Source organism: Bradyrhizobium sp. USDA 4454, assembly GCF_054822705.1.
Genome location: NZ_JBTRCN010000001.1, coordinates 6803493 through 6859268, shown reverse-complemented (window position 1 = coordinate 6859268; position 55776 = coordinate 6803493). Strand labels below are relative to the sequence as shown.

The window sequence follows — 55776 nt, the reverse complement described above, 5'->3', positions numbered from 1 at the left end:
ACTCGGCACGCCGGCGCCGACCGCGATGTTGGAGGAGCGCCGCATCATCCAGCCGAACACCATGCCGATCAGGCCGAGCTCGCGCAGCGGCGAGCGGATGCCAGGCGCGGTGTTCTTGCCGTCCTCGCCGCGCGCCTCGGTCACCGCGATGTCGCGTGAGCGCGCGATCAGCTCGCGCCACGGCGCGTTCGAGCCGGGCGCAGGTTTTCGTGTGGCCCGTTCGAGGATCGCGGCCTTCAGCTTGCGCACCGCGAGCAGCGTCGGCGGCATCACCGAGGCGGTAACGCGGCTGCCGCCGGAGCCGGGTCCTACCGGCAGCGCGGAATCGCCGATCCGCACGTCGATATCGGAGGGCTCGAGATCGAACTCGCGCGCGATGGTGTCGGCAAGGATGCTGCGGGTCCCGGTGCCGATGTCCTGCGTGGCGGTGCTGGCGACGATGCGGCCGCCCTTGACCGCGACCTCGACCTTCACCTTGGGCTGCCAGAGATAGAGCCAATAGCCGGTCGCGACCCCGATGCCGCGGCGATAGCGGCCGGTCTGCTGTGGTTTGCGATTGCGCCAGATCTCGAGCCCGGAGGCCCAGTCGTAGAGCCGCTGGCGGTTGGGATCGGGGTCCCAGCGCTTGCGCAGCGCGATCGGGTCGACCTTGAGCCGCAGCGCGGCTTCGTCGATCGATTGCTCGACCGCGAACGCCATCGGTGGACCGCCGGGGCCGCGGAAGGCGGCGCCGGGCGGCAGATTGCTGATGACGTCGAAATCCGAAAGATCCTTGGCCTCGGCCGGATAGATCAGCCGCGCCAGGCCCGCGATGGTCGAGTTGGTCGCGGCGCCCGTGTCGGCATGTGCGGTCACGGAGAGTGCTTTCAGCTTGCCCTCATCGGAAGGGAGCAGCGCGACCTTCAGTTCGGCGGCCGGCCGATAGCCGGCGACGGAGAGCTCCTCCTGGCGATCGTAGACGACGCGCACCGGCGCATTCGCCGCGCGCGCCAGCTCGATCGCGGCGATCGTCTCGGTACCGAGGCTCGACTTCGATCCGAAACCGCCGCCGACGTGATCGGCGATCACGCGGACCTTGTCGTGATCGAGCTTATAGCGTTTTGCGATCTGCTCCTTGAGATGAAACACCTGCTGGGTCGAGGCGTGCAGGGTCAGCCGGTCACCGTCGAAGCGCGCCACCGCGGCGTGCGGCTCGAGGCATGCATGCTGTTGCGTGGCGGTGCGGAAGGTGGCTTCGACCAGCAGCTTGTTGCTCGCCTGGCGCGCCTCATCCACCCATGTGCGCGCCTTCTTGGCACGGGTCGAGAACACCGCGGTCGGGCCACGGATGTTCTGCTTCCATGGTGCCGGCCCGCCGGCCGCTTCCGAGACGTTGCCGGCGCGCTTGCGGCTCGCTTTGTCGAACACCACCGGTGCGCCGTCCCTGCGTCCGGCGTCGAGCCCGACCACCGCGGGCAGTTTTTCGCAAGTCAGCTTGATCGCGGCGAGCGCGGCCAGCGCCGCCTTGCGATCGCTCGCTGCGACCGCCGCGATCGGCTCGCCGACATAGCGCACGATCTTGTCGTCGCCGAGCAGCGACACCGCCGTGACGCCGGCGAGCGCCCGCGCCGGCGCCAGATCGAGCGTGGTGATGCGCGCATGCGCCTCGCGCGAGCGCAGGATCAGGCCTTCGAGCTGGCCGTCATGCTTGATGTCGACGGTGTATTTCGCAGCACCGGTCACCTTGTCGCGCGCCTCGATGCGGGGTGCTGCGACATTGTCGCCGTCGAAACGGCCGGCGCAGGCGTCCGCCACCGCGCGGAAGATCCCGTCATAGGCGCCGCAGCGGCAGAGATGGCCCGACAGCGCCGCGCCGATCTCCTCGCGCGAGGGTACGGCCGTTCCCCTGGTCGCGCGCCATTGGTCGCAGAACGCGACAGATTCCACGATGAAGCCCGGCGTGCAGAAGCCGCATTGCAGGGCGTCATGCGCCATGAACGCCTTCTGCACCGGATGCAGCCCGGCGGCGCTGATGCCTTCCACCGTCGTCACCGCCTTGCCGGCGGCAGCCTTTGCCGGCATCAGGCAGCTTGTGACCGGCGCGCCGTCGACCAGCACGGTGCAGGCGCCGCAGACGCCGGCGCCGCACACCAGCTTGGTGCCGGTGAGCTTGAGCTGGTCGCGCACGATGTCGATCAGGAGCGCGTCGGTATCGTCGGGCAGGGATTCGACGCGGCCGTTGACGGTCGTCGTGGTCATGACTGTCCTCCAGTTGTCCTGCGTGTCGGCTTGTTGCGGATTGCCGCCTTCCTGGCGGGCGGCTGTCGTAATTTCGACGAGGATTTTGTCTCGGATCTCGGCACAGCGCCGGCGCAGAGCGTCCGCACCATGATCGCCATGTCCTTCAGGAACGCATCGGCCGGCTGCATCGCCGGATATTGCGACTTCGCGGCGTACATCGACATCTCGACCAGCCGCGCGAATTCCGCCGGCGACAGCTTCTGCGGCAGCACAAGCTGCTGCTTGTGCACGACCCGCGCGATGGTGGCGGCCACGCGCTCGGTATGGCGCGCGGCATAGGTCTGGTAGAGGTCGCGCGCGTGCACGAGGTGCTCTGAATACAATTCCTCGAGATGCGGCGAGTTGTCCAGCGAGGCGATCATGGTCGAGATCCGCGCGGTCATGCCCGCGGCGAGGATGTCGCCGAGATTGCCGCCCGCCGCCTCGGCCGCGGCGACGGCGCTGTCCTCGGCCGCGATGGCGCTCTCATGCACGCCCTCGATCACGGCGCGGAACAGCGCCTCCTTGGATTCAAAATGGTGATAGAGCGCCTGCCGCGTCAGGCCGGCCGCTTCGGCGACCTGCTCGATGGAGGAGCGGCGAAAGCCGTGCCGGCGGAAAACCAGCATGGCGGCGTCGAGAATGCGGGTTTTCGGTCCCATTTGACGAATTTGACAAAAATATAAAAACTGTCAAATCGCGATTTGGTGAAGCGCGGCGCCGTGGCTGCTCAAGCCTGTGTGAACTGCATCACGGATGGTCGCGCGCCGGTTGCGTAGAGCTTCGTCATGCAGGCGGGCCTGCTCACCCGCAGCTTGCGAGGATACGCAGATGGCTCAGGTCTATTTCCATTGCTCGAACACGCGCGGGGTGTTGATGGATCGCCGCGGCACCGCGGTGACCAGCCTCTCCGAGGCCTGCGAGGCGGCGACCTGCATGATGCGCTCGCTGATCGCATCGGCCAGCCTGGAAGACTGGCGCGATTGGGCCGTGCATGTCAGCGACGAGACCGGCGAGGAGATCGTGATCCTGTCCTTCGCGTCGGTTCTGGGAAAGCCGCACTGAGAGCGAGCCATGTCGTCATCCCAATCATCATTGCTGCCTCTTCGCCGCGGCTTCAACGCGATCACGACGGGCTGGCAGAACTTGATTGCGCGAATGCGCGATCCCTCCCGGCCCGAACTGCACTACATGCGCGGGCCGGGCCCCAAATGGAACGCGAAACATGCCGTCCGCGCCGCGCCGGCCGGCTGAATGCGGACCTGAGGTCTGTCGATCGACGGCGATCGAATGCTGCGCCGGCACGTCGCGTGGACGGCTTCAGCCGCCCACGCCGATATCCCCGCTCAGGTGATCGCGATCGGGCAGCCGTTGCTTCCCGTCGCGCCCTTGATGGGGGCCGGCGCGAAGCAATAGACGAACTGGTACTTCTTGTCGGCGATCAGCTCGTCGAAGATCAGGTTCTCGTGGTTGTGGATGCCGTGCTTGGTTTGCAGCTCGGCATGCACCGCGAAGGCGAGCGTCTTGTCGGGATTGGGCACCACCTCGACCGCCCAGGTGTCGGCGCCGGTGAGCGCGAGATCCTTCTCGACCACCCATTTCGCGGCGTCGAGGCCGATGCCCGGCTCGCCGCTGTTGAAGCGGTCATTGTTCTTCATCCAGAGCGAGCCCCAGCCGGTGTGGAACATGATCGCGTCGCCCGGCTTGATGTCGCTCTCATTGATGTTCTGCTTCTGCAGCGCTGCCTTGATGTCGGCGGCGGTGATCTCCTGGCCGGCGTCCATCATGCCGCCCTTGAGCGCGACCATGTCGAGGAGATGTGCGCGGGTGAACAGCGGCTTCAGCTTCTCGACGCCGAGCTTCTTGAGGCCGTAGGCGTCACTGATCTCGAGCGCGGTGTGGCCGTTGTAGAATCGCATCTCGCTCTTGTCGCCGTCCTTGCCCATCTGGATGCCGATATGGCCGAGGCCGTCGAACTGCGTGCCGGTCTGGCCGATCTCGGTGGAGAGGAACTCGTCGTGATAGACCAGCTTGTTGTCGCCGAACGGACCGCCGGTCGGGCCGCCCGGGATACGCAGCGTGAACGCGCGCGGACCGAACAGCGGCATGCCGCCTTCGTAGACGCGGCCGATCTTGTAGATCTTGCCGTCCTTGATCCACTTGACGGTGTCGAGCACTTTTTCCGGCGTGATGTGGTTGGAAGCGCCGGCCTCGTCGTCCGCGCCCCATTTCGAAGGCCACCACGGCTTGTCGGTGCCCTTGGGCATCGCGGTGGCGGTCTGTGCCTGCGCTGTGCTGATTGGTGCGAGCGAGAACTTGCCGTGCATCGCGCCCGCCAGCGTCGTCGCGCCCGCGGCGCCGGCGAGGCCTGCCGTGCGGAGCAGGGTGCGGCGGTCGGTTGCGGCCATCCCGCTTGTTCGCGCGTCGCCCTTGACGTCGTCGTCCATGCTTCCCTCCCAGGTTGCGCCCGATGTTCGGGCTGAAATTTGTTTTCGGCATGCTCCTCCTCGGCTAGGCTGTTGTCCAGCGACAAAAATAAGACGGTTGGGATGAGCGCGCCGATGAGTCTGTTCGAGAAGGACAAGTCCGCCGATCGGTTGCCGGTGTCTGTCATCACCGGCTTCCTCGGCAGCGGCAAGACGACGCTGCTCAATCATCTGTTGCGTCACGAGGCGATGGGCGACAGCGCCGTCATCATCAACGAATACGGCGAGGTCGCGCTCGATCACCTGCTTGTCGAACGCGTCGATGGCGAGCTGGTTGTTCTCGCGAGCGGTTGTATTTGCTGCACAATCCGGAGCGATCTCGAGGAGACGCTGCGCGCGCTGCTGGTGCGGCGCGATCGCGGCGAGGTGCCGCCGTTCCGGCGAATTCTGGTCGAGACCACGGGGCTGGCGGATCCCGCGCCGATCGTGCAGTTGCTGCTGAACAATCCGCTGGTCTCGCATTTCCTGCGGCTCGATGCCGTGGTGACGACCGTCGATGCCGCCAACGCGATCCACCAGCTGGACCGGCAATACGAGGCGGTGAAGCAGGTGGCGCTGGCCGACCGGCTGCTGATCACCAAGAGCGATTTGGTCAACGACGTTGACGCATTGGAGCGACGGCTGCGCCGCCTCAACCCCGGCGCCAGGATTGCGCGCGTGACGCATGGCGAGATCGATCCGGACCGCCTGTTCGGCGCCGCGCTGGTCGATCCCGAGAAGCAGACGGTCGACGTCGAACGCTGGCTCAACGCGCAGGCCTTTGCCGGATCCTGCGTGGACCGGCATGCGCATCCCGCGCATGATGATCACGACGATCATGATCATCATCATGATGGCAGCCATCACATCAATCACGGCCACGATGCCGCGATCACGAGTTTCGCGCTCACGTTCGACGAGCCGCTCGACTGGATGGCCGTCGCGCAGTGGCTCGCTTATCTGCGCCACGCCCGCGGTGAGGATCTGTTGCGGGTCAAGGGCATCCTCAATCTGCGCGATGAAGCGACGCCGGTCGCGATCCATGGCGTGCACCACGTCTTCCATCCGCCGGTGGCGCTTGCCGGGTGGCCCGACGCCGACCGCCGCTCGCGCATCGTGTTCATCACCCGCGGCATCGCGCGCGACGAAGTGATCGCGCTATGGCAGGCCGGGCGCATCCCGGCGTGATCGATCGCAAGTTAGAATGATCCTAAGGATCGCCGTGAAAGCTGCGATGCATCGTCGCAGTTCTCCTCAGCGCGCGTTGCGGGCACGCAACATCGCCGGCGATAAATCCAACACTGGACGCGTTCTAACTTCCGCGGGGCCGCGCAGCTCCTTCGTCGTGTTAGTGACGGCGAGAAAGCGTACTTGAAATAGGCGACCGAAGTTGACTGCGACGACCAAATCCCTGCGGCGGTGGGGCGCCGTCCACAAATGGACCAGCCTGATCTGCACCTTGTTCATGCTGCTGTTGTGCATCACCGGCCTGCCCCTGATCTTCCACGACGAGATCGACGATCTCTTGCACAGTTCGGTCAAGCCGGCCGAGGTGCCGGCCGGCACGCCGCCTGCCAATCTCGACCATCTGCTTGCTAACGCGCTGGCGCGGGCGCCGGGCAAGGTGCCGCACTTCCTGATCTGGGATCGCGACGAGCCCGGTGCGATCTGGGTCAGCGTCGGTCCGACGATCGACGCCAATCCGACCAACAACCTGCTGGTCCGGATGGATACGCATAGCGGCGCCTATCTCGATTCGCCCGATGTCACCGGCCGCTTCACCTACATCATGCTGAAGCTGCACACCGACATGTTCGCAGGCCTCCCGGGGAAACTGTTCCTCGGTTTCATGGGGATCCTGTTCTGTGTCGCGATCATTTCCGGCATCGTGGTCTACGCGCCGTCGATGCGGAAGCTGCGCTTCGGCACCTACCGCGCAAAACGGACCCGCGTGGTGCGCTGGCTCGACGTCCACAATCTCGCCGGCATCCTGCTGGTGGCGTGGACGCTGGTGGTCGGCTTCACCGGCGTCATCAACACCTGGGCCGATCTCGTGCTCAAGATGTGGCAATTCGGCCAGCTCGCCGAGATGACCGCGCAGTACAAGGACCGGCCGGTGCCCTCGAAGCTGACCTCGTTGAATGGCGCCGTCGAGGTGGCCAGGCATGCAGTGCCCGGCATGACGCCGAGCTTCGTCGCCTTCCCGGGCACGCTGTTCAGCACCAAGAGCCACTATGCGGTGTTCCTGCATGGCGATACGCCGCTGACCTCGCGGCTGCTGAAGCCCGCTTTGATCGATGCCGAAACCGGCACGCTGACCGACAGCCGCGATATGCCCTGGTATGTGTCGACGCTGTATATTTCGCAGCCGCTGCATTTCGGCGATTACGGCGGCATGCCGCTGAAGATCGTGTGGGCGCTGCTCGACGTCCTGACGATCTTCATCCTGGTGACCGGCGTGTATCTATGGATGCGCCGGCGCAGGGCGGGCGTCAGCCAGGAGCGCGCCATCGCCAACGCAGCCTCCATCGACAGCCCCGCACTCACGTCGTGACATCCGCATGCTCGCACATCGCTCGTTGACCCAGATCTTCGCCGCGCCGCTCGTGATCGCGATCGTGAGCACGGTCGGACTGATCAGCGCGCTGGTCGGCGACGGCTGGTGGGATGCCGTCTCCTGGGCCGCGCTCGGCCTGCCGGTGCTGCTCTATCTCGTGTTCATCTGGCGGCGCCGGACGAATTGAGGCAGGTGCACCTGATGGTTCAAGAATCCTTCACTCCGGAAGCCCGGCCATCCGCAAGGGAGTGACCAATGCGTCCAGGTCGTCTTGCCGACGATACGGAAGTAGCCGCGCCCAGCGCGCCAAGGTGAAATTGGGATGGCCGGTCAGCAAGTCGGCCGCGGCGACGCGCGCTTCATCCTGCCTGCCGAGATTCCAGAGCGCCGCTATGAGCGTCGATTGCGCGGTCAGCCAGAGCGGCCGTTGTTTCAGCACGCGAGACACAATGTCGTGCGCCGTCGCGAAATCTCCAAGATGGAATCTCGCTCGAGCTTCGTCGACCATGGATTCATTGCGTTCAATCGGACTAAGCCGTTGGGCGTGCTCTTCATAGACAACGGCCTTTCTGAAATTGCCGGCGTAGCCGTGATACATGCCCGCCATGTGATGAGCATCGGAGCTGCTCGGAGCGAGGCTGATCGCCGTTTCTCCTGCCGCCACGGCCTCGTCATGGCGGCGTTGAAAGGTGTGGACATAGCCGATGACCAGGTATGCTTCGCCGAAGCTGGGGTCGGCGGCGAGAGCCCGATCAGCGCAGTCCAGCGCGGCCTGATACGTGCCGTATTCATCTTTCTCCCAACCGAAGCGCGCCTGGTCGGTCAGAGTGAGACCCAACAGGTAGAGTGCCGGCATGAAGGCGGGATTGAGGTCCAGCGCTTGCTCAAAAAGCCTCCGGGCCTGTGCGTGAGTTTGCCTTGAGAAACTGACGTAGAGGGCGCGTCCCTTCAAGACATACTCATAAGCCAGCGGGCTGCCCGAGCGCTTTCTCCATACCCGTGCGCGTTCGCCGACCGTCAACTGGACTTCAAGCGCCTCGACGATCTCTTGCGTAATTCGGTCCTGGAGATCGAACACGTCGTCCAGGTTTCCGTCAAAGCGATCCGCCCAAAGATGGCCGCCGTCCCGACTGTCAATCAACTGCGCCGTCAACCTGACGCGATTGCCGATCTTTCGAACACTTCCTTCCAGCAGATAGCGGGCACCCAATATCCGGCCGATCTCGCGAAGGTCCCGGTTCTGTCCCTTGAATGCAAAGCTCGAGTTGCGAGCGATCACCATCAATTCTTGAATCTTCGACAGGGTCGTCAGGACGTCTTCCGCGATCCCGTCCGCGAAATACTCCTGCTCGTTGTCGCCGCTCATGTTCTGGAACGGCAGCACCGCGATCGACGGTTTTCCGGAGGATGGGCGGACTGGGTGCGATTCGGCGCGAGTTGGATGGCGCTCGGGCGAGGTTCCGTCGCCGATCTTCATTCGCCAGGCGCGGATAGGTTCAGTGATGTTTTTCAGATTTTGCTGGCCCATGTCCTCAAGGGCTGCACCGACCTTGCCCCTGATCTGCCGGTAGGCGTCGTCAGACAGGCATACGCCGCCCGGGTCGGCAATGCTCTCCAGCCGCGCGGCGATATTGACGCCGTCGCCGAAGATGTCGTCGTTGTCGATGATGATGTCGCCGACGTGAATGCCGATGCGAAATTCGATCCGCTGCTGTTGCGGTGCCGAGGCGTTCAGCTCCGCCATCCTGCTTTGAACCTCTGCGGAGCTGCGTGCTGCATCGACGGCACTGCCGAATTCGACGAGCATGCCGTCGCCGGTTGTCTTGACGATGCGGCCTCGATGAGCGGCGATCGTCGGGTCAATGAGCTCCTTTCTGATGGACTTGAGCCGAGCGAGCGTGCCTTCCTCGTCCGCTCCCATCAGGCGACTATAGCCGGCGACATCCGCCGCCAGCACTGCCGCCAGTCGCCTCTCCACGCGCTCGGGTGACACGGAACTATCCTAACCGGAAGTTCAAGCCGGCCGATTAAAGCACGCCGGGTTGCCTTCGGGCTAGGGGCCGCGGCCCGGGCTGGCCGTTCGACAGCCTAGATCAGCGCCTCCGCACGCAGCCGGGCAAGCGCTCAGGTTGGCAGCAGCCGTTCTCTTGCTCGCCGCTCGAACGAAGCGCTCAGTTGGAGACCTGAACGAGAGGTTCCGAGAAGTCTCCGCGAGACAGCGCGGCCTTCTTGACCGTGATGACCAGATTGTAGACATCGCCGAACTGCCATCCGATGAGGCGGCTCGAAGGGATCTCGACCAGCGTCACGTCTTCGGCCTGGTCATATTGGTGGACATATCCCTGCGGCACATGCCCCATGCTCACCATCTCGCACGCCGCCTGATCACGCCAGACCTCCTCGCAATCGGCCACGAGTGCAGCCGGCAGCGCCGTGGGATCGCGCAGGTAAGCCGACTTTGCGGCCTCCAGCAAACGGGTCTCGAAATGGTAAACCCACGATGGCGCCGCCGCAGGGTCGTGAGTCGTCAACGGCAGCGCAAAAGTCTGCACACCTTCCGCCGCGCGTTGAATACCGGAGAGCTTTTGTCCATCGCGATACTGCGGCGGTACGCTCTTGTGCATCCACACCATGGCTTTCATCTCGGCCAAAACCGTCCCTATCGCACCGGACGAAAAGGTCTCGCTCGCGGCCATGGCATCGATCCGGGCCTTCAGCGCGCGCAGACGATCCACGATGGCCGCGCAATTGCTCGAATTGAATTCCTGGACGGCAACCATGGCACAACGCTCGTCATAATTGATGCGCATGTCGGCAACGGCTTCGGCAGCAGCGCCCGCTTGTTCGGCATCGATGATCGCCTGCTTTGCCTTGGCAAGCACCTCGGGCTTCAGGAAGTCAGGTAGTCCGCTGCTGGAGATCCTGCCGTCATAGGCGGACAACGCCCCATCTATCATCATCTGTGCCGTGGGCCAGTCGAACGGCCAGCGCTGCTCGGTGACGATGTCGTGGCGTGTGTCGTAGCGCTGCGATTCGATCTGGCTCCGGCCTCGGCCTTCCCGGTAGGGGTCGTCGCGTCCGTGCTCGACGGGCACGATATCGATCGGCCAGCGCGGGAAGCCCCAGGTATAATCGGAGGCTTCCGCACGCTTATAGCCATCATATCCAGTGATGCTACAGTCCTTGAGTATCGGCGGCGAGGATCTGAACTCGCCGGCATCGGAGAAGTGAAGCACCCTGGCCTTGACGTTTTGCGGGTCCAGGAAGATGGCGAGCCAACCGTGCCGAGGACCAAGCCCGTCCCAGAGGCCGGCAGGCAATCGAGAGCAGTCGACCTGCACCAGAAGCTGAAAGGCGGAATCGCCGACGGTCGGCCATTCCAGCCCGTCCGGAAGACGCGCGCCGCCGCCGATCCAGGCCACGGCCTGGTCGCGATCCCGCACCGGCACCTGCGGCACGAGACGCACCAGCAACGGCTCCTTGCCTCGCGCCTCGACCATTTCCCGTTCGTGCAGAACTTGCGACACCAGGCCGTCGAGCAGCTTCTCGGCAAGTTGCCGATCGGCAGCAGTGATCTTCCCTCGAGGTGCGTCGCCGGGCTGCTGAGCGCCAGCCGCGCCAAGCAGCGCCTTCAGCTTCGAGAAAATCTCTCTATAGGCCATTGCAATGCCCTCTACATGCACGTGCCGCCGAATGCTCTGGTGATCAGGCTCTCGCCGCTGCATCTTGGTAGAAGATCGTTAAACTATCTCACCCGCACTGGTTGAATCCCAAACCACGCCTGTCAGCGTCGTTTAACCATTTTCGTGGCGTCCGATGCCGGCATCTGGTCCCATGGGGTCGCACAGAGGCAGCCGCGATCAGAGCGAAGCGGACATCGATGATGATTCGATGAGTCCAGGCCCTAGATCAGCGCGTCCGCGCGCAGCGTCGCCTCGATCTCACCGAGGATGCGCGCCAGCCGCTCGGCCCACGCGGTTTCACCGGCCTGGTCGGAGATCAGGTCTTGCCTGATCTCGATGCCGGAATTCATCAAGCCCCGCTGCTCGCCGTGCACCGGGATCGTGTAGTCGGTCTCGTCGCTGACTGCATAGGGCTCGTTGTCGCCGACCACGAGATCGCCTTCGCCGCGCAGATGCTTCAGCAGCAGCGGCGGCAGCGCCTTGTCGTGGTGATACAGCGTGCCGATGTGCCAGGGCCGCGCGATGCCGGCGTAAACCGGCGTGAAGCTGTGCAGCGACACCAGCACCGTCGGCATGCCTTGGCGCGCGCGTTGATCGATGACCTCGTCGATCCGCGCGTGATAGGGATCGAAAATCTGCGCGCGGCGCAGCTCGGCGGCTTCGCGCGACAGGCCCTCATTGCCGGGCACGGTGGTGGCCTCGCTGATCAGCGGCACCGAGCTTGCGACCTGCGGCGGACGGTTGCAGTCGATCACGAGCCGCGAGTAGCGCTGCGCGATCAAATGCGCGCCGAGCAGGTCGGAGAGCCGGGTTGCGACGCCCGCGATGCCGATGTCCCAGGCGATGTGCCGGACCAGCTCGCTTTCGGGCAGACCGAGATCGCCGAGCGGAGAGGGAATCAGCCTGCCGAAGTGATCGCAGGTGAATAGGAACGGTGAGCGGCCGGCAGCATTACGTTCAAGAACCGGTGAGACATCGGTGCTTGCGAGAAGAAACGATGGACCGCCGACGTAATTCACAGGCCTTTTTCCTCAACTTTGCCTATTCAAGCGGCATGCTGGTCTGGAATCGAGCAGCTTTCTCTATAGATTATACTGACCGGAATCACGATGATTGTTTGAAGATGCCGCTCCTGACTATCCATCACAAGACCGTTTATCGCTACACGCGTCCGGTGGCGTTCGGCGAACACCGCATCATGCTGCGCCCCCGCGACGGCCATGATCTGCGCGTGCTCGACAGCGCGCTTGTGATCGATCCGCAGCCGATGTCGCTGCGCTGGATCCACGACGTGTTCGGCAACAGCGTGGCGATCGCATCCTTCGACGAGCGTGCCGACACGCTGTCCTTTGTCTCCACCGCGACGGTCGAGCACAATCCGGCGGATACGTTCGCGCTGACGCCGGACGACCCTGCGTACTTCTATCCGTTCCTCTACGACGATGAGGAATTCCCCGATCTGCAGCAGTTCATCACGCCGCAATATGGCGACCCGAACGGTGAGCTGTCGGCCTGGGCGCGGAGCTTCCTCGATGTCGAGGCGCCGACGTTGACTTTCAAGATTCTCAGCGACATGACCCATGGCATTCGCGAGGCGTTCAGCTATCGCAAGCGTTACGAGCAGGGCACCCAGCATCCGCTCGACACGCTGCGCACGAAGTCCGGCACCTGCCGCGACTATGCGCTGTTCATGATCGAGGCGCTGCGCCGGCTCGGCATCGCCGCGCGCTTCGTCTCCGGCTATCTCGCGATGCCCCCCGGCAGCGCGCATGGCTATGTCGGCGGCGGCTCGACCCACGCCTGGGTGCAGGTCTATCTGCCGAGCGCGGGCTGGATCGAGTTCGATCCCACCAACGGCATCGTCGGCACCCGCGATCTGATCCGCGTCGCGGTCGCGCGCGATCCGCGCCAGGCGATCCCGCTGCATGGCGTCTATCTCGGGGCCGCGGATGCGTTCCTGGCGATGGACGTCGACATCAAGGTTGTCTCGGTCGGCGAGAGCGTGACGGAGCAGGAGACCGCCTGACATGCAGATCAAGGTCGGCTTCGAGATCACCTACACGGCGGCGCAGCCGACCCCGATGGTGATCATGCTGTCGATCCATCCGTCGCGCTATGCCGACATCGTCGGCACTGAGCGCATCTCGACCGAGCCGGATGTTCCGATCGGGCTTTATCGCGACGGCTTCGGCAATGTCTGCGGCCGTCTGGTCGCGCCGGCCGGTGGCGTCACCTTCCGCGGCAGCGCGCTGGTGCGCGATTCCGGATTGCCTGATGTCGTCAATCCGGCGGCGCAGCAGATTCCGATCGAGCAATTGCCCGACGACATGCTGCTCTATCTGATGCCGAGCCGCTATTGCGAGACCGACAAGCTGACCGACATCGCCTGGTCGCTGTTCGGCAACACGCCGCCGGGCTGGGCGCGGGTCCAGGCGATCACCGATTTCGTGCACCACCATGTGACGTTCGGCTACCAGCACGCCCATCACATGAAGTCGGCGCATGACGTCTATGAAAGCCGGGCCGGCGTCTGCCGTGACTTCGCGCATCTGGCGCTGACTCTCTGCCGCTGCATGGGCATCCCGGCGCGCTACTGCACCGGCTATCTCGGCGACATCGGTGTGCCGCCGGATCCCGCGCCGATGGATTTTTCCGGCTGGTTCGAGGTCTACCTGTCGGGCCAGTGGTACACCTTCGATGCCCGCCACAATGTGCCGCGGATCGGTCGCATCCTGATGGCGACCGGCCGCGACGCCGCCGACGTCGCCCTGACCACGAGCTTTGGCCGCATGACGCTGGCGAAGTTCGTGGTGGTGACCGAAGAGGTGGTGGCGGCCTAGCGCCTCCCGGGATTTTCTGTCATTCCGGGGCGATGCGCAGCATCCAACCCGGAATCTCGAGATTCCGGCTCTGGTCCTTCGGACCATCCCGGAATGACAGCTGAACCCATGACCTCCGATCTTCTCTTCGTCTACGGCACGCTGATGCGCGGCTTCGACCATCCGATGGCGAAGCTGCTTGCGGGCAATGCCGAATTCCTTGGATCAGCGCAGTGCCGCGGCCGGCTTTATCTGGTGAAGCATTATCCCGGCCTGGTTCTGTCGGACGATTCCGCCGACATCGTGCAGGGTGAATTGTTCCGCCTGCGCGAGCCTGAGGCCATGCTGCGCGAATTCGACATGTATGAGGCCTGCGGCGACGGCTTTCCGCCGCCGACCGAATATCTCCGCGAGATGCTGCCTGTCACGCACGCCGACGGCAGCGTGCGCGAGGCGTGGACCTATCTCTACAACTGGCCGGTCACCGAGCTGCCGCGGATCGCGTCGGGAAAATTCCTGGAGCGCTGACCGCTTCAGATTTCCCGCTCGACGCGGATGTCGACCTCGCGCTCGACAAAGCTCCATTCCTCGGTCGCGCGCAGCATGCCGACCAGTTCGTCGAACAGGCTGATATGATCGGGTGCGAACTCGAACCAGGTCAGGAAGTCGAACGGCATGCCGAGGTCGCGGGCGTGAAACAGCTGGCGGGCGATGGCGGGGAGGAATTTCATTGTGCCTGAGATGTGGTGCGACTTGTCCTCGAAGATCTTGCGCCGCTCTTCCTGCGTCAGCTCCCACCACGCCGCGGATTTCCGGATCGGGATCAGCGCCGCGTGCGTCGCCTCGCTGCGGCCGAGCCCGGCCTGCACTGCGGCGAGCTTCTCGCGCTCTTCCTTCTCGGTGTAGCGCAGATTGCTGACGACGCCGGCGAGCCGCCAGGAGGTCTGCGCCGGCAACAGCGGCAGAGCGATCGCCTCGCTGGTCACCACCGACAACGCCGCGACCTTCGGCAGCGTCTCGCCCTTCACCCGCGCGATCGAGTTGACTTGCCAGCCGCCGCTTTGCCCGCCTCTGAATGTCGTGAACATGGCCCATCCAATCCCGGAACCGAGGAAGGGGCAAGGTGGCTGAAACCTCTCTCCACCGAGGAATCCGGGGTAGCCCGGCGGGCGCCAGGGCCTGTGAATAGGTCGGAAAAATCCTACATTCTTCGTCCAATGGGCGGATGGCCCTATATGGCTAGCCGGTTGACCTGCGACTCACCGGATACCGCGTTAAAACCGACCCATGCGTTTCACGCCCGAATTCCTCGATGAGCTGCGCGCCCGGCTTCCGGTCTCGGAAGTCGTGGGCCGACGCGTCAAGCTGAAGAAGGCCGGGCGGGAGTGGAAGGGGCTGTCGCCATTCCAGCAGGAGAAGACGCCGTCGTTCTTCGTCAACGACCAGAAGCAGGCCTGGTTCGACTTCTCGTCCGGGCTGAACGGCAACATCTTCGACTTCCTGATGAAGACCGAGGGCGTCACGTTTCCCGAGGCGGTGGAACGCCTCGCCGCGATGGCGGGTGTTCCGCTGCCGGCCGTGACGCCCGATGCGGCGCGGCACGAACAGCATCGCCGCACCCTGTACGACGTCATGGAACTGGCGACCAAGTTCTTCGCCGACACGCTGGCCTCGCGCCACGGCGCCAAGGCGCGCGGCTATCTCGCCGACCGCAGCATCTCGCCGGCGACCCAGCTCCAGTTCCGGATGGGCTACGCGCCGCCGGATCGCTTTGCGCTGAAGGAGCATCTCGGTGCGCAGGGCATTTCCACCGAGGATATGGTCGAGGCCGGGCTTCTGGTGTCCGGCGAGGACAAGCCGGTGCCGTTCGATCGCTTCCGCGACCGCGTCATGTTTCCGATCACGGACGGCCGTGGCCGCGTCATCGCGTTCGGCGGCCGCGCGCTCGAGAAGGACGTTCCGGCCAAGTACCTGAACTCGCCGGAAACCACGCTGTTTCACAAGGGCGACAATCTCTACAATCTGTTCACCGCGCGCCAGGCCGCGCATGACGGCGCGCAGCTGATCGTCGTCGAAGGCTATGTCGACGTCATCGCGATGGTGACGTCGGGCTTTCCCGGCGCCGTCGCGCCGCTCGGCACTGCGCTGACCGAAAATCAGCTCGCGCTGCTCTGGAAGATGGTCGACGAGCCGATCCTCTGCTTCGACGGCGATCGTGCCGGCCAGAAGGCGGCGTATCGTGCTGCGGACCTTGCTCTGCCGCAGCTCAAGCCCGGCAAAAGCCTGCGCATCGCGCTGCTGCCGGAGGGGCAGGACCCCGACGATCTCGCCCGCTCCGGCGGCCGTGCCGCGATCGAGGAGGTGATCTCGGTCGCGCGTCCGCTCGCCGACATGATCTGGTCGCGCGAGATCGAGGGCGGCAATTTCGACACGCCGGAGCGCCGTGCTGCGCTGGAGGCGAGGATCGGCGAGCTCACCAATGGCATCCGCGACGAGGTGGTGCGGCGCTATTACCGGCAGGACCTGCAGGAGCGGCTGCAACGCAGCTTCGCCCCGGAAGGCGGTCGTGGCGGTTACGGCCGCGGCGGCTACGGCCGGGGCAATTTCGGCAGCGGTCGCGGCCGCGAATCACCCCGCGCATTTGCGCCCCGTGGCCCGGCCCAGGGCGGGCGGTTTGCGGCCAAAGGGGCCGCACCGGTCCTTTCCCGTGGGCCCTATCAGGCCGCGAGCCCCCAGCTCGCCAACAGCCCGATCATGCGCGGCCAGCGCAGCGCGATCTCCCGCCGCGAGGCGCTGATCCTGCAATCGCTGATCAACCACCCCTGGCTGCTGCATGACCATCTCGAGGAGGTGGCGGCGCTGGAGCTCGCCCATCCCGAGGCCCACAAGCTCAGGGCCGCCATTATCGCGGCCTTTGCCCACGATCATCACCACTCCCCGGACGCCGAGGAGCAGGCCGAGAAGATGCGGGCCGATCTCGAAGCAAGCGGATTATCCCAGATTCTTCAAAGGGTTGAGCGGGCGATCACAACCCAGGCGGTGTGGGGCGCGCAGATTGGCGCGGCGCGCGAGGATGTTTTATCGACCTGGCGTCAACTGGTTGCCTTGCATCAGAAAACCCACGCCTTACTTAGGGAAAGAAAAGATGCGGAAGCGGCTTTGGCTGAAGACTCCAGCGAGGCCAATCTGGCATGGTTGCAGGATATCCAGGCCCGGATGGCAGAAGCCGACGGCACCGAAGCCCTGATTGAAGGGTTCGGCGAATTGTCGGGCCGGTTCCAGCGTAATGTCTGATAACAAAAATGCTGCGGACGGCGCCGGCCGCACCCGCAAAAAGACTCGCCAAATCCATGGTTTGGCTGCAAAAACAGGGTTAAGCGAAACTTAATAGCCTCGCGGCTATTCAAGATTGGAAACCATCGAGACGGATGACAGGGGTGGCGAAATTTGAGCGCCGCCCTTTGTGCGTCGAGAGAGTAAATCTAGATTTCGTGCGGATGTGCGTGCGCGGCGCCATTCTGCATGACCGCGTTTCGGGAGCTTAGTGAATGGCCACCAAGGCAAAGACGCTGCAGGTTAAGGACAAGGAAAAAGACGACAAGGCAGCGGATGCTCCTGAGAAGGATTCCGCTGACGCGCCGTCGCCGTTGCTCGACCTGTCGGATGCCGCGGTGAAGAAGATGATCAAGCAGGCCAAGAAGCGCGGCTTCGTGACCTTCGATCAGCTCAACGAAGTGCTGCCCTCCGACACGACCTCGCCCGAACAGATCGAAGACATCATGTCGATGCTGTCAGACATGGGCATCAACGTCACCGAGGCTGACGATAGCGAAGGCGAGGACGAGAAGGACGACGGCGACGACGAGACCGACAACGAACTCGTCGAGGTCACGCAGAAGGCCGTCACCGAGGTCAAGAAGTCGGAGCCCGGCGAACGCACCGACGATCCCGTGCGCATGTATCTGCGCGAGATGGGCACCGTCGAGCTGCTGTCGCGCGAGGGCGAAATCGCGATCGCCAAGCGCATCGAGGCCGGCCGCGAGGCGATGATCGCGGGGCTGTGCGAAAGCCCGCTGACCTTCCAGGCCATCATCATTTGGCGCGACGAGCTCAACGAAGGCAAGATCTTCCTCCGCGACATCATCGATCTCGAAGCCACCTATGCCGGCCCGGAGTCGAAGGGCGGCATCAATCCGAACCTGATCGGCAACAATGCTGGTGACGGCGCTGCCGCTGAAGCCAATGGCAACGGCGCTGACGCAACCGCGCCGGCGCACGTCGCGCCGCCCGCCGCGCCGCCGTCGCCGACCCCGTTCCGCGCGGCGCCCGCCGGTGACGAAGCCGGCACCGAGGAGAAGGATCCCGCCGAGGCCGCCGCCGAAGGCGACATGGACGACGACGAGTTCGAGAACCAGATGTCGCTCGCCGCCATCGAGGCCGAGCTGAAGCCGAAGGTGGTCGAGACCTTCGACAAGATCGCGTCCGAGTACAAGAAGCTGCGCCGCCTGCAGGAGCAGGACATCGCCAACCAGCTGCAGAGCGAGTCGCTGTCGCCCTCGCAGGAGCGCAAGTACAAGAAGCTGAAGGACGAGATCATCGTCGAGGTGAAGTCGCTGCGCCTCAACCAGGCCCGCATCGATTCGCTGGTCGAGCAGCTCTACGACATCAACAAGAAGCTGGTCTCGTTCGAGGGCCGCCTGCTGCGCCTCGGCGACAGCCACGGCGTCGCGCGCGAGGACTTTTTGCGTAACTATCAGGGGTCCGAACTTGACCCCCGCTGGCTCAACCGCGTCTCCAAGCTCTCGGCCAAGGGCTGGAAGAACTTCGTCCATCACGAGAAGGACCGCATCAAGGATCTGCGCCACGAGATCCAGTCGCTGGCGGCGCTCACCGGGCTCGAGATCGGCGAATTCCGCAAGATCGTGCACGGCGTGCAGAAGGGCGAGCGCGAGGCCCGTCAGGCCAAGAAGGAGATGGTGGAAGCCAACCTCCGTCTCGTGATCTCGATCGCCAAGAAGTACACCAACCGCGGCCTCCAGTTCCTCGACCTGATCCAGGAAGGCAATATCGGCCTGATGAAGGCGGTCGATAAGTTCGAGTATCGCCGCGGCTACAAGTTCTCGACCTACGCCACCTGGTGGATCCGGCAGGCGATCACCCGTTCGATCGCCGACCAGGCCCGCACCATCCGCATCCCCGTGCACATGATCGAGACGATCAACAAGATCGTCCGTACCTCGCGCCAGATGCTGAACGAGATCGGCCGCGAGCCGACCCCGGAAGAACTCGCCGAGAAGCTCGGCATGCCCTTGGAGAAGGTCCGCAAGGTCCTCAAAATCGCCAAGGAGCCGCTGTCGCTCGAGACCCCGGTGGGTGACGAAGAGGATTCGCATCTCGGCGATTTCATCGAGGACAAGAACGCGATCCTGCCGATCGATGCGGCGATCCAGTCCAATTTGCGCGAGACCACGACCCGCGTGCTGGCCTCGCTCACCCCGCGCGAGGAGCGCGTGCTGCGCATGCGCTTCGGCATCGGCATGAATACCGACCACACGCTGGAAGAGGTCGGCCAGCAATTCTCGGTCACGAGAGAGCGCATCCGCCAGATCGAAGCCAAGGCGCTGCGCAAGCTGAAGCACCCGTCGAGGTCGCGCAAACTGCGGTCGTTCCTCGACAACTAGGTCGATCCGATATCCATCGAAACAGAACGGCGGGCCAAGGCCCGCCGTTTTCGTTTGGCCAGTCCGGTTCATAATTCACGCGCCAGCGCCCGTGGCCACCCCTCTCCCCACCCTCCCCCGCAAGGGGGGAGGGAGCCTGAGGAGCGTGCTCACATCACATCGCACGATGCGTTTCGGCATCTTGCAAAGCGGGAAAATTGACAGCGAGTGAGGGGCGCACCGACGGAAGGGCTCCCTCCCCCCTTGCGGGTAAGGCTATCGCGTTTGGGAATAATCTGGCGAGGAGCGTCCCTTCGGCCATCCTTCGAGACGCCCGCCTCTGGCGGGCTCCTCAGGATGACGGCTTGTTTTGCTGCGCAATAGTAGACCCTCATGGTGAGGAGCGCCGCTTGCGGCGCGTCTCGAACCACGAGGCCAAGTTACCTCCGCGGCCGCCGAAGGATCATATGCGATTGCCCTACCCTTGCGGGGGAGGGGCGGGGAGAGGGGTGCCGCTTGCTCAGAAGCTGAGTGCGGAGACAGGAAGTTCAGCGAATCCGCTTGTCGGATGTAGCGACCAACACTCTACTTCTTCTTTGCCCCGACCCGCTCGATGCTCTTGATCTCGAGCGGCGGGCGGCCGCCTTTTTCGGCGATCTCGCGGTCCTGGTCGCGCAGGAAGGCGCGCACCGGCTCGTCGCCGTCGAGCCCGCCCAGGAGTTCCGAGGGCACGCGGCGGTTGGAGCGCTGCGAGCCGTCTTCATAGAAGACGTTGAAGAAGGCGAATTCGCCTTTGGGATTGGTCCCGGGTTTTTTCGGCATGCGCGGCTTGTCCTCGATCAGCGCGCCGCTGTCAAAGCAAATCGGCCGCGCACGCGCGCCGGTCTGCCCTGCGTGCCGAAACCCTTGCGCAACGGGGGGCCCAGTTCGGCCGGCATACGCTCCCAGCGCCCGTCCGTACATGTAAATTTGATGACGACCTCAGCCCTCGAATAGCACGAACGCCGCCCACACGCTTGGGTCGCTCGCGCCGGCGATCTTGCCGTCGCGGGCGTCGCGCCGGGTCTGGCGCAGCGCGTCGGAATAGGTCAGGCCTTCCGCGAGGTGCTCGTAGAAGCGCACGGTGAAGTTCGCGGTGCCTTCGTCGGCCACCGGCCACAATGTGAGCAGCGCGCGGCGCACGCCGGCGATGCCGAGCGCAGTCGGCAGGCCGCGCAGGCCGCTGACAAAACTCTCGTCGCCGCGGCCGGTCTCGCAGGCCGACAGCACCAGGAGATCGAGCCCGGACAGATCCCAGTCCATCACCTCGAAGGCATAGAGATAGCCGTCCTTGTCGTCGCGCAGCGGCCAGCGGCTGTCGCCGGCGCCGGACAGCACGATGCCGCTCTGCCACAGCGTATCGAGCCCGGACGCCGTGCTGTCGTGATAGAAGCCGTGGGTTGCCAGATGCGCGATGCGGGCCTTGCCGATCGCCTGGCGCAGCGCGACTTCGCCGACGCCGCTCCCGGTCAGCAGTTCGACCGGCGCGCCGCGCGCACGGGCGAGCCTGGCGATCGCCTCGATCTCGGTCTTGGTGCCGGGCAGCGGCATCGGCCCAGGCACGCCGTATTCGATGTCGCCGGCGAGCAGCATCGCGCCCTGCCGATCGAGCGTCTCGCGCGCATGGATCGCGATCAGCGCGTCGGGGCTGGTCAGCATCCGGATCGTGAATCTGTCCTCCAGCAGGCCGCCATCGGCGCCCGGCAGCAGCGAGAAAGGCACGGCAAACAGGAAACCATCCGGCACCACATAGAGCGTGGTCTTGTCCTTCAGCAGCGGCTCCAGCGGCGCGAGCAGCCGCGCGCGCAGAGTCCGGAAGCGGCCCCTGCTGTCGAGGCTCCTGTTGTCGACTGCCTTGGCGTCGGCATCAGGCACGCCGGCCCGCGTCGTGCGCAGCCGCGCGATCTCGGTGCGCACGCCGGTGTCGACCATGCGGCCGGGATCGCCGAGATCGACCACGCGCGGCTCGCTCGTTGCGGTCTCGACGATGGCGTAGAGCACGGTCGCAGCCAGCGGCTCCGTCGCCTGCCGGTTCGCCTTCCACTGCCGGGTGATGAAGTAGTTGACCACGGCCTCCTGCGGTCCGAGCATCTGCGCGGGCCGGATCGGGTCTTGCGGCAGCCTGACGCCGATCGCATCGAGCCGCTTGTTGAGCGCCGTCTCGGCCGCGTCCTGCCGTTCCCACACCGACCGCGCCCAGTCGTCGATATTGCCCGACGAGAACAGCTCCTGCTTCTCGCCGTTGAGCCGCAGCGCCGCGCGCAGCAGCGTCGCGGTCTCCTCGTCCTTGCCGGCCATCTGCGTCTCGAGCTGGCGCAGCGCCGTGGCGTCGCCGCCACTGAGCGTCTTCCAGCGCAGCACGGCGGCGGCAAAGGCCGGCTGCGCCACCGAGGAGCCCGCGCCGGTGGCGAAGCGGCCGAATGCGAACAGGAGATGGTCGGCATGGGCGCGGATCGCCTCCGCGACGGCGCGATCGCCCGCGGTGCCGACCTCGCGCTTCATCCAATCGAACATCTCGCGATCGAGCGCGGTGAACGCGCGCACCGCGCGGTTCGGATCGGCGGCGATCAGGGCCGTCGCGATGCCGAGCTTGATCTCGAAGCTGAGCGGATGCTGCGCGGTGAAAGCCTTGGTCGAAATCGCCAGCGCCGTCTGGCGCAGCCGCATGCCCGCGTCCGGCTCGCCGCGCCGCTCGCGCTGGCCGGCGGCGAGCACCGCAGCCTTGATGCGCAGGAAATCCGCAAAATTTTCCTCATTGGCTGTGATCGCCTCCAGCCGTGCCAGGTCGGCCTGTGACATCGCGGCGTCGCCGGCGGCGAGCATGTCGGTGTAGAACAGCCAGGCGTCGGCCTGTCCGGCGAAGCTCGGATCCTTCGGCGCCATTGCGACCGCGATCGCGCGGTGGCGGCGGAAATAGCGGCGGGCGTCGTCGAAGCGGCTGAGGTTGAGGAAGTCCTGCCCGGCGCTGTTGACCGTCACCAGCGTGTTGAGATGGTTCTCGCCGTAACGCTTGACGCGCTTCTCGATCGCGAACAGATCGAGCTCCAGCGCCTTCGCCGGCGCGCCGATCTCGCGCAGCATGTCGGCGTAATTGTTGGCGAGCTTTGCGGTGGTGCGATGGTCGGGTCCCAGCGCCTTCTCCGAGCGCTCGAAATTGTGCCGGCCCAGATTGGTCGCCGACGCCGCCGAGCCGTTGGTCGACAGCGCGACCGCGAGCTTGTCGCTGGCGATCAGCGATTCCTCGGAGCCTTCGCCCCAAGTGGCGTTGAAGGCCGCGATCGCCTTCATGTAGAGCGGGACGGCTTCGGCGATCCGGGCGTGGTCGGACAGCAGGATGGCGTACATCAGGCGCAGGTCGGCATTGCCGGGCGGCGATTGCGCGGATGCCTTGCCCTGGAACGCGCGCACGAACAGCTTTTCGGCGAGATCGTCGCGCTTGACCGCGCGCAGCGTTGCGGTCGCGTTGAAATATTGCTCCATGACGAACTGCGCGTCGTCGAGCCTGTCCGCGGCGTCGAGCGCGGTCGTGAGCTGGGCATAGCCGGCATCGACCTTGCCGCTGCGCGTCAGCGCGATGGCGTTCTTCATCTGCGCGGCGATTGCCTGCGCGCTGGCGGCAGGTTGCGCCGGCGGCGGTTTGGCGCGTGCGTCCTGCGCCGTGGCGCTCTCGATCGGTCCGGTTACAGCGGCGCCGAACGCAAGCATCAGGCTGATCGCCGCGGCGGCCGCGCGCGGGCGTGTGAAATGTCCGGCTGTTTTCATCCGCAGCGTATCCCCATCATGGTGCGCGACTCTGGGCGCATTGCCCGCGGAAGCCGCCCGGTCGGCGCAGCCACCGATTAGCTGCGCCGATTTACCCGAGCACGACGCGGCAGGCTGCGCGATCGCCGCGAAACCGGCCGGCGACCCGTTCATCTTGGTCGCGGCCGGCGACGTCCGCGTTCACCCGCCGCTTCGCCTGGTCGGTTGTATGCCAGCGACGCCGTTGCTTCGGATGATGGTACCGGCAGCGGCGGCGGGCACCCCGCGCAAGCGCGCGGCGATCGAAATACGACGGATTTCTGACCATCGTCACTTGCGCCATCGCGCCCGATTCGCGTATGAGGCGCATCCCTCCTGTTTTGCAACTTTCTTTTTTCGAGAAGCCGATCGATGTTCAACGTCTCCCTCGACGCCAACAAGGCGCTGGTGCTCGCGCATTACGACGCCGTGACCAACCGTCTCGATCCCGATGCGATCCGCGTGCAGCTGGCGTCCGACTTCTTCGACCACGCAGTGGGCAAGCGGATGAGCGCCGAAGAGGTGATCGCGCATGCGGCCGCCATGCACGAGACATTCGCCGAGCTGTCGGCCGTGGCCGAATGCCTGGTCGCCGAGCGGGACATCGTCGCGGGCCGCTTCGTCTGGCGCGGCCGCCACCGCAGCCGGTGGCGCGGCATCGCGCCGACCGGCCGTCACGTCGAGTTTCGCGGCATGACGTTCTGGCGGATCCGCGACGGCAAGATCTCCGAGCGCTGGGCGGAGATCGACTTTGTCGATCTGGAGCGCCAGCTCAAGAAGTAAGGTCGGACGCTTGTCGAGCTCGCAGCTAGCTGTCCTTCGCCGTTCATGCCGCGAGCAACGACCGTCGTCGCTCGTACATGACTGGCCCTGTCGAATCGGCGGCTCCGATATATTATCGCTTAGCTAGCGAATTCTTGAGCCTAGCAATATTGACGCTCCGATGGTTCAGGTCGACAATTCCGATGTCAAAGAACTTGGTTCGCACCTGATCGCAATGATGCAATCCATATACTTCTGCCTTCTCTTTGGCTTTTTTTGCTTGGAGTTGCGGCCGCCGGTCTCAGCATCTTTTGCGAGTCAATGAGCATGAGCTGGCGCGCTCAGCATTTTGCTGACGCGCACAATCGAGAAGAGCTGAATCGAGCAATTGCGAAAATTCCCGCGATAATTTCTTCTCCAAGAACGATAGCCGACGAAGCAGATCGGGAGAGGAATAAGCTGATTGGTCACTCTAAGGAAAGCCATGAAGGGGCAGAGTTGGCTTGGACTTCTTATCGGCGCTGGCGGCTTGCCCGCAATATCGCAGTTGGCATTTCCGCAATAGCGTTGATCTGTGGAATGGGTTGGCCACTTAGCTATTTGACGTTGGGCGGCAAGTTAGCTCCGTAGGGGGTTGGTGTATCGAAGGGCCAATGCGAAGCTGCTACCTGAGCTATGATATGTCACCTTCGTGAGGATTCTCGCCATATGTTTCATATTCGCACCGTGGTCCTGCTTTGCGCCTTGCTGCTTGCCACCCCTTCACACGCCGCCCGCTGCGGCGGCAGTTTTCCGGCCTTCGTGCAGTCGTTCTCGCAGGAGGCGGCCGCGGCCGGCATCCAGCAGGACGTGATCTCGCAGGCGCTTGGCGGGGTGCAGCAGGATGGCGGGGTGCTCGCCTTCGACCGGCGGCAGCGCTACACCTTCAACAAGACCTTCGAGCAGTATGTCGCAACCCGCGTCGGCTCCGGGCGCATCAATGGCGGCCGCGCGATGTTGCAGCGTCACGCCGCGCTGCTCTCGAAGATCGAGCAGCAATACGGCGTGCCGCGCCAGATTCTGGTCGCGATCTGGGGGCTGGAGACTGATTTCGGCAAGGGCGACATGGGCAAGCTGCCGGTGTTCCGCGTGCTTGCCACGCTGGCGCATGATTGCCGTCGCACCGATCTGTTCCAGGGCGAGTTGCTCGCCGCGCTCAAGATCCTGCAGCGCGGCGACCTCAGGCTCAACGACATGATCGGCGCCTATGCCGGCGAGATCGGCCAGACCCAATTCCTGCCTTCGTCCTACATCAAGTATGGCGTCGATTTCGACGGCGACGGCCATGTCGATCTGCGCCACTCGGTGCCCGACGTGCTGGCCTCGACCGCGAACCTGCTGCACGCGAACGGCTTCAAGATGGGCGCGCCCTACGGCGAAGGCAGCGCCAATTTCGAGGCGATGCGCGAGTGGAACAGGGCGGTGATCTATCGCAAGACCATCGGGTATTTCGCCGATCAGCTCGTGGGGCGGTGAGCGAGTGCAGGCGAAGTCGGCCCCACCATCGCCATCCGGAAAACTGGCCGGCGCCTGGGCCAACGCAGCGGCCCCAGCGCCCGGGGACGCCCTGGGCCGACGTCGTCCCTCTCACCTACAGAAAACATCCAACGGCCGGGATTGCCACCAGTTCCCGAAAAATGACCTCAGCGAGAGGGGGCGCGCTGAGGTCAAGTCTCCACTTTGGTCGTCTCCAGCGCCGTGATGGACGGCACCGGACGCGCAACAACCTGATCGCCTCCTCCGCCGTTCCTTCGATTGCCGGATTTTCCCGGAAGGCTGCGCACTGTTCGATATCGCCAGGAACGGCGACGTCGTCCAACCGTTGGAGAGCGCGAAAGGGGCGCAGCACAAGGCACGAGTCCCACCGGCGTGGAAGGATGATGTACAAAGACGCGATCATGGACGAGCTGAGGCAGATCGAACTCGACGTGGTCGAAGGGGAAAGGCGGCTGGCGGAGCACGAGGCGCTGCTGGTTGAATTGAAGCGGCTGAACCAAAACACTGCCAAGATTGAAGCCGAGCTCGAAGCGATGCGAAAAAATCAATTCGACCGAGAGCAGGACCGCCAGCGTCTGCTTTGGCTTCTGCATCCCTAGCGCAAGGTGGCCTCCGGCCCGCCGCCCAGACCGGGCCGTTGCCCAGCCGGATTGGAACTTGCCCGTCTTACGGCTGTTACCCCGGCGGGCTCCTGACAAGGCTGCTTGGCAAAAAGGTCTTTTGATCATGGTTCGGTTGCTGGCGACTTTCGCTTTAGGCGCACTGTGCATTCTTCCTGCCTCGGCGTCCGCATATCAACTGAAGTCGCAGCGCAGTGAGGTTTCCGATCTGAGCTCACGTCAGAGGTGCGTATGCAGCACCTGGCGCAGGCCCGTCCACACCGTCCGATACAGGCACTACCGACTAAGATCAGCATATTTGATCGGCTATGATCCTCTGCCGTACCGCTACGGCTCGACATACGTTTTTGAACCGCCCTATCGGTATTATCGGTGACCCCGTCGATCGGCCGGCCTCAACGCTGACACCGGCAAGATCGCTCCTGTCGAAAACGCCGCGCCATTGAGCGGCGCCCTCTTTACATCCGGCCACATCGCGCGCAGGCAGTGATGCGTCGAGAGTGCAGGGCGATCAATGGAAACCATCGGCAGCCAGAAGATCTGGTCGTTCTTCGACCGCGGCGGATGCCAGGTCGCGAGGAATTCGGCGGTGCGGGAGGGGGCCGGGGCATCGCGTCGGCTCCTATCTCGAGCTCGCCACCAAGATCGCCGAGCTGCAATTCCTCAACCGCGACCATGTGCTGCTGTTTCGCGGCCAGGGCGCGGATCACCGCAATATCAAGAACAACTCGTCGCTGAAGCCGACGCTGTTCCGCGGCGGTCGCGGCAATCCGGACCGCCAATCGCTGGTGTTGCGGTTCGAGACCCTGCGCCGCGCCGAGCAGATCCTGATTGCCGACTACGCCAAGGCAAAACTGCTCGGGCTGGAGCGGTTGAAGCGGCATCGCATCCTGCGCTGGTCGATCCTGCAGCATTACGAGGTCTGCACCACGCCGCTGCTCGACGTCACCCATTCGATCCGGATCGCCGCCTCCTTTGCTTCGCTGGCGGAGACCGGCACCGCCTTCCTCTATGTGCTCGGCGTGCCGAATCTGAGCGGCGCGATCACCGCGAGCGCCGAGGCCGGGTTGCAGATCGTGCGGCTCGCCAGCGTGTGCCCGCCGGCGGCGGTGCGGCCGCATATCCAGGAGGGCTATCTGCTCGGCGAGTACCCTGAGATATCCGGCACCGACGAGCGGGAAAACTATTTCCCCTACGAGATGGATTTCGGCCGCCGTCTGGTCGCCAAGTTCGCGTTCGCGCCGGCCTCGTTCTGGAAGAACGACAATTTCCCGCTGGTAGCGCGAAGTGCGCTGTATCCGTTGGAGAAGAGCGATCCGCTGTTTCGGCTGGCAATCGGGGTGAAGAGGCAGTTGGGCGGGTGAGGCACTGATCGCATCACATACGCGGTGTGGTCCCGGGCTTGACCCGGGACCCATAACCACAGGGTTGCGTTGTTGAAGCGCGCTGTAGCCCCAGCATTGCGCCACAATGGCCTGCTTTGGTTATCGGTCCCGGCCTTAGCCGGGACGACAGTTGGAGGGAGCGCGCTCCGCTTCCGTCGCCCTGAGAGAATGTGAATGTATTCAGTGTCGTCCTGGCGAAATCCAGGACCCATTACCCCAATCGCTTGCCGTTGTGCGACGCTGGGGCCGCTATCGCACTCTCAATCGAACGCGGTGGTTATAGGTCCCGGCCGTCGCCAGGACGACGGCGTGGGGAGGCTGTTAGCTACAATTTCTCACCGTCACCCTGAGGAGGCCGCAACGCGGTCGTCTCGAAGGGTCGACGGCCCGGCTGTGGCCGTGCATCCTTCGAGACGCCGCTCCGCGGCTCCTCCAGCGACAAAGGCGAAGCCTTTGCGCGAGGATGACGGGTCAACAGACGCGGTGTCGCGACGCGACGAGACGTCCTATTTCGCATCCCCCGCCACCTTCGCCGTCGCTTTTTCGATCTGCCGTTGCAGCACCTTCCAATAGGTGCCGGGGCGGAAGCGTTGCAGCAGGTCCATGAAGCGGGCGTCGTTGCCGATCAGGATGCGCGGCTGGTTCTTCTCGATGCCGGTGATGATGCGCTGCGCGGCAGCGGTCGGCGTGGTCTTGGCCAGCGCCTCGAAACGCTCGATCGACTGGACGCGGCGGGCATTGTCGGTGACCCCGGCCCCGGTGCGCGAGTTGCGCGCGATGTTGGTCGCGACGCCGCCGGGATGCACCACGGAGAGCTTGATCGGGCTGTTCGCCGCCGCAAGCTCGTGGCGCAGGCTTTCCGAGAAGCCGCGCACCGCGAACTTGGCCGCGCAATAGGCGCTCTGGCCGGGCGGGGCGATGATGCCGAAGATCGAGGAGACGTTGACGATATGCGCCTCGCGCTGCCGTGCCAGCAGCGGCAGGAAGGCGCGGGTGCCGTGCACCACGCCCCAGAAATTGATGTTGAACAGCCACTCCATCTGCGCCTGCTCGATCTCGTCGAACTGGCCGAGCAGCGCGACGCCGGCATTGTTGACGACGATGTTGAGCGCGGAGTGCGCGGCGCCGGCGGCTCGTGCGAACGCGGCGATCTCTTCGGGCTCGCTGACGTCGAGCCGATGCACCGTGACCTTACGGGAGCTCACCTTGGCGATCTCGGTGGCGGTGGCCTGCAGGCCGGCCTCGTCGCGATCGGCAAGCGCCAGGTCGCAACCGCGCAGCGCCAGTTCAAGCGCGAGTGCACGGCCGATGCCGCTGGCGGCTCCGGTCACGGCGGCGGTGGATCCAGAAATCGCGGTCATGTCGGGTCGGCTCCATCTGAACAAGGGGTGCGGTTGCGAGGCGGGAACATGGCGGTTTCCTCACTTTTCTCAAATTGGAACTGAACATCCAGCCATTTTAGGCATTCAACATTTGTTAGGTGCTCGAACCGAAGCTTCAAACCAAGGGAGGCCTACCGTGGGACAGTCAAAGCCCTATCGTGCGAAGGCCCTGGTCGTCGAGGACGATCCGATGCAGCGCGAGATGATCAGCCTCCTGTTGGAGGAGAGCGAGTTCGACGTGATCTCGTGCGAGAGCGCCGAGGCCGCCGAGCTGGTGCTGCAGGGCAGCGGCGACAATGTCGTGCTGATGATGACGGACGTCGAACTGGCCGGACGCATGACCGGCATCGAGCTCGCCTATGCGGCGAAGAAATACAAACCCGATCTCGATGTGGTCGTCACCTCGGGCAGGCCGCTGCGGCAGCGCCTGCCCGACGGCGCGATGTTCTGGTCCAAGCCCTGGGCGCCGCTTGACGTGATCCGCCTCGCCGAGACCAAGGCGACGGAGATATCGGGCAGCGGGTCGCGTCGATCCTGACAAGGCGACGGCGTTCGTAGCGGAGCTGCCGGCGCGGGCGAACCGCGGATGGAAGCGGGCTGCTTCCGCTCGCGCGGCCATCGTGATAATTCCGACGGCCGACCGCGTGTGGTCGGTCCGAGGATTTGACATGACCTGGTCCTTCCTGCTGACCACCCTGATCGTGGTCGCCTCGCCCGGCACCGGCGTGCTCTATACCCTGGCGGTGGCGATGACCCGGGGCTCGCGCGCCAGCGTGGCGGCGGCGTTCGGCTGCACGCTCGGGATCGTGCCGCAGATGATCGCGGCGATGCTCGGCCTCGCCGCCATCCTGCATACCAGCGCCATGGCGTTCGCGGCGCTGAAATGGGGCGGCGTGGTCTACCTGCTCTACATGGCCTGGCAGGCGCTGCGCGAGCGCGGCGCGCTCGCCGTCGATACCGAGATCAAGCCGCGCTCGAGCGGGCGGGTGATCGTGACCGCGATCCTGATCAACATCCTCAATCCGAAGCTGTCGATCTTCTTCCTGGCCTTCCTGCCGCAGTTCATCGCGGTCGACGAGCCGCACCCGCTGACGCGGATGGTCGAGCTCAGCTGTGTTTTCATGGCGATGACGTTTGCGGTGTTCGCGGTCTACGGGCTGTTCGCGGCCTCGGTGCGCGACCGCGTCATCACTCGGCCCAAGGTGATGGCCTGGCTGCGGCGCAGCTTTGCCACGGGCTTTGCCGTGCTCGGCGCCAAGCTCGCCTTCGCGGAGCGCTGACGCCGCGGTCGCGCGGCGCCCCCATCGAGGCAATAAAAAAGCAGGCCTTGCGCCTGCTGCCTTGCGTCCCGTCCGCCAGGGTCCAATCGATGTAAGGATGAATATTTGCGGTTGATCAAATCCGGGGCTGGCGTTGCTCTAGCCGGTCGTCCCGGTCCGGGTGCCCGGGCAGGGCAGGAGCCGCTACCCGGGCTGGAATTCGCTACTTCTTGGCGGCCTTCTTCTTCGTCGCCTTTTTCGCCTTCGCCTTCTTCGCCTTCTTCGCTTTCTTAGCCATAGTATCCTCTCAAGGTTTCATGGATTGAACGCGACTCCGAGGCATGCTTGGCGGAGGGCCAGCCTCGCAACATCCTCAGTATCAAACTCAGCAGATTCGGAGGCGGCTGCCGCGTGCTGTCACGACGCCGTCATCGTGTTATCCACAGCTGTTACGTGTTTTTGCCGGTTTTTTCGCACGCATGCGCGGGTCGTGCGCGCGGCGTGGTCGCATCCGGCATGCTTAACGTTGCGCAAACGGCGGATGCGGACTTCTTCATCAATTCAAAACCACGGTGCGGATCGACGCCTCGCGGGTGACGGTCCGTTAAGCGGCGCGGCCGCATCCTGTCCGCAAGGCAACGCGGATTGTCATTGGGAAACGCCCTAGGGCGCGCGAAAGGCTATTTCAGAAGAGGCGAGGCCGATACCGGTCTCGGACAGGGGCGATGTTGAGCGTTCCGACGCTTTGGACGGTATTCATTATCAATTTTCTCGCGCTCGGCCTGATCTGGGCCTATGTCGCGCGCAGCTATCCTGCCTTCGGCGCGGCCCGGTTCTGGACCGCATCTGCCTTCACAGCCTCCGCCGGCGCCGCCTGCGCGATGCTCCGCGTCACGGTGACGGACTCGCTCGTGCCGCTACTTGCGGGCGGGACGCTGATGGTGTTTGCCGCCGGCCTCGCCGCGATGGGCATCGAGCGGTTCTACGACAAGCCCGTGCGCTGGCGCAGCACCGCGCTATCCGTCGGGCTCGCCTTCGTCGGCCTCGGCGTCTTCATCTTTGCCTATGACAGCATGCCGATACGCATCCTGGTCTACACCATCGCCCAGGTCACGCCGCTGGCATTGACGCTGAAGCTGTTGCTGTCGCCCGAGAACGGCCGGGTCAGCCCCGGCGCGCGGCTCGCTGGCATCGTCGCCTCGATGCTGATCGGCGTCTATGCGCTGCGCCTGGTCGGCGCCCTGCTGCAGCCCGGCGAATTCTCCTTCGTCCGCTTCAATGCCAGCCAATCGCTGGTGATCCTGCTGATGGTGTTCCTGTCGATGGCACTCAATTTCGGCTTCCTGCTGATGGCGATCGACCGGCTGCGCAACGAGGTCGCCGACCTCGCGCTGCTCGACGATCTCACCGGCGTCGGCAACCGCCGCCATCTGGTGCAGCGGCTGACCGAGGAATGCGCGCGCTCCGACCGCAACGGCGAGGCGTTCGCGCTCTTGGTAATCGACCTCGACGGCTTCAAGGGCATCAACGACACCCACGGCCACGCCGCGGGCGACGCCTGCCTGCAGCATTTCACGCTGATGGCGCAGACTAGGCTCCGCCCGGGCGACATGCTGGCCCGCACCGGCGGCGACGAGTTCTGTATCGTGCTGCCGTCCTCGACGCTGCGCGAGGGCGCGATGATCGCGCGCCGCGTGCTGGAGGTCTGCCGCGCCGATGCCGAGCAGTGCACCGGCAAGGACATCCCGATCGCGGTTTCGATCGGTGTCGCGCAATGGACCCGCGAGATCGGCATGCATCCCGACCGCCTGATCGCGGCCGCCGACCACGCGCTGTACGACGCCAAGAAGGGCGGCAAGAACGGCTACGCGGCCTATGAGCCGAAGCTGCCGCCGGAGATGGTCGACGCGCTGGAGGCCACCCTGCGCAAGCGCGCCTGAGCGTGCTAACGAGGGGCGACACTGGAATTCCGTGATGATGCCTCGCTTGCTCGGCGCGCTCTTTGCGCTCGTGATCTCCTCCGCCGCCCTGGCCGAAACCCCCGATCTCGCTGTCATCGCGCGATCGCAGGGGACCCCCGAGATTCCCGGCCTGAAGATGGTCTGGCTGTCGCCCTGGGGCGACGTCGCCCAAGCGCATCCCTGGCGCGACATCATCGTGCACCAGACCGAGGGGCCGGCCGGCTCGGCACGCTACGGCGCGCAAGAGCAGCACAAGAACCCGACCAGGCGCGGCGTCATGGTCTGGGTCGAGACCGACGGTACGGTCTATTGGGCGGTCGCCGACAATCTGGTGCCGACCCACACCGACGGCGCCGATCGCAACGACAACAAATACATCGACAACGGCAAGACCTATCATCAGGTCAACAAGGATAGCTCGATCGGCGTCGAGTTCGCCGGCAATTATCCCGATGTCACCAAAGGCCCGACCGACGCGCAGATCGCCGCCTGGCGGGTGCTGGTGCGTGTGCTGCGCGCCCGCTACGGCATTCCGCTGGAGCACGTCTATGCGCACAACTGGATCGACTTCAAGGATGCCCGCTACTGCGAGGGCTGTGCGCTGGCGACCATGGCGCGCGAGTGGGGCGAGTAGGGTGCGTACCGTTCCAGCGGCTTCAACATGATGCCTGCCAACGAGGAGTTGCGAGACCCGATGTTCAAACTCAATCGCATGATCGGTCTCATCATTCTGGCCGTACTGGTCTACGGCCTGCTCCAGGCCTTCGGGTTGCTTCCTGAGGCTGCGCCGAGGCTGTTTCCTCGACACGGCGGCTCGCCTGCGGCTTAGATGCTCGTAGTGCGGTCCGTCACTCTCACCTCTTGAGCTGTCGAACAAGTGCCGGCGTTAACGACGCTTAACGATATCCAGCCCGAGCGACATCGCTTCGAAGTTTGTTAGAGTTTGCTGGCTAGTTCTCCAGGCACAGGGATCTGGGGAAAGACATGGGTCAGCGGACCAAACGCGGAAAGAAAAAGACAGAGGCGCTCGCCATACCGGTGGCCGGGAGAGTTGCAATCGGCGTCATCGCCGCTGCTGCATTGGGGTATGGTTTACTGTCGCGCCCGGCGAGCGTTCAGCAAACACGCAAGCCTCCCGCGCAGCAGGCCGTGGCACCGGCAGCGCCGGCTCACACCTCAACTCCGGTTCGCGTCGCGGCGCCGGCGCCAACCCCGGCTCCAGTCCCAGTTCCGGCGCCTGCGCCCCTGGTCGAGCCACCCAAAGCCGTTGATGGTCCCGGAAAACTCGTTCGGCAGGTGGTCGACTACGCCAGCCATCAGGCGCCAGGAACCGTCGTCATCGATACCGGAAATACGTTCCTCTACCTCGTTCTGAACGACAGGCAGGCGATGCGCTACGGCATCGGGGTCGGCCGTGAAGGTTTCACCTGGTCCGGTGAACAGACCGTGGCCCGCAAGACGGAATGGCCGGATTGGCGTCCGCCGGCAGAGATGCTGACGCGGCAACCCTATCTGCCGCGGTTCATGGCAGGCGGTCCCGGCAATCCGCTCGGCGCGCGGGCGATGTATCTCGGCGAGACCGAATATCGAATTCACGGCACCAACAAGCCCGACACGATCGGCAAGCGGGTTTCGTCGGGCTGCATCCGGCTGACTAATGACGACGTCATGGACCTCTATGAGCGGGTGAAGGTCGGAGCCAAGGTGATCGTGCTGCCGGCAACCGCTGCGCATCGGCCATCTGAGGGAGCGCCGTCCGACGCCGCGCTGCGGCCGCCGTCGAACCGGCCCTTGGCCGCCAACGCGCAGATGCAGGCATCCCGACCGGAACTGGCCGAGGCGCAGTAACCCAAGGATTTAGTCCGGCAGGCGCAGCGCCGCTTCGGCGCGCTGCATCATCCGCTGCCATCGCTCGCTTGTCGGCCCGCCCATCAGCACGAAGTAGCGCACGATCGCGATCGGCAGCCAGGTCTGCATCGCCTGCGTCAGCGCCGCGACCGGCACGCCGGACAGCCGCGCATACTCGGATTGCGCGGCCGCATGGACCGCAAGCGGCCGCTGCGGATTGTCGGTGACGTCGAGGGCGAACTCGGTCAGGTTGATGTGAAAGTGTCCATGATCGAAAGCCGCCGGCGCGCGGATCGAAAAGGTCCAGTCGATCAGCCGCGGACCATCCGCCGTCATGATCACGTTGTTGGGGTGGATGTCGCCATGGCACAGCCCGTCCCCCGGCTGCTGCAGGCGGTCGATCAGCGCGAGGATGCCGGAAGCGATGTGCCTGGGCACGATGTCGCCCGAGTGCCTGAAGGCGCTCTCCATCCAGCGGCGCAGATCGATGGCCTCCGGCGGCGGCGCCATTCTGTGAACGGACCGGACGAGAGACGCGATGATCGCGCCCGCCTCGGCGAACGTCACGTCGCCGCTGCGCGTGAGTTGCAGCAGTGTCGGTCCGTCGAGGCGGCCGAGCACGATGCCGAAGCGTCCGTCGAGCGTCACCTCGCCGAACACCTCCGGTGCAGGCAACCCGGCGGCGGAGACCGCGCGGGTGATCCGCGCCTCTTGCCGGCCGAGCCGCGGCGAGAAACCTTCTCTGAACAGTTTTACGACCTGACCTGGCGCCCAGGCGTGGATATCCGCCGTGCCGCCCTGGTTGATCTTCTCGCCGAGGGATCCCCGCATCGCCTGTCCTCCCGCCGGTCGCGATCAAGCACGCCCGGCAGCCAAAAGTGAACGCTCCCGCGATCCTGGCTGCCAGCCATGATCGTGGCTTGTGCCCGGCCGAAGCGTTTGCCAGAATCGCGCAGCGGTTTGAGACGGGTTCGGTTCTGGCCCTTCCGCTGCCGAGGCTGATGCGGACATTCGTGGCCCCGTAGGATGGGTGGAGCGCAGCGATACCCATCATCCCACCGGCAAAAGATTGATGGGTATCGTGGCGCGCTGCGCGGACCCGTTGGCTCCATCCATCCCACAGGCTCCGGCCGACCTTCGTCAGGAGAATGCCCTGGGCAGGTCGGCCGACGGCTTGGTGACGATCTGGTGCGCGTCGCGCCAGAGCACTTCGCGCTGCCGCGAGGTGGTGATCGCGCGCACCGGCAGGCCGCCCTCTTCGAGAAGCCAGGCGCAGTAGCGCGCGCGGCTGATCGCCTCGCGGGCTTCGGGATCGAACCAGCAGATCCCCCAGATCGAATCGCGCCGCTTGAAGTGTCGCGCGATGCGCCCCGGAATCGGCAAATGCTGTCCGAACCAGTCGAACTGGTCGGACAGCTCCTGCCGGATCCAATCCGGAGCGTCGTTCCGGTAGATATACCAGGCCGCACGAAAGAAGCCGCTCTCCACGCGGCTGTGCGGGTGGATGAGCGGCGTAACGAACCGCAAATACATGACGACACGGCGCGACGCCGTGTTGCGTCACGCCCCTCGCAGCCAGACGTGATGAATGGAAGAGCAGCCGCGAAGCGGCACTCAGCGCGTGACCGCTAGCCGATCCTGGATGGGCGGCGGTCGGAACGTATCGATCTGTACTTCATGCCGCCTCCCTGATGAGCGCTGAACAGAAAGGGCGCGACATCGCGCCCCGGGGCGGCAGCACATACACCCGCAAGAGGCCCGCGACAAGCGTCTTCGTCCTGGACGCAGCGCGCAGGGCGGGCGCCTCTTGTGAGTAGCCCGTCGCGAAGACGAGCGGGATGCCTCGGCTCTTCAGTTCGTCAGCACCCTTCCGTCGCGGTTCTCGGATGTGGTGAGATTTGAAAAACCGTTCGAGCCCACCGGCATGGCCGAACGTATTCTCCAGCTGTGTCGCGATGATTGAACTCGTCGGCTCGCTGGTTCTGCACCTTCGAATGAGTGGTTCCGTGGCAAATGAGAGCAGTAATTCTACGGTGCCGCCTTCGATGGTCGAAAAAAGCGATGTGGGCTAAAGTTGAGAGTAGGGGGCAGTCTGAGCGCACAGGTCGACCATGACGACTATGCAACCGAACTTCCGCTCGCCGAAAGCTTTGATGGCGGGTGCACAAGACGCATGGCATCGGCTATTCGAGCAATGCCCCGTCCCGATACTTTTGCTCACGCCGGACCTGAAGATTGTCGACGGCAATGACGCCTATCTCGGCGGCGTCTCTCGCTCGCGAGATACGCTTGCCGGCTTGGACATGTTCGATGCCTTCCCCGACAATCCACATCTGACACATGCGGACGGCGTAGCCAATCTGGCCGCGTCGTTCGGGAAGGTCCTTCACAGAAAACGTGGGCAGGTCATGCCTCTCCAGAGATATGACATCCAGCCTGAGGGGCGACCGTGGCAGGTCCGCTATTGGCATCCCAAAAACTGGCCGGTGCTTGATGACGACGGCTCAATCGTTGCGGTGGTCCATCATGTCACCGACGCAACCACCGCCGTTCTGGCCCGAAAGGCCAAGACAGCCGGTCCGCCGCCTTCTTCGTCTGAGGCGCTCTTGCAGTCGGCCGACCGGGCAATCTTTGAGGCGCGCGAGCTTGTAAGGGAAACGCGTGAGGCAATCTTGGTGTCGCGCGCCTTGATCGAGGAAAGCTTGCCCTCATCAAAACTCCCTGCCTGCCAAAGGTAAAAGGCGCGCTGTTCGACGCTGGTTTGGGTTGAGGGCTTGATCGATGCATGACGTTTCCGAACTACCGCTGCTGCAATCAGCGCTGAGCGAGGCCTTGGCCATCACAGGTCAAGAGCTCGGCAACATCCAACTCATCGATTGGAAGATGGGTCACCTGGAGATCATGGCCCAGCAGGGCTTTACCGAAGAGTTTCTCGACTGCTTCCAGCGTGTAACGATCCGCGACGGGTGTGCTTGCGGTCGCGCGCTTTTCAATCGGCAGCCGGTCGTTATCCATGACGTCACGCTAGACCCACGATTTCTACCGTTTCGGAATGTCGCCGAACGGGCCGGTTTCAAGGCTGTACAGTCAACTCCGCTTCTCACCAATTCTGGCGCTCTTGTGGGGGTCCTCTCGACGCATGGCCAACGTGCTCCGAGTGAAGAGCAACTGAGTTCGATCAGGAGCTTGGCCATGCGAACAGCTCACAACATACTTCGCGCGCGCGCCGAGAGATCGATTTTTCTGGATTTGGACGGCTTTGCCATGCGTCGGCCACAGCACACGGTGTTTGCATAACCGCAAAACGACGGCCGACCAACCGCGTCGAACGATTCGAACCGCTGCCCTCAGCCGACATGGCCAGGAGCACCTCTTGGCACCATGTCAAAAGCCAGCCCGTAGGATGGGTGGAGCGAAGCGATACCCATCAATCTTCTGCTGCGAGGTGAGATGATGGGTATCGCGGAGTTTATCATCGAACCGCACGCTGCGCGGACCCGTTGGCTCCGCCGATCCGACAGATGCAGTCATCTCAGCGGCTGAGGCGATTCGGATCAGCGTGCGTTGCCAACGCGCGTTCCAATTCGCGGGTGCGTTTGGCGATGTCATTCAACTCGAAGCTCTGCGATGTCATGAAAGCCCCTGAGCCCGCATCAGGGTCGCTCGCGAGACGGCGGGTTTCGCTCAAGTGATGAGAGAGCCAGGCCCTCTGCTCTGCCTGCAGCCTCACGCGCCCTGCGCCGCCTTCTCGATGCAGCAGCAGCCGGTATGCGGCGTTCAGCCGGGCATCCCATTTGTCGATCTCGGTCTTGCCGCAATCGAGCATCTTGCTTGAAACACCGTCCGCACGATCGACGCATGCTGCCATCTCGTCGTCCGATTGTGCATGGGCGCATGCAGCGATGGTCACGAGCAGGCCGACAAGGCCATATTTGAAGGTCACGGGGGAGGACGCCTATCGTTTAACGACGCGCAATGGCGCAGTGATTTCGTGTCGCTTTTGCGGCGGCGATGAAGTAGCCCGTTGGAGCCAACGGGTCCGCGCAACGTGCGGCGGCGTAGCCCCGTTGCACAGCAGCCAGAACTGCAGGAAGGCATTGCCCAGCTAGCGGTGGTGTTATACCCTCGGCAAAGTCAAGACTGGGGGCAGCCTTGGAACGAGACGAACTTGAGCGCCTGGCGGGCCGCCGGTTGCGGCTGAGCTTCGACGAGATCGTAAACCATCCTCGGCTGCCGGAAGCGCGGCGCGCCTATATCGAGGCCTTTTGCGATTTGTACGAGGGTGATCCGTTCCTGGTTCGCCTGCTGCTCCAGGCCGGCCGATTCCTCGTTTTTCTGAGCGCAGCGGTGCTCGAAGCCGGACAGGACCCGGCCCGCCGCGAAACCTGGTTCACGGTCACCGCGCTGAAGCGGCAGCTCAATATGCACGGAAACGCGAGTGACCGGCAGGTGGATCATCTGCTGGCACGGCTGTGCGAGGTCGGATTCATCTCGCAGAGCCGCGCGCCGGCCGACCGGCGCGTCCGGCTCCTGGCGACCACGGACAAGCTGCGCTCGCATCATGCCGAGTGGCTTGCGACCCACTTCGTGCCGCTTGCCAAATTGTACCCCGATCATGACTACAGCCCGGTGTTGTCCCGAAATCAGGCCTTTAACGTCACCCACTGCCGCGTCGGCCTGCCGTTCTTTCCGGTCTCCGTTCGCCTCATGATGACGCTGCCGGATACGATGCTGTTCTTTTCCCATGCCGCGGGGCCGCTGATTCAAAATGCGGTCCTGAATGCTGCAATGGATGCGGGTGATCCGACCGCGGCCATTCCCTACATGAATGTGGCTGATCGCTTCGGCGTTTCGCGAACCCATATCCGCAATCTGATGAACGCCGCGCAGGCGGCCGGCCTCGTCAGGATCATTGGGCGCGGCGGCCGGAGCATCGAGATCACGCCGCGCCACTGGGCGAGCTACGATCGTGGCCTTGCGGTTGGAATGTATCTGCACGATGCGGTCAATATCGTGGCGATGCGTGATTGGACCGAGACCCAGCGCCGCTCCGCCGCTCGCCTGTTGACCGTGGGTTGACTCTGTCCGCAGCTTTTCCCGGCGCCTTCGATAGGCGCAAAGTTTTCCGACGGCGTCTCGCTCGGAAAGGCTAGATTTATCTGCGGTCCGACCTTGCCCCCATGGGCCGGTTTATTTTTCAGTTTCATTTCCTGAGGAATTTTTTGATGACCGAGATCGATAGCGGCGTGCACGGCTCCACTGCGGGGCCGCTCCGTCCGCTTGTATACGCCGTGTTTATTGCGATCATGGCCGCTTTTGGCCTGTACGCCGTCTTCGTCGCAGGTCCTGCCATGCGCGCCGCCGCACACGATGACCTCGTGAGGAGGGTCGCTGACGAAGATCGCCAATTCTGCGGAAAGTTCGGAATGGGCGCGGGCACGGACACGTTCGTCGCCTGCAGCAGAGAGCTGTCGATTGTCCGGCAACGCCAGGTCGATCGCGACAATGCCGCCGCCCAGGGTCTCCTTTAGCGACTTAACCTGGATTTTTTCGGAAAGGGTTTGTTGATGGTCAGACGTTCGATGCTCGGACTAAGTGTTGCGGCTATCTGGATCGGTTCGGCCGCGGCGCAGGACGCTCCTCCCTCCTACCAGTCCGCCCCGACGGTCTATAAGGTCATCTTCGAAGATCAAAACTTTCGTGTGATCGCGGCGACCTGGAAGAAGGGTGAGACGGACAAGCCGCATTCGCATCCGCTCCCCTTCGTGGTCTATGCGCTCGATGATTGCACCGTGCGGGTTCACAATCCGGACGGCACGACGCGCGAACTGAAGAACAAGGCCGGAGCGGCCAGCGCGGGGCCCATCACTGCCTCGCATACGGCTGAAAACGTCGGCGACACGGACTGTCGAGCGCTTCTGGTGGAGCGAAAGTAATCCGGCCATGAGACATTGGACTTGCATCATGCGTTACCGGATCACTCCGATCGTCATCACCCTGGCTGCATTGCTTGGTGCAATTGCGTCTCCGGCACGGGCTGACGAAACGACCGATACGCGAGAGCCCGTGCAGCGAACCGACACGGAGAAAGCCTTCGTGCTGGAGCAAATGCGGCTGTTCCTGGCCTCCATCGTGGAGGTCGAGGAAGGGCTTGGGTCGGGAGATCTGGATCTGGTCGCGCGTGAAGCAGCGGCGCGCGGCCGCAAGGCCAATGCCGCGCTGGTCCGGCCGCCGACCCTGGCTGCCAAGGAAAGCGACGCCTGGAAGGCGATGATCGGCTCGGTCCGGAGCGGCTTTGACCAGATCGCCGAGCAGGCGGCTGCGCGTGCGCCGGCGGCAAAAATCAACAAGACGCTTGCCGATACGATGAGGAATTGTGTTGCCTGCCATCAAGCCTATCGCATTTCCGCGGAAACGCATTAGGCTCGGCGGTCGAGATCGACTTGTTGTCCATAGCCGGCTTCCGCGGGGCAATGTCCCTCGGCTGCGACATCAGCGCGAAGTGCGGCGGCATCTGCGTGCCGGGCGCGGCGTCCTGCGCCGCGCGGGACTGTGCGCTGCCTCGCCGATCGCAGCGCTTCTGATCGCCGGGGGTGGATCGCTCCCTTCCGAGATGCGGTGCTGAAGCGGTCTTGACCGTCGTGTGAACGGGCTCACACGCTCGAAAGGTCGGCCGCGGTATTTTGCAATCTGGTACCTCCGATATGCTGGCGGGAGCCTTCCCGGAGTGATGCTGTTGGCAGAACGCCTCGATCGGAGATCGTCGGCAATTCTGGCCGCGGACGTAGCCGGCTATAGCCGCCTGATGGCGCCGACGAAGCGGGGGACGCTGGCGCCTGGAGCGAAGCGATACCCGTCATCCCACCCCGCAGGAGGTTGATGGGTATCGCTGGGCTCCAGCCATCCTAAAGACTGGATCTACGACCAGAGAACAGGCAGACATTCAATTCGTCGGGTGTCCGTCACGGACGCGGCCGCTGCATGAAGTCGGAGTGCACCAATGAGCCCTTCCGGAACTTTGACCGCGATCCTGCCGTGCAACGACCTTGATGCGTCGGAGCGCTTCTACAATCGACTGGGCTTTACCCGCCCGGACAGCGAAAGGCCCGCTCCGGGAGAGCCCGACACCTATCGCATGCTGTCGAACGGGAAGGGCGGATATCTACGCCTGACGGACGCGGTCGAGGGATGGCTAATCCCGGGCAGAAACCCTTATGGGCTTTATCTTCACCTCGAGAGTGTTGATGCTGTGGCACGCGAATTTCAGCGAACGCCCGAGGACAAGCCGTGGGGGATGTACGAATTTGCGATCTCTGACCCGGATGAAACGTTGGTCCGTGTCGGTTGGCCGACCCGTCTCCGCGCCGGAGCGCGATAGTTCGTCCATTCCGCCCCATCGCCGACATGGCCAGGAGCGCCTCTGTTGTCGACTCCTGAAGCCGACACGGAGATTCGCTGGCAGGTACGTTCTCGATCGAGCTGCGTGCGCATCATGCCAAGAACGAGCCGCGTAGGAAGGGTGGAGCGGAAGCGATACCCTTCGACCTTGTGCCGCGTGGTGGGATGATGGGTATCGCTGTCCTACAGGCAACAAAAAAGCCGGCGTTGCCGCCGGCTTTCGTGTCTGTCGGCTCGTTCGCCGCCGCGCGCTTAATGCGCGGCTTCGAGCGCTGCTTCCTGCCGGGCAATCGTGCCCTTGACGGCCGACTGCACCTTTTCGAAGGCCCGGACCTCGATCTGCCGCACGCGCTCGCGCGACACGCCGAACTCGGCGGCGAGGTCTTCCAGCGTCATCGGCTCGTCCGCCAGGCGCCGCGCCTCGAAGATGCGGCGTTCGCGCGGGTTGAGCACGCCGATCGCACCGGTCAGCGCTTGGCGGCGATGATCGAACTCCTCGCTCTCGGCCATCATGGCTTCGGCGTTGGGCGAGTTGTCGACCAGCCAGTCCTGCCATTCGCCGGCTTCGCCGTCGTCGCGGATCGGGGCATTGAGCGACGCGTCGCCGCCGAGGCGGCGGTTCATGTCGATCACGTCCTGATCGGTCACGCCGAGGCGCTTGGCAATCAGCTTCACCTGGTCGGGGTGGAGATCACCCTCTTCCAAGGCCGAGATCTTGCTCTTCGCCTTGCGCAGGTTGAAGAACAGCTTCTTCTGGTTCGCGGTGGTGCCCATCTTCACGAGCGACCATGAACGCAGGATGTACTCTTGTATTGACGCTTTGATCCACCACATGGCGTAAGTGGCGAGACGGAAGCCCTTCTCGGGCTCGAATCGCTTCACCGCCTGCATCAGGCCGACATTGCCTTCCGAGACGACCTCGGAGATCGGCAAGCCGTAGCCGCGATAGCCCATGGCGATCTTCGCCACGAGCCTGAGATGGCTGGTGACGAGTTTATGCGCCGCGTCGCGATCGTCATGCTCGCGCCAACGCTTGGCGAGCATGTACTCCTGCTGGGGCTCCAGCATGGGGAACTTGCGGATCTCGGCGAGGTATCTAGAAAGGCCGGATTCTCCATTGAGAACCGGCAACGTAGCTGTACGGGCCATTCGAGCGCCCTCCAGTGGTTCAGGCCCCCGATAGCGGCGGGCCCGGCAGGTGGCCGCTGGGTTAAAGCCGGCCAGGCTGCGATGTTCCGCGCTGGATATTCAGCGCAGGTGCAACATACACCAAACGGTCCGTGATAGGGAAGGATTGCTGACGTCACGTCCCCGTGTGGCAGGTATAACCTCTTGTCAAAACGAGGCTTTTCCGGAAGGGGTGCGTCATACCGCCGCTGCCAGCGCCCGTTGCAGGAGAAGCAAATCCTCCGGCAAAGGCGACTCCCAGTGCAAAAGTTCCCCGGTGCGGGGGTGCTCCAAAGCCAGCAGATAGGCGTGGAGGGCCTGCCGGTCGAGCGCGGTAAGTGCGTGCTTGCCTTCCGGCCCGAGATGGCCGGCCTTGGTCTTGAAGTGCGGGCCGTAGACGCTGTCGCCCATCAAGGGGTGGCCGAGATGGGCGAGGTGGACCCGGATCTGATGGGTCCGTCCGGTCTCGAGCCGGCAGGCCAGCAGCGAGGCGACCGGCTTGCCGTCGCGGCCGGCAAAGCTCGAGAGCACCTCGAAATGGGTGATCGCCTCGCGGCCGCCCTGGCGCACCGCCATCTTCTCGCGGGCATGCGGGTGGCGGTCGATCGGCGCGTCGATGGTGCCGTGCGGCCGGTTCGGCACGCCCCAGGCGAACGCCATGTAGCCGCGCTCCATCGAACCGGTGCGGCCATGGTCGGCGAACTGCGCGGTCAGCGACGCGTGGGCGTGGTCGTTCTTGGCCACCACCATCAGCCCCGTGGTGTCCTTATCGAGCCGGTGCACGATGCCCGGCCGCTTGACCCCGCCGATGCCGGACAGGCTGGTGCCGCAATGCGCGATCAGCGCATTGACCAGCGTGCCGGTGGCGTGCCCGGCGGCGGGATGCACGACCAGGCCCCTCGGCTTGTCGATGACGATGATGTCGTCGTCCTCGAACACGATATCGAGCGCGATATCCTCGCCCTTCGGCTCGGCGGGCGCGGCCTCCGGCACGTCGATTATGATCGTATCGCCCCGGACGACATGATAAGCGGGGTCGCGGACGACGGCGTCCTTGACGGTCACGGAACCGGCGAGGATCAGCGCTTTCAGCCGGGACCGCGACAGCTCCGGAGTGCGCTGTGCGAGCACGCGGTCGAGCCGGGCCGAGCCCTCGTCGCCAGCGACGATGACCTCCAGCTTTTGACCGCCATTCGAAGTGACCTGCTGCGACGTAACTTGCAAAGATAGAGCCTTGTGATGACCGACACCGCTGTGACCGAACCGACCCCCGACCAGGCCGCGCTGATCGCGCGGGTGCGGCGCATGATGCTGATCGCGGGCCTGACCTCGGCACTGGCCGTGGCCGTCGTGTTGATTGCCATCGGCTACCGCCTTTATCGCAGCGAGGGAAGCCCTGTTTCGGTCTCCGACGTCACTGCTGCGCTGCCGAAGGGCGCCCGCATCGTCGCAACCGGCGTCGCCGGCGAGCGGCTGGCGGTCACACTCGATATAGGCGGTGCAACAGAGATCCGCACATTTGATGCAAAGACGCTGAAACCTGCCGGCAGGTTGAGCTTCGTCAACGAGCCCTGACGTTCGCAATCGCGAAGCTGCGCGCGATCGACCAAAGGCTGCAAACTATCTCCTGCATATTTTTTGCGCCTGCGTTCGCGCATCGAGAAGGTATGCCGCCATCTTTTTGGCCGAGTTGCACGTTCAGCTTGCGCCATGCCGCAATCCAACCCCAGCGCTGCCATCGAACGGCCCGGTGAATCCGATGCAGCGCCGGCGTGCACCGAGCCGACGCGCCGCGCGCTGTTGACCGCGCTTGCGGGCTGCGCGTGTCTTGCCGCGATCGAGCCCGCAGCCGCCGACGACGAGGAACAGCCGGGCGCCAGTGAGCGGCCGCAAAAGGCCGATCTGCTGGTGCGCGCCGAAGGCGACAAGGCCGGCCAGGTCATCAAGCCGGATGACCTGAAGCTCGGTGGACCGCCGCTTCGCGCCTGGCCGCAGGATCCGAAGACCTCGGTCATCCGCAAGGGTTCGCGGCTCAACGAGGTCGTGCTGGTTAAGCTCGATCCGAACGAGATGGACGATGCGACGCGCGCCCGCGCGGCCGACGGCATCGTCTGCTACTCCGTCATCTGCACCCATGCCGGATGTCCGATTACCGCTTGGCTGAAGCAGGAGCAGGGCGACAAGAACGTCCTGAAATGCCTCTGTCACAACTCCGAATACGATCCGCGGCAGAATGCGCAGGTCGTGTTCGGGCCGGCGCCACGTCGCCTCGCGGCATTGCCGCTGACGGTGGCCGACGGCGCGATCACGGTCGCAGCGCCATTCGTTGGAAAGGTGGGTGCTCAGCAGGGAGGATGAGGCCGCACCGGGATTTCTGCATGACCTAAAGCATGATCCGGATAAGTGCGAAGCGGTTTTTCCGCGCGACAAGCGCGGAACGCGTTTGGCCGGAGATCATGCTCGAACAAGATTGAAAAAACAAAACAGAGCAGGGAGGTAGCATCTCATGACAAGCAAGCAGTGGTTACTGTCGAGTTGTGTCGCGTTCACGTGCCTCGTCTCGACCTACGCCGTCGCTGGGCCGATCGAAAACTACAGTTCGGTGACGTCAGCGCGTCTCGAAAATCCCGAACCCGGCAACTGGATGCTCTATCGCCGGACCTATGATGGACAGGGGTATAGTCCGCTCAATCAGATCAACACGTCCAACGTCAAGGACCTCAAGCCGGTCTGGACCTTCTCGACCGGCGTCATCGAAGGCCATGAGGCGCCGCCGATCGTCAACAACGGCGTGATGTTCGTCGCGACACCGATGGGGCAGGTGATCGCCCTCAACGCCAAGACCGGCGAAGAGCACTGGCGTTACAAGCGGCAGCTTCCCGACGATCTGTTCCAGCTACACCCCACCAGCCGCGGCGTCGGCCTGTGGCAGGACAAACTCTACCTCGCGACCACCGACGACCACGTCGTCGCGCTAGATGCCAAGACCGGCAAGGTGGTCTGGGACACCAAGGTGCAGGACTACAAGAAGGGGCAATACCTGACGCTGATGCCGTTGGTGGTCGACGGCAAGGTGATCGTGGGCGGCTCCGGCGGCGAGTTCGGCGTACGCGGTTATGTCGTCGCTTACGATGCCGACACCGGCAAGGAGCTCTGGCGCACCTTCACCATCCCCGGCGAAGGCGAGCCCGGCCATGAGACCTGGAGCGGCGACGACTGGAAGTCGGGCGGTGGATCGGCCTGGATGACCGGCAACTACGACAAGGACAGCAAGACGGTCTATTGGGGCGTCGGCAATGCTGCGCCGTGGCCGGGATCCGGACATCCTGGCGACAACCTCTACACGAGCTCCGTGCTTGCGCTGGATCCCGCGACCGGCAAGATCAAGACTCACTTCCAGTATCATCAGAACGATTCCTGGGACTGGGACGAGGTCGAGGCGCCGATGCTGATCGACCTGCAGCGGGACGGGCGTTCGTTCAAGAGCTTGGTCCACCCGGGACGCGACGCGATCTTCTGGGTGCTCGAGAACAAACCCGACAAGATCAACTACGTCGCCGGCTGGCCGTTCGTGAAGACTGACGTCTGGAAGGGCATCGAAGCCGAGACCGGCCGGCCGATCGTCGATCCCGCGCACAAGCCGGTGCTCGGCAAGCGGGTCGAGTTCTGCCCGTCGCTGTGGGGCGGCAAGGACTGGCCGTCGGCGGCGTACAGCCAGAACACCAAGCTCGTCTATGTTCCCGCCAACGAGAATTTCTGCGGCGGCTTCACGGGCGAGAAGACCCCGCTGGTTCCCGGCCAGCTCTGGCTCGGCACCAAGCCCGAAGACATCGGACTGACGCCGGCACCGAACGCCGACCATTTCGGCGAGTTGCAGGCGTGGGACCCGGCCACCGGCAAGAAGGTCTGGCAGCACAACTACAAGACCTCGCAGCTGTTCGGCTCGGTGACGGCGACCGCGGGCGACCTGGTTCTCGCCGGCGGCACCAACGACCGGATGTTCCGCATCTTCAACGCCAAGACCGGCGAGCTGCTGTGGGAGCAGAAGACCAACTCCGGCATCATGGCGATGCCGATTTCCTATGAGGTCGACGGAACGCAATACATCGCGGTCCAGTCGGGCTGGGGCGTCGACGCGCAGCGCATCCAGGATGCGCTCGCCGGCAAGGTTGCGGGCTTCGAGAACAACGTCCCGCAAGGCGGCGTAATCTGGGTGTTCGCGCTCGACAAGAAGTAAGCGACAGGGGGCGATGCGATCGGGAAGCGGCGGTTGGGGAGACCGCCGCTTCCCGGTCTGCGCTTTGCGTTATTTGCCCTCTCGCTCGACTTTGCTTTTCGCGTCCTGGTTCATCTGCTTGATCTTGGGATCCTTGCTGGCCTCGCCGGTGGTTTGGTCCGCGGTTGATGGCGGGCCGTTGCTCGGCTCCGACGTCTGGTCGGGCAGCACCCTGGCTGGCCGCGTCGCAGTTGTGGGCGGTGGCGACGTGGTTTGCGCGAGTGCGGTTTGTGCCGCAAAAACAACGACGCCCGCGGACAGGATGGCCGCGAGCGTCCCGAATGATTGACGTGGGGTTCTCATCGATCTGCTCCAGTGGACCGATGAGAACGACCCGTCCCGCCTAACGTTCCAGCCTCAAATCTCCAGCTGCTTGCCGATCGGCAGCGCGCGGATGCGCTTGCCGGTGGCGGCAAAGATCGCGTTGATCAAGGCCGGCGCGAACGGCGGCACGCCGGGTTCGCCGACGCCGCTGGGTGGCGTGTCCGCGCCCGGCGGCACGATGTAGACGTTGGTGATCGCAGGCGACTCGTCCATCCGGATTACCGGGAAGTCGTCGAAATTGCTCTGCTGCACCTTGCCGTCCTTGAAGCTGATCTCGCCGTATTTGGCCAGACTCAGCCCCATGATCGCCGCGCCCTCGATCTGCGAGGCGATGCGCTCCGGGTTGACGTAAGTGCCGCAATCGATCGCGGTATCGACCCGCGGCACCGTGAGCTTGCCCTTGTCGTCGATCGCCACCTCGACGATGGTCGCGATGTAACTGACGAACGAGCGGTGCACCGCGATGCCGAGGCCGTGGCCCTTCGGCACCGTGCGTCCCCACTCGCCCTTTTCGGCGGCCAATTCGACCACCTTGCGCAAGCGCGCGGTGTCGATCGGGTAGCTCTCATAGGGCTCGCCGTAGTTCCAGGGATCCTTCACCGAGGACAGGTTGACGATCCGGGGCGATCCGATCAGCTCCAGCAACATCTCCTTCTGGTCGCGGCCCGTCGCATGCGCGATTTCCCCGACCATGGATTGCACCGCGAAGGCGCGTGGGATGTTGGAGACCGAGCGGAACCAGCCGATCCGCGTGAACGCGGCCGCTTCCGGATTCTCGCACTGCAGGTTGGCGATCTCGAACGGGTTGTCGATCAGGCCCATGCCGAGCTCGAACGGCGCTTCGTGGTTGGCGCCGGCGGCGAAGGTCGAGGCGATGGTCGGCGCCACGCTGCGGTGCCGCCACGCAATCACCTTGCCGCTCTTGTCGAGACCAGCCTCGATCCGCTCCACCGAGACGGTGTGCAGGAAGTCGTGATGGACGTCGTCCTCACGGGTCCACTGCACCTTGACCGGCGCGCCGAGTTCCTTCGAGAGCAACGCCGCCTCCAGCGCGAAGTCGCATTTCGACTTGCGGCCGAAGCCGCCGCCGAGCAGCGTCACGTTCACGGTGACATTGTCCTCGGGGATTCCGAGCGTCTTGGCGACATCCTCGCGGGTGCCGCCGGGGCTCTGCACCGGCGCCCAGATCTCGGCCTTGTCGCCCTTGACGTCGGCAACCGCGACCGGCGGCTCCATGCTGACATGGGCGAGATGCGGCAGGTAATATTCGCCGACAATGACCTTGTCGGCGCTCTTCAGCGCGGCATCGACATCGCCTTCCTTGCGCACCACGAGGCCCGGCTTGCGCGCGGCCTCTTCGAGGGACGCACGGTAGGTGACCGAGTCGTATTTGGCATTGGCGCCGTCATCCCAGACGATCTTGAGCGCGTCGCGGCCCTTGATCGCGGCGCCGGTGTTGCGCGCGATCACGGCCACGCCGCCGAGCGGCTGGAACTTGGACGGCCACGGCCAGCCCTTGACCTCCATCACCTTCTCGACGCCGGGCACCTTCAGCGCCTCGCTGTCATCGAACGACTTGACCTTGCCGCCGGTCACCGGCGGGCGGGCGATGACAGCGTATTTAATGCCGGGCAGCCGGGTGTCGGCGCCGTAATGCGCCTTGCCGGTGGTGATGTCGTGCAGATCGACGATCGAGACCTGGCCCTTGCCGAGATAGCGGAAGTCTTTCGGGTCCTTCAGCTTGAGGCCCTCGATGCTCGGCACCGATTCCTTGGCGGCGTCGGCCGCGAGATCGCCGAAGCCGATCTTTCGTCCGCTCGCGCTATGCACCACCTCGTGGTTCTGCGCCTTCACCTCGGTCGCCGGCACACCCCATTTCTTGGCGGCGGCGGCTTCCAGCATGGTGCGCGCCGAGGCGCCGATCTGGCGCATCGGGATCAGATAGTGCCGCGTCGAGCGCGAGCCGTCGGTGTCCTGGTTGCCGAACTTGACCTCGTCGCCATGCGCCTGCTGCACATGGACGCGCGACCAGTCGGCCTCCATCTCCTCGGCGACGATCAGGGGCAGGCTGGTGCGGACGCCGGTTCCCATCTCGGAGCGGTGGGCCAGGATGGTGACGGTGCCGTTGGGCGCGATCGCGACGAACACGCGCGGATCGACCACGACGCCGTGCGGCATCTTGCCGGCGCCGGTCTCATAGGCGAACGCCTGGCGCGTCATGACAGGCGCGGCGAGCACGAAAGAGCCTGCGATGCCGAGGCCCTTGAGGATGCTGCGGCGCGAAAGGTTCTCGACCTTCACGTGCTTCTCGAAGCCGCGAAGTTTTCCCGGATTGGTGCGGATATTCATGTCACACCCCCGTCGATGCGAGATGCACGGCATTCTCAATCCGCTGATAGCAGCCGCAGCGGCAGATATTGCCCGCCATGGCTTCGCGGATCTGGTCGTGGCTCGGCTTCGGGTTCTGGTCGAGCAGCGCTGCGGCCTGCATGATCTGGCCGGCCTGGCAATAGCCGCATTGCGGCACGTTGACCTGGCGCCACGCCTTCTGCACCGGATGGTCGCCGGACGGATGCAGGCCCTCGATGGTGGTGACCTCGCGGCCGACCACGTCGGACACCGCGGTGATGCAGGCGCGCACCGCCTCCTTGTCGACGATCACGGTGCAGGCGCCGCACAGCGCCTGGCCGCAGCCGTATTTGGTGCCGGTGAGGCCGGCTTCGTCACGGAGATACCACAGCAGCGAAAGGTTCGGGTCGCCGTCCCAATTCTGTTCCTGGCCGTTGATTTTTAGTTTGATCATGGTCTTTCCTCGCTCTTTTTTAAGCTATTGACCGGTTGCGGCGCGAGGCGCGGAACGTCTTCCATCGCCAGCGTCCGCTGATGTCTGTTTTTGCCAAGATGTTGGTGAGCCAAATTTGCCGTGCGCCAAGGGCCTGCGCGCTTTGTTCCAAGCACTCCTCTCGCTTGTCCGGCGCCGTGCAGGCGCAGCATGGTGAAGGGCTGCGATGTTAGCAGAGGCAGGCGACGGGTGACTTCACAGCCAAGTGTTTTGCATTTCCATTTGGCGAAAGCAGGGCCGTGCATGATCGAGAGATGACATCCTGGTCATCAAGGGTGGTCATCATGCAATCGGCGCGGGCCGCTCCGCTGGTCTGTATGGCGGGCAAGGAGGGCGGTATCTCGTCTCACACGTCATTCCGGGGCATCGCGCAGCGATGAACCTCAGGTGCGCAATTGCGCACCGGGGAATCCGGAAGTATGGCGCGAGATTCCGGGTTCGCGCTTCGCGCGCCCCGGAACGACAGCTAAGGCGGCTGGCGTTCCCAGGCCCCATCCGTGCCGAAACCGCAGGGTACGGCATGGTAAGCATGGATGACAAAATCCCCGCCGCAATGCACAAGCCATCTTGCGGCGGGGTGATTTCAAGGCTATTGCCTTGCCTCTCAACGCTCCCTTCGTCTAGCGGTTAGGACGCGGCCCTCTCAAGGCTGAAACAGGGGTTCGATTCCCCTAGGGAGCGCCATTTCCCCCCGATTTCCTGCCTGATTGCACCGTCGTTCCGCGGCCTCACGCCGCGGCGAGCACCGGTTGCGCCGGCCGCCGCGTGATCGTCAGCGACAGTACGGCGGCGATGATGCCGGTTGCGCCTGCGATCATGAAGGCCTGCAGGTAATCGCCCTGCGCGGAGCGCATGAAGCCGGCGAAGAACGCGGCGAAGGCGGCGCCGAGCTGATGGCCGGCGACCACCCAGCCGAACACCAGCGGCGCGTTCTTGTCGCCGAACGCTTCGTTGGCGATGCGCACGGTCGGCGGCACGGTCGCGATCCAGTCGAGACCGTAGAACACCGCGAACACCGACAGGCTCGCAAGCGAGAAATCCGAATACGGCAGGTAGATCAGCGACAGGCCGCGCAGCCCGTAATACAGGAACAACAGCTTGCGCGGATCGAAACGGTCGGTGAGCCAGCCCGACAGCGTGGTGCCGAACAGGTCGAAGAATCCCATCAAGGCGAGCAGGCTCGCGGCTTGCACCTCGACGATGCCATGGTCGCCGCAGAACGCGATCAGATGGGTGCCGACCAGGCCGTTGGTGGTGAAGCCGCAGATGAAGAAGGTGGCGAACAGGAACCAGAACGCCCGCGTCCTGGCGGCGCGCACCAGATTGCTGAGCGCGGCGGCGAACGGATTGCCGGCCGCCGGCGGCGCGGCTTGATCGTCGTGGCGGCTGCCGAACGAGCGCAGGCCGACCGACGCGGGCCGCTCGGGCACCAGAAAATACACCAGCGGGATCAGCGCCGCGCAGCATGCGGCGACCGTCAGCACCACCGGCTTCCAGCCGCCCCACGCCACCAGCGCCGCGAGGCCCGGCATGAAGATCAGCGTGCCGGTCGCGGTCGACGCGGTCAAAAGCCCCATGACGAGGCCGCGATTGGTGGTGAACCAGCGATTGACGATGGTGGCGCCGAGCACGTTGGCGACCGCGCCCGAGCCGATGCCCGACAGCAGTCCCCACGTCAGGAACAGCTGCCACGGGGCGGTCATGAAAGTGCTGGCGCCGGTCGAGGCCGCCATCAGCACGAGCGCGCCCAGAACCGTGCGGCGGATGCCGAAGCGCTGCATCACGGCGGCGGCGAACGGGCCGGCGAGGCCGTAGAGGAAGATGCCGACCGCGGCCGACGACGAGATCACGCCGACGTCCCAGCCGAACGCCTGCTGCAGCGGCAGCATCAAAACGCCGGGCGTCGCGCGCAGGCCGGCGGAGGCGAGCAGCGCGAGGAAGATCACGGCGACGACGACGAAGGCGTAGTTCTGCCCGAACGGGCGTCTCGACACGCGGGCGACTTGAAGCGGGGTGCTGGGCATGTTACTTACCGGTACGTATTGCGATGCCTCGTGTATACGTACCGGTCAGTAACATTGTCAAGCGGGCCGCGTGGAAAAATCCGGGAGGAGCCGTCATGAAGAAAGCCGTCGAGCCAGCCGCGGAGCGCCCGGCCAAAGCCGCCGACCGGATCCGCGCCTCCGCGGCCGAGCTGTTCTACCGCGAGGGCATCCGCGCGGTCGGCGTCGACGAGGTGGTCGAGCGGGCCGGCGTCACCAAGCCGAGCCTTTATCGCAGCTTCGCCTCCAAGGACGATCTCGCCGCCGCCTATATGCGCGACTACGAGGCGGACTTCTGGGAGAGGTTCGAGCATCCCGGCGGAAAATCCTACAGCGATCCGCGCGAGCAGGTGCTGGCCTATATCCGCATCCTGTCGGCGCGCGCCGTGCGCGAGGGCTATCGCGGCTGCGGCCTGACCAACGCCACCGTGGAATATCCGGCGCGCGACAATCCCGCGCGGCAGGTCGCCGAGGCGCACAAGAAGCGGTTTCGCAAGCGCCTGCGCGAGCTCGCATCCGGCATGGGCGCGCGCAACCCCGCGGTGCTCGGCGATGCCCTGCTGCTGCTGATCGAAGGCATCTACGTCACCGGCCAGCAGTCGGAGGATGGGCCGGCGCAGTCGGCGCTCGCGGTGGCGAAGCTCCTGATCGATGCGAGCGTGGCGAAGGGGTGAGCTCGGACGTCCACCTCTCCCTTGGGAGAGGTCGGCGCACCCGGATCGGCGCTTCGCGACGTCCGAGTACAGGCTCCGCGCCGGGTGAGGCCCGGGTGAGGGGCACGGTCCCTCGTGAGACCTGCAGCCCTCACCCGATTTGCTTCGCAAATCGACCTCTCCCCGCCGGGGAGAGGTGAGGCGCCGGCCGCCTTCAGGCCCAGCGTCGAAACACCAGGCTGGCGTTGACGCCGCCGAATCCAAAGCCGTTCGAGATCGCATGCTCGATCGCCATCCGCCGCGCGGCATTGGCGACGAGGTCGATACCTTCAGCGGCGGAATCGGCGTTGTCCAGGTTGAGCGTCGGCGGCGCGACCTGATCGCGCAGCGCCAGGATCGTGAAGATCGCCTCGACGCCGCCGGCCGCACCGAGCAGATGTCCGGTCGCCGACTTGGTCGCGCTGACGGCAATCCCTCCTTCGCGCCCGAACACGCGCTTGATCGCCTCCAATTCGCCGAGATCGCCGACCGGCGTCGATGTCGAGTGCGCGTTGAGATGTTGGATCTCGCCGGGCCGCAAGCCGGCCTGCGCGATCGCCGCCTGCATCGCGCGGCGGGCGCCGTCGCCGTCTTCGGGACCTGCGGTGATATGATAGGCGTCCGCCGTGGTGCCGTAGCCGATGAGCTCGGCGATCGGCTGCGCGCCGCGCCGCAGCGCATGCTCGAGCTCCTCGATCACAAGCACGCCGGCGCCTTCGCCCATCACGAACCCGTCGCGGTCGCGATCGAACGGCCGCGACGCGCGCGAAGGCGTGTCGTTGAACGACGTCGACAGCGCCCGCGCGGCGGCAAAGCCGCCGAGGCTCACCGGATCGATGCAGGCCTCCGCCCCGCCGCAGATCGCAACGTCGGCCTCGCCCGACCTGATCAACCGCGCGGCATCGCCGATCGCCTGAACGCTCGCCGCGCAAGCCGTCACCGGCGCGCCGATCGCACCCTTGAAGCCATGGCGGATGCTGATGTGCCCGGCCGCGAGATTGGCCAGGAAGGCGGGCACGGTGAACGGCGACAGCCGGCGCGTGCCGCTCTTCTCAACCGTGCGCACGGCGTCCGCGATCGCGGGAAACCCGCCGATCCCGGTTGCGATCACGGTCGCGGTGCGCTCCTGCGCCCGCGCCTCGGCCGGCATCCAGCCGGCCTGCGCCACAGCTTCCGCCGCGGCCAGCAGAGCGAACAGGATGAAGCGGTCCATCTTTTTCTGGTCCTTGCGCGGCGCCGCGAGATCAGGATCGAACCCGCCCGTCGCATCGGCGGCCTTGTCAGGCACCATGCCTGCGACCCGCGCCGGAAGGCTCGCTGCCCATTCCGGCAAGACGCGAAGCCCCGACTGCCCCGCCAGCAGCCGCGACCAGACCAGTTCGGTGCCACAGCCCAGCGGGGACACTGTGCCGAGGCCCGTCACTACGATTCGACGCATGGTGCTCCTGTCGCGTGCTGGCCGCCGTAGCTCGAAGTGCCGGCGTTTCGGGCCAGCTCGTTATATGACGATCATCATCTATTACATTGATCGACCGGACGCAACCCGCGACGCCACGTCGCGCTTGTCTTCCGGTACGTCCGTCTCAATGGCTCAGGAAAAGCAAAAGACCGGCTGCAATCCACAGTGGCGACAGGCTCAGCAGCATGGTCAGCCAGAACTGCAACTCTCTTTGGACGCGAGTGCTTCCCTGCATGGCTCATTCCTCGCTCTTTGGGGGAAATCAGCCTGCTCCGTGGGGCAGGGGCTCATCATTAACCCACGTCAGTTTGTCACTGAATTTTCCGTTTTTTCCCGGCCTGTCGTCCTGTGGACACACAGCATGGAACCAGCTGCATCCGGTTCCAAGCCCGCACCAGAACGCGATGGCATGCGCGCCCAAGAAAAAGACCCCAGATCGGGGACACCGCTGGGGTCTAAGTCAACACTTTGGTCGTCAGACGCTGCGATCAACAGCGCCTCCTGCGAATCCACGCGTAATTGGTCCGCATGCGTCACCCTATCGAACTCGGCGGATACGAGCAGTCGGGCGCATTGCATGGCTCCATGCTGCCGATTTTTGTTAGTCCCGACCAAGAATAAGTCCCAGCGTTCTGGGGAGGAACGCTGGGACTGAACGTGGAGCGCCAACTTGGGGGCCGGAAAACGCATCCACGATTGCCTAATGTTCCCGGCCCGAGATCGTTCCTAATCGCCGCCTGCTCTGGTTTCGCAGGTGGCTGTCCGCAAATGGCTAACGTCGCGCTTTCTTCATTGGCCCAGAGCCAAGCCGCCGTTCAACGCGCTTGCGGCTGTTGCCGACCTTCTCTACGGCCGTCTGCACCGACGCGGTGGATTTGCCGGCCTTCTGCACCTCGTAGCGTTCGCTCAAATCGATACCCTGCGATTCACATAGTGAAATGACGCCGCCGCTGGCGGATGACCAACTGACGGATCGCATCTGTCTATTGGGGGCGCCGGTGAATTACGTTGTGCAAGCCAGGTTCCTCGTTCGGATGGGAACCACTGGCTGGATGGTCTATGACCGGGAGCGAAAGGGTCCTGCTCTTCTCAGGAATGGCGACATCGCCCAGAAACTTACGAGAGAGCGAGCTGAATTCATAAAATGGCATCTCGCAATTGAGGAGCGCAAGCGCGAGGGGCAATGACGCATGGTCAAATCCTGCTCGATCATTTTGAGCGCGCGCTAGCGATTTTCGACAGGATTTAGGCCGGCGGCTCTTGGATCAGCGGAGTTTCGGTGACAGTGCACTTCTGTCACCGTAATAGCTAGCACTTGCGAGCCCGCGCGGTCTGTTTCTTCCCTTGCTTTGCCATTCTGGCCTCCTGTCGGTAAAGGCCAACGCGGGTTAAGATTGGCAATTCCAGCCGCGGACCCGCGCGGCGGAACGATTGCGATCGTGCCACTTTGAATCATTCATTGTTTGTGAGTTGCGTCGTGGCGTTTCAGCGGAGGAAGCCCGAGCCGATCGGGACCAAGGCGCGCTTTCCCGGCTTCATCGCGCCGGCGCTGGCGACGCCG

Annotated in this window: 54 protein-coding genes and 1 tRNA gene (2 of these 55 running past the window's edge); 34 read left to right on the top strand and 21 right to left on the bottom strand. The window is 64.4% G+C overall.

The genetic code is table 11. The features are described 5' to 3' along the window. Together ACVIW0_RS31895 and ACVIW0_RS31890 are read right to left on the bottom strand one after the other, a co-directional pair. Nucleotides 1-2238 carry the 5' portion of a molybdopterin-dependent oxidoreductase gene (locus tag ACVIW0_RS31895; RefSeq protein ID WP_461355969.1) on the bottom strand. 444 nt of this gene lie to the left of the window's left edge, so the window shows 2238 of its 2682 coding nt (coding positions 1-2238); its start codon is at nt 2236-2238; its stop codon lies off the left edge, out of view. Continuing rightward, nucleotides 2235-2921 carry a TetR/AcrR family transcriptional regulator gene (locus ACVIW0_RS31890; protein ID WP_461355968.1) on the bottom strand — a complete coding sequence of 229 codons (687 nt, stop codon included), beginning with the start codon at nt 2919-2921 and terminating at the stop codon, nt 2235-2237. Before ACVIW0_RS31890 ends, ACVIW0_RS31895 begins: the two co-directional genes overlap by 4 nt. A gap of 169 nt (nt 2922-3090) precedes the next feature. Between ACVIW0_RS31890 and ACVIW0_RS31885 the strand changes: the two genes are divergently transcribed. After that, complete coding sequence (locus tag ACVIW0_RS31885) at nt 3091-3324, top strand: DUF6894 family protein (RefSeq protein ID WP_461355967.1); 234 nt, start codon at nt 3091-3093, stop codon at nt 3322-3324. Between the two features lie 9 nt (nt 3325-3333). After that, complete coding sequence (locus tag ACVIW0_RS31880) at nt 3334-3513, top strand: hypothetical protein (protein WP_461355966.1); 180 nt, start codon at nt 3334-3336, stop codon at nt 3511-3513. Nucleotides 3514-3605: 92 nt separating this feature from the next. Here ACVIW0_RS31880 and ACVIW0_RS31875 read toward each other — a convergent pair whose 3' ends face one another. Continuing rightward, the gene (locus tag ACVIW0_RS31875) at nt 3606-4706 is read right to left on the bottom strand and encodes a cyclase family protein (protein ID WP_461355965.1); all 1101 of its coding nucleotides are present in this window, start codon (nt 4704-4706) and stop codon (nt 3606-3608) included. A 114-nt stretch (nt 4707-4820) separates the two neighbouring features. On the opposite strand from ACVIW0_RS31875, the gene ACVIW0_RS31870 reads away from it, so the two are divergent. The 3 genes from ACVIW0_RS31870 (at nt 4821) to ACVIW0_RS31860 (ending at nt 7468) form a co-directional block, all read left to right on the top strand. Further along, nucleotides 4821-5912 carry a CobW family GTP-binding protein gene (locus ACVIW0_RS31870; protein WP_461355964.1) on the top strand — a complete coding sequence of 364 codons (1092 nt, stop codon included), beginning with the start codon at nt 4821-4823 and terminating at the stop codon, nt 5910-5912. Nucleotides 5913-6114: 202 nt separating this feature from the next. Beyond that, entirely contained in the window at nt 6115-7278 is a 1164-nt protein-coding gene (locus ACVIW0_RS31865; protein ID WP_461355963.1) for a PepSY-associated TM helix domain-containing protein, read from the top strand. Between the two features lie 7 nt (nt 7279-7285). Continuing rightward, complete coding sequence (locus ACVIW0_RS31860; protein WP_461355962.1) at nt 7286-7468, top strand: hypothetical protein; 183 nt, start codon at nt 7286-7288, stop codon at nt 7466-7468. A 30-nt stretch (nt 7469-7498) separates the two neighbouring features. Here ACVIW0_RS31860 and ACVIW0_RS31855 read toward each other — a convergent pair whose 3' ends face one another. The 3 genes from ACVIW0_RS31855 to ACVIW0_RS31845 all read right to left on the bottom strand — a co-directional run bounded on the left by ACVIW0_RS31855 (nt 7499) and on the right by ACVIW0_RS31845 (nt 11983). After that, entirely contained in the window at nt 7499-9274 is a 1776-nt protein-coding gene (locus tag ACVIW0_RS31855; RefSeq protein WP_461355961.1) for an adenylate/guanylate cyclase domain-containing protein, read from the bottom strand. 178 nt (nt 9275-9452) lie between these two features. Next, nucleotides 9453-10943 (bottom strand): DUF1963 domain-containing protein, encoded by a 1491-nt coding sequence (locus ACVIW0_RS31850; protein ID WP_461355960.1) that lies wholly within the window; start codon nt 10941-10943, stop codon nt 9453-9455. Nucleotides 10944-11185: 242 nt separating this feature from the next. After that, entirely contained in the window at nt 11186-11983 is a 798-nt protein-coding gene (locus tag ACVIW0_RS31845; protein ID WP_461355959.1) for an N-formylglutamate amidohydrolase, read from the bottom strand. Between the two features lie 104 nt (nt 11984-12087). On the opposite strand from ACVIW0_RS31845, the gene ACVIW0_RS31840 reads away from it, so the two are divergent. The 3 genes from ACVIW0_RS31840 (at nt 12088) to ACVIW0_RS31830 (ending at nt 14311) form a co-directional block, all read left to right on the top strand. Beyond that, entirely contained in the window at nt 12088-12990 is a 903-nt protein-coding gene (locus ACVIW0_RS31840; RefSeq protein WP_461355958.1) for a transglutaminase family protein, read from the top strand. A gap of 1 nt (nt 12991) precedes the next feature. Beyond that, nucleotides 12992-13804 carry a transglutaminase-like domain-containing protein gene (locus tag ACVIW0_RS31835; RefSeq protein WP_461355957.1) on the top strand — a complete coding sequence of 271 codons (813 nt, stop codon included), beginning with the start codon at nt 12992-12994 and terminating at the stop codon, nt 13802-13804. Nucleotides 13805-13912: 108 nt separating this feature from the next. Continuing rightward, the gene (locus ACVIW0_RS31830) at nt 13913-14311 is read left to right on the top strand and encodes a gamma-glutamylcyclotransferase family protein (protein ID WP_461357485.1); all 399 of its coding nucleotides are present in this window, start codon (nt 13913-13915) and stop codon (nt 14309-14311) included. 5 nt (nt 14312-14316) lie between these two features. On the opposite strand, the gene ACVIW0_RS31825 is transcribed toward ACVIW0_RS31830, so the two are convergent. Continuing rightward, nucleotides 14317-14871, bottom strand: a complete 555-nt coding sequence (locus ACVIW0_RS31825) for a chlorite dismutase family protein (protein WP_461355956.1) — start codon at nt 14869-14871, stop codon at nt 14317-14319. Nucleotides 14872-15070: 199 nt separating this feature from the next. Between ACVIW0_RS31825 and dnaG the strand changes: the two genes are divergently transcribed. Together dnaG and rpoD are read left to right on the top strand one after the other, a co-directional pair. Continuing rightward, the gene (gene dnaG, locus ACVIW0_RS31820) at nt 15071-17077 is read left to right on the top strand and encodes a DNA primase (protein ID WP_461355955.1); all 2007 of its coding nucleotides are present in this window, start codon (nt 15071-15073) and stop codon (nt 17075-17077) included. Between the two features lie 254 nt (nt 17078-17331). After that, nucleotides 17332-19464 carry an RNA polymerase sigma factor RpoD gene (gene rpoD, locus ACVIW0_RS31815; RefSeq protein WP_461355954.1) on the top strand — a complete coding sequence of 711 codons (2133 nt, stop codon included), beginning with the start codon at nt 17332-17334 and terminating at the stop codon, nt 19462-19464. 564 nt (nt 19465-20028) lie between these two features. On the opposite strand, the gene ACVIW0_RS31810 is transcribed toward rpoD, so the two are convergent. Both ACVIW0_RS31810 and ACVIW0_RS31805 read right to left on the bottom strand, forming a co-directional pair. Further along, on the bottom strand, nt 20029-20265 hold the full coding sequence (locus tag ACVIW0_RS31810) for a hypothetical protein (RefSeq protein ID WP_021077386.1): 237 nt from the start codon (nt 20263-20265) through the stop codon (nt 20029-20031). 159 nt (nt 20266-20424) lie between these two features. Then, nucleotides 20425-23244 carry a CHAT domain-containing protein gene (locus tag ACVIW0_RS31805; RefSeq protein ID WP_461355953.1) on the bottom strand — a complete coding sequence of 940 codons (2820 nt, stop codon included), beginning with the start codon at nt 23242-23244 and terminating at the stop codon, nt 20425-20427. A 390-nt stretch (nt 23245-23634) separates the two neighbouring features. On the opposite strand from ACVIW0_RS31805, the gene ACVIW0_RS31800 reads away from it, so the two are divergent. The 5 genes from ACVIW0_RS31800 to ACVIW0_RS31780 all read left to right on the top strand — a co-directional run bounded on the left by ACVIW0_RS31800 (nt 23635) and on the right by ACVIW0_RS31780 (nt 27544). Further along, complete coding sequence (locus tag ACVIW0_RS31800; protein WP_461355952.1) at nt 23635-24045, top strand: ester cyclase; 411 nt, start codon at nt 23635-23637, stop codon at nt 24043-24045. A gap of 306 nt (nt 24046-24351) precedes the next feature. Next, on the top strand, nt 24352-24654 hold the full coding sequence (locus ACVIW0_RS31795) for a hypothetical protein (RefSeq protein ID WP_461355951.1): 303 nt from the start codon (nt 24352-24354) through the stop codon (nt 24652-24654). A gap of 78 nt (nt 24655-24732) precedes the next feature. After that, on the top strand, nt 24733-25539 hold the full coding sequence (locus ACVIW0_RS31790; RefSeq protein ID WP_461355950.1) for a lytic murein transglycosylase: 807 nt from the start codon (nt 24733-24735) through the stop codon (nt 25537-25539). Nucleotides 25540-25940: 401 nt separating this feature from the next. Continuing rightward, nucleotides 25941-26159, top strand: coding sequence for a hypothetical protein (locus ACVIW0_RS31785; protein WP_461355949.1), 219 nt, complete (start codon nt 25941-25943; stop codon nt 26157-26159). Between the two features lie 521 nt (nt 26160-26680). Next, nucleotides 26681-27544: an FRG domain-containing protein gene (locus ACVIW0_RS31780; protein ID WP_461355948.1), complete on the top strand. Its 864-nt coding sequence runs from the start codon at nt 26681-26683 to the stop codon at nt 27542-27544. A gap of 527 nt (nt 27545-28071) precedes the next feature. Here ACVIW0_RS31780 and ACVIW0_RS31775 read toward each other — a convergent pair. After that, complete coding sequence (locus ACVIW0_RS31775; protein ID WP_461355947.1) at nt 28072-28926, bottom strand: SDR family NAD(P)-dependent oxidoreductase; 855 nt, start codon at nt 28924-28926, stop codon at nt 28072-28074. Nucleotides 28927-29083: 157 nt separating this feature from the next. On the opposite strand from ACVIW0_RS31775, the gene ACVIW0_RS31770 reads away from it, so the two are divergent. The 6 genes from ACVIW0_RS31770 (at nt 29084) to ACVIW0_RS31745 (ending at nt 34015) form a co-directional block, all read left to right on the top strand. After that, on the top strand, nt 29084-29485 hold the full coding sequence (locus ACVIW0_RS31770) for a response regulator (protein ID WP_461355946.1): 402 nt from the start codon (nt 29084-29086) through the stop codon (nt 29483-29485). Between the two features lie 130 nt (nt 29486-29615). After that, nucleotides 29616-30227 (top strand): LysE family translocator, encoded by a 612-nt coding sequence (locus ACVIW0_RS31765; RefSeq protein WP_461355945.1) that lies wholly within the window; start codon nt 29616-29618, stop codon nt 30225-30227. Nucleotides 30228-30931: 704 nt separating this feature from the next. Continuing rightward, nucleotides 30932-32146: a GGDEF domain-containing protein gene (locus ACVIW0_RS31760; protein WP_461355944.1), complete on the top strand. Its 1215-nt coding sequence runs from the start codon at nt 30932-30934 to the stop codon at nt 32144-32146. Nucleotides 32147-32180: 34 nt separating this feature from the next. Beyond that, complete coding sequence (locus ACVIW0_RS31755) at nt 32181-32801, top strand: peptidoglycan recognition protein family protein (RefSeq protein ID WP_461355943.1); 621 nt, start codon at nt 32181-32183, stop codon at nt 32799-32801. A gap of 60 nt (nt 32802-32861) precedes the next feature. Beyond that, nucleotides 32862-32996, top strand: a complete 135-nt coding sequence (locus ACVIW0_RS31750) for a hypothetical protein (protein WP_461355942.1) — start codon at nt 32862-32864, stop codon at nt 32994-32996. Nucleotides 32997-33151: 155 nt separating this feature from the next. Then, nucleotides 33152-34015 carry a L,D-transpeptidase gene (locus ACVIW0_RS31745; RefSeq protein WP_461355941.1) on the top strand — a complete coding sequence of 288 codons (864 nt, stop codon included), beginning with the start codon at nt 33152-33154 and terminating at the stop codon, nt 34013-34015. 9 nt (nt 34016-34024) lie between these two features. Here the strand turns inward: ACVIW0_RS31745 and ACVIW0_RS31740 are convergent, their stop codons facing one another. Continuing rightward, nucleotides 34025-34846 (bottom strand): phosphotransferase, encoded by an 822-nt coding sequence (locus ACVIW0_RS31740; protein WP_461355940.1) that lies wholly within the window; start codon nt 34844-34846, stop codon nt 34025-34027. Between the two features lie 309 nt (nt 34847-35155). After that, nucleotides 35156-35548 (bottom strand): hypothetical protein, encoded by a 393-nt coding sequence (locus tag ACVIW0_RS31735; RefSeq protein ID WP_461355939.1) that lies wholly within the window; start codon nt 35546-35548, stop codon nt 35156-35158. A 578-nt stretch (nt 35549-36126) separates the two neighbouring features. Between ACVIW0_RS31735 and ACVIW0_RS31730 the strand changes: the two genes are divergently transcribed. After that, nucleotides 36127-36753, top strand: a complete 627-nt coding sequence (locus ACVIW0_RS31730) for a PAS domain-containing protein (RefSeq protein ID WP_461355938.1) — start codon at nt 36127-36129, stop codon at nt 36751-36753. A 43-nt stretch (nt 36754-36796) separates the two neighbouring features. Beyond that, the gene (locus ACVIW0_RS31725; RefSeq protein ID WP_461355937.1) at nt 36797-37312 is read left to right on the top strand and encodes a GAF domain-containing protein; all 516 of its coding nucleotides are present in this window, start codon (nt 36797-36799) and stop codon (nt 37310-37312) included. Nucleotides 37313-37547: 235 nt separating this feature from the next. Here the strand turns inward: ACVIW0_RS31725 and ACVIW0_RS31720 are convergent, their stop codons facing one another. Beyond that, nucleotides 37548-37958: a lysozyme inhibitor LprI family protein gene (locus ACVIW0_RS31720; protein WP_461355936.1), complete on the bottom strand. Its 411-nt coding sequence runs from the start codon at nt 37956-37958 to the stop codon at nt 37548-37550. A 209-nt stretch (nt 37959-38167) separates the two neighbouring features. Here ACVIW0_RS31720 and ACVIW0_RS31715 point away from each other — a divergent pair, with 209 nt between their 5' ends. The 5 genes from ACVIW0_RS31715 (at nt 38168) to ACVIW0_RS31695 (ending at nt 41393) form a co-directional block, all read left to right on the top strand. Beyond that, nucleotides 38168-39094, top strand: a complete 927-nt coding sequence (locus ACVIW0_RS31715; protein WP_461355935.1) for a hypothetical protein — start codon at nt 38168-38170, stop codon at nt 39092-39094. A 146-nt stretch (nt 39095-39240) separates the two neighbouring features. Further along, a complete protein-coding gene (locus tag ACVIW0_RS31710) occupies nt 39241-39546 on the top strand; it encodes a hypothetical protein (RefSeq protein WP_461355934.1) in 306 nt (101 codons plus the stop codon). A 36-nt stretch (nt 39547-39582) separates the two neighbouring features. Then, nucleotides 39583-39951, top strand: a complete 369-nt coding sequence (locus ACVIW0_RS31705; RefSeq protein WP_461355933.1) for a hypothetical protein — start codon at nt 39583-39585, stop codon at nt 39949-39951. Nucleotides 39952-39979: 28 nt separating this feature from the next. Further along, nucleotides 39980-40438, top strand: a complete 459-nt coding sequence (locus ACVIW0_RS31700) for a hypothetical protein (protein ID WP_461355932.1) — start codon at nt 39980-39982, stop codon at nt 40436-40438. A 577-nt stretch (nt 40439-41015) separates the two neighbouring features. After that, on the top strand, nt 41016-41393 hold the full coding sequence (locus ACVIW0_RS31695) for a VOC family protein (protein ID WP_461355931.1): 378 nt from the start codon (nt 41016-41018) through the stop codon (nt 41391-41393). A 272-nt stretch (nt 41394-41665) separates the two neighbouring features. Here ACVIW0_RS31695 and rpoH read toward each other — a convergent pair whose 3' ends face one another. Both rpoH and ACVIW0_RS31685 read right to left on the bottom strand, forming a co-directional pair. Beyond that, nucleotides 41666-42562 carry an RNA polymerase sigma factor RpoH gene (gene rpoH, locus ACVIW0_RS31690; RefSeq protein WP_050402672.1) on the bottom strand — a complete coding sequence of 299 codons (897 nt, stop codon included), beginning with the start codon at nt 42560-42562 and terminating at the stop codon, nt 41666-41668. 216 nt (nt 42563-42778) lie between these two features. Continuing rightward, nucleotides 42779-43759, bottom strand: a complete 981-nt coding sequence (locus tag ACVIW0_RS31685; RefSeq protein WP_461357484.1) for an RluA family pseudouridine synthase — start codon at nt 43757-43759, stop codon at nt 42779-42781. Nucleotides 43760-43819: 60 nt separating this feature from the next. Between ACVIW0_RS31685 and ACVIW0_RS31680 the strand changes: the two genes are divergently transcribed. The 3 genes from ACVIW0_RS31680 to ACVIW0_RS31670 all read left to right on the top strand — a co-directional run bounded on the left by ACVIW0_RS31680 (nt 43820) and on the right by ACVIW0_RS31670 (nt 46817). After that, nucleotides 43820-44155: a hypothetical protein gene (locus tag ACVIW0_RS31680; RefSeq protein WP_461357483.1), complete on the top strand. Its 336-nt coding sequence runs from the start codon at nt 43820-43822 to the stop codon at nt 44153-44155. Nucleotides 44156-44290: 135 nt separating this feature from the next. Next, nucleotides 44291-44938 carry a QcrA and Rieske domain-containing protein gene (locus ACVIW0_RS31675; protein WP_461355930.1) on the top strand — a complete coding sequence of 216 codons (648 nt, stop codon included), beginning with the start codon at nt 44291-44293 and terminating at the stop codon, nt 44936-44938. A 148-nt stretch (nt 44939-45086) separates the two neighbouring features. Next, a complete protein-coding gene (locus ACVIW0_RS31670; RefSeq protein ID WP_461355929.1) occupies nt 45087-46817 on the top strand; it encodes a methanol/ethanol family PQQ-dependent dehydrogenase in 1731 nt (576 codons plus the stop codon). A 69-nt stretch (nt 46818-46886) separates the two neighbouring features. Here the strand turns inward: ACVIW0_RS31670 and ACVIW0_RS31665 are convergent, their stop codons facing one another. From ACVIW0_RS31665 to ACVIW0_RS31655, 3 genes are read right to left on the bottom strand one after another with little or no spacing between them, the layout of a single operon-like run. Continuing rightward, on the bottom strand, nt 46887-47159 hold the full coding sequence (locus tag ACVIW0_RS31665) for a hypothetical protein (protein WP_461355928.1): 273 nt from the start codon (nt 47157-47159) through the stop codon (nt 46887-46889). Between the two features lie 54 nt (nt 47160-47213). Beyond that, nucleotides 47214-49529 (bottom strand): xanthine dehydrogenase family protein molybdopterin-binding subunit, encoded by a 2316-nt coding sequence (locus ACVIW0_RS31660; RefSeq protein ID WP_461355927.1) that lies wholly within the window; start codon nt 49527-49529, stop codon nt 47214-47216. A gap of 1 nt (nt 49530) precedes the next feature. Next, nucleotides 49531-49983, bottom strand: coding sequence for a (2Fe-2S)-binding protein (locus tag ACVIW0_RS31655; protein WP_461355926.1), 453 nt, complete (start codon nt 49981-49983; stop codon nt 49531-49533). Between the two features lie 648 nt (nt 49984-50631). Between ACVIW0_RS31655 and ACVIW0_RS31650 the strand changes: the two genes are divergently transcribed. Continuing rightward, nucleotides 50632-50706 (top strand) — tRNA-Glu (locus ACVIW0_RS31650). Between the two features lie 44 nt (nt 50707-50750). Here ACVIW0_RS31650 and ACVIW0_RS31645 read toward each other — a convergent pair. Further along, on the bottom strand, nt 50751-52046 hold the full coding sequence (locus tag ACVIW0_RS31645) for an MFS transporter (protein WP_461355925.1): 1296 nt from the start codon (nt 52044-52046) through the stop codon (nt 50751-50753). A gap of 95 nt (nt 52047-52141) precedes the next feature. Here ACVIW0_RS31645 and ACVIW0_RS31640 point away from each other — a divergent pair, with 95 nt between their 5' ends. Continuing rightward, nucleotides 52142-52738 (top strand): TetR/AcrR family transcriptional regulator, encoded by a 597-nt coding sequence (locus ACVIW0_RS31640; protein ID WP_461355924.1) that lies wholly within the window; start codon nt 52142-52144, stop codon nt 52736-52738. Nucleotides 52739-52931: 193 nt separating this feature from the next. Here the strand turns inward: ACVIW0_RS31640 and fabF are convergent, their stop codons facing one another. Both fabF and ACVIW0_RS31630 read right to left on the bottom strand, forming a co-directional pair. Next, on the bottom strand, nt 52932-54194 hold the full coding sequence (gene fabF / locus ACVIW0_RS31635) for a beta-ketoacyl-ACP synthase II (protein ID WP_461355923.1): 1263 nt from the start codon (nt 54192-54194) through the stop codon (nt 52932-52934). A gap of 793 nt (nt 54195-54987) precedes the next feature. Beyond that, nucleotides 54988-55125, bottom strand: a complete 138-nt coding sequence (locus ACVIW0_RS31630; protein ID WP_461355922.1) for a DUF3606 domain-containing protein — start codon at nt 55123-55125, stop codon at nt 54988-54990. A gap of 567 nt (nt 55126-55692) precedes the next feature. On the opposite strand from ACVIW0_RS31630, the gene ligD reads away from it, so the two are divergent. Beyond that, nucleotides 55693-55776, top strand: partial view of a non-homologous end-joining DNA ligase gene (gene ligD / locus ACVIW0_RS31625; RefSeq protein WP_461355921.1) — the start only. The gene runs 840 nt beyond the window's last position; 84 of the gene's 924 nt are visible here — the first part of the coding sequence; it begins with the start codon at nt 55693-55695; its stop codon lies beyond the right edge, outside the window.

Coding starts and splice junctions, on each gene's coding strand:
- fabF (WP_461355923.1), bottom strand. CDS start 54,194: ATGCGTCGAATCGTAGTGACGGGCCTCGGCACAGTGTCCCCGCTGGGC.
- ACVIW0_RS31800 (WP_461355952.1), top strand. CDS start 23,635: ATGTTCAACGTCTCCCTCGACGCCAACAAGGCGCTGGTGCTCGCGCAT.
- ACVIW0_RS31850 (WP_461355960.1), bottom strand. CDS start 10,943: ATGGCCTATAGAGAGATTTTCTCGAAGCTGAAGGCGCTGCTTGGCGCG.
- ACVIW0_RS31835 (WP_461355957.1), top strand. CDS start 12,992: ATGCAGATCAAGGTCGGCTTCGAGATCACCTACACGGCGGCGCAGCCG.
- ACVIW0_RS31870 (WP_461355964.1), top strand. CDS start 4,821: ATGAGTCTGTTCGAGAAGGACAAGTCCGCCGATCGGTTGCCGGTGTCT.
- ACVIW0_RS31735 (WP_461355939.1), bottom strand. CDS start 35,548: ATGTATTTGCGGTTCGTTACGCCGCTCATCCACCCGCACAGCCGCGTG.
- ACVIW0_RS31640 (WP_461355924.1), top strand. CDS start 52,142: ATGAAGAAAGCCGTCGAGCCAGCCGCGGAGCGCCCGGCCAAAGCCGCC.
- ACVIW0_RS31875 (WP_461355965.1), bottom strand. CDS start 4,706: ATGGACGACGACGTCAAGGGCGACGCGCGAACAAGCGGGATGGCCGCA.
- ACVIW0_RS31700 (WP_461355932.1), top strand. CDS start 39,980: ATGCGTTACCGGATCACTCCGATCGTCATCACCCTGGCTGCATTGCTT.
- ACVIW0_RS31680 (WP_461357483.1), top strand. CDS start 43,820: ATGACCGACACCGCTGTGACCGAACCGACCCCCGACCAGGCCGCGCTG.
- ACVIW0_RS31760 (WP_461355944.1), top strand. CDS start 30,932: ATGTTGAGCGTTCCGACGCTTTGGACGGTATTCATTATCAATTTTCTC.
- ACVIW0_RS31740 (WP_461355940.1), bottom strand. CDS start 34,846: ATGCGGGGATCCCTCGGCGAGAAGATCAACCAGGGCGGCACGGCGGAT.
- ACVIW0_RS31880 (WP_461355966.1), top strand. CDS start 3,334: ATGTCGTCATCCCAATCATCATTGCTGCCTCTTCGCCGCGGCTTCAAC.
- ACVIW0_RS31860 (WP_461355962.1), top strand. CDS start 7,286: ATGCTCGCACATCGCTCGTTGACCCAGATCTTCGCCGCGCCGCTCGTG.
- ACVIW0_RS31655 (WP_461355926.1), bottom strand. CDS start 49,983: ATGATCAAACTAAAAATCAACGGCCAGGAACAGAATTGGGACGGCGAC.
- rpoD (WP_461355954.1), top strand. CDS start 17,332: ATGGCCACCAAGGCAAAGACGCTGCAGGTTAAGGACAAGGAAAAAGAC.
- ACVIW0_RS31795 (WP_461355951.1), top strand. CDS start 24,352: ATGAGCTGGCGCGCTCAGCATTTTGCTGACGCGCACAATCGAGAAGAG.
- ACVIW0_RS31725 (WP_461355937.1), top strand. CDS start 36,797: ATGCATGACGTTTCCGAACTACCGCTGCTGCAATCAGCGCTGAGCGAG.
- ACVIW0_RS31705 (WP_461355933.1), top strand. CDS start 39,583: ATGGTCAGACGTTCGATGCTCGGACTAAGTGTTGCGGCTATCTGGATC.
- ACVIW0_RS31745 (WP_461355941.1), top strand. CDS start 33,152: ATGGGTCAGCGGACCAAACGCGGAAAGAAAAAGACAGAGGCGCTCGCC.
- ACVIW0_RS31695 (WP_461355931.1), top strand. CDS start 41,016: ATGAGCCCTTCCGGAACTTTGACCGCGATCCTGCCGTGCAACGACCTT.
- ACVIW0_RS31805 (WP_461355953.1), bottom strand. CDS start 23,244: ATGAAAACAGCCGGACATTTCACACGCCCGCGCGCGGCCGCCGCGGCG.
- ACVIW0_RS31755 (WP_461355943.1), top strand. CDS start 32,181: ATGATGCCTCGCTTGCTCGGCGCGCTCTTTGCGCTCGTGATCTCCTCC.
- ACVIW0_RS31775 (WP_461355947.1), bottom strand. CDS start 28,926: ATGACCGCGATTTCTGGATCCACCGCCGCCGTGACCGGAGCCGCCAGC.
- rpoH (WP_050402672.1), bottom strand. CDS start 42,562: ATGGCCCGTACAGCTACGTTGCCGGTTCTCAATGGAGAATCCGGCCTT.
- dnaG (WP_461355955.1), top strand. CDS start 15,071: ATGCGTTTCACGCCCGAATTCCTCGATGAGCTGCGCGCCCGGCTTCCG.
- ACVIW0_RS31730 (WP_461355938.1), top strand. CDS start 36,127: ATGACGACTATGCAACCGAACTTCCGCTCGCCGAAAGCTTTGATGGCG.
- ACVIW0_RS31830 (WP_461357485.1), top strand. CDS start 13,913: ATGACCTCCGATCTTCTCTTCGTCTACGGCACGCTGATGCGCGGCTTC.
- ACVIW0_RS31750 (WP_461355942.1), top strand. CDS start 32,862: ATGTTCAAACTCAATCGCATGATCGGTCTCATCATTCTGGCCGTACTG.
- ACVIW0_RS31890 (WP_461355968.1), bottom strand. CDS start 2,921: ATGGGACCGAAAACCCGCATTCTCGACGCCGCCATGCTGGTTTTCCGC.
- ACVIW0_RS31665 (WP_461355928.1), bottom strand. CDS start 47,159: ATGAGAACCCCACGTCAATCATTCGGGACGCTCGCGGCCATCCTGTCC.
- ACVIW0_RS31825 (WP_461355956.1), bottom strand. CDS start 14,871: ATGTTCACGACATTCAGAGGCGGGCAAAGCGGCGGCTGGCAAGTCAAC.
- ACVIW0_RS31810 (WP_021077386.1), bottom strand. CDS start 20,265: ATGCCGAAAAAACCCGGGACCAATCCCAAAGGCGAATTCGCCTTCTTC.
- ACVIW0_RS31675 (WP_461355930.1), top strand. CDS start 44,291: ATGCCGCAATCCAACCCCAGCGCTGCCATCGAACGGCCCGGTGAATCC.
- ACVIW0_RS31660 (WP_461355927.1), bottom strand. CDS start 49,529: ATGAATATCCGCACCAATCCGGGAAAACTTCGCGGCTTCGAGAAGCAC.
- ACVIW0_RS31885 (WP_461355967.1), top strand. CDS start 3,091: ATGGCTCAGGTCTATTTCCATTGCTCGAACACGCGCGGGGTGTTGATG.
- ACVIW0_RS31710 (WP_461355934.1), top strand. CDS start 39,241: ATGACCGAGATCGATAGCGGCGTGCACGGCTCCACTGCGGGGCCGCTC.
- ACVIW0_RS31840 (WP_461355958.1), top strand. CDS start 12,088: ATGCCGCTCCTGACTATCCATCACAAGACCGTTTATCGCTACACGCGT.
- ACVIW0_RS31790 (WP_461355950.1), top strand. CDS start 24,733: ATGTTTCATATTCGCACCGTGGTCCTGCTTTGCGCCTTGCTGCTTGCC.
- ACVIW0_RS31765 (WP_461355945.1), top strand. CDS start 29,616: ATGACCTGGTCCTTCCTGCTGACCACCCTGATCGTGGTCGCCTCGCCC.
- ACVIW0_RS31670 (WP_461355929.1), top strand. CDS start 45,087: ATGACAAGCAAGCAGTGGTTACTGTCGAGTTGTGTCGCGTTCACGTGC.
- ACVIW0_RS31785 (WP_461355949.1), top strand. CDS start 25,941: ATGATGTACAAAGACGCGATCATGGACGAGCTGAGGCAGATCGAACTC.
- ACVIW0_RS31645 (WP_461355925.1), bottom strand. CDS start 52,046: ATGCCCAGCACCCCGCTTCAAGTCGCCCGCGTGTCGAGACGCCCGTTC.